Annotated in this window: 50 protein-coding genes and 2 tRNA genes (2 of these 52 cut by a window edge); 17 read left to right on the top strand and 35 right to left on the bottom strand. The window is 57.9% G+C overall.

Translation table 11 applies throughout. The features are described from left to right. A protein-coding gene (locus IQ265_RS10015; RefSeq protein WP_194052949.1) for a hypothetical protein crosses the window boundary here: on the bottom strand, positions 1–256 show its 5' portion. It extends 365 nt beyond the left edge of the window; only the first 256 of its 621 coding nucleotides appear in the window; it begins with the start codon at positions 254–256; its stop codon lies off the left edge, out of view. 314 nt (positions 257–570) lie between these two features. On the opposite strand from IQ265_RS10015, the gene IQ265_RS10010 reads away from it, so the two are divergent. Beyond that, positions 571–1,461 carry an alpha/beta hydrolase gene (locus IQ265_RS10010; RefSeq protein WP_194052947.1) on the top strand — a complete coding sequence of 297 codons (891 nt, stop codon included), beginning with the start codon at positions 571–573 and terminating at the stop codon, positions 1,459–1,461. 2 nt (positions 1,462–1,463) lie between these two features. Here the strand turns inward: IQ265_RS10010 and IQ265_RS10005 are convergent, their stop codons facing one another. The 3 genes from IQ265_RS10005 to IQ265_RS09995 form a co-directional block, all read right to left on the bottom strand. Then, positions 1,464–2,471 (bottom strand): WG repeat-containing protein, encoded by a 1,008-nt coding sequence (locus IQ265_RS10005; RefSeq protein WP_228037758.1) that lies wholly within the window; start codon positions 2,469–2,471, stop codon positions 1,464–1,466. Positions 2,472–2,785: 314 nt separating this feature from the next. Further along, positions 2,786–3,613: a 3'-5' exonuclease gene (locus IQ265_RS10000; protein WP_194052945.1), complete on the bottom strand. Its 828-nt coding sequence runs from the start codon at positions 3,611–3,613 to the stop codon at positions 2,786–2,788. A 163-nt stretch (positions 3,614–3,776) separates the two neighbouring features. Next, on the bottom strand, positions 3,777–4,808 hold the full coding sequence (locus IQ265_RS09995; RefSeq protein WP_228037757.1) for a WecB/TagA/CpsF family glycosyltransferase: 1,032 nt from the start codon (positions 4,806–4,808) through the stop codon (positions 3,777–3,779). 541 nt (positions 4,809–5,349) lie between these two features. On the opposite strand from IQ265_RS09995, the gene IQ265_RS09990 reads away from it, so the two are divergent. The 3 genes from IQ265_RS09990 to menD all read left to right on the top strand — a co-directional run bounded on the left by IQ265_RS09990 (position 5,350) and on the right by menD (position 10,632). Then, the gene (locus IQ265_RS09990; protein ID WP_194052943.1) at positions 5,350–7,062 is read left to right on the top strand and encodes a diflavin flavoprotein; all 1,713 of its coding nucleotides are present in this window, start codon (positions 5,350–5,352) and stop codon (positions 7,060–7,062) included. Positions 7,063–7,330: 268 nt separating this feature from the next. Then, the gene (locus tag IQ265_RS09985; protein WP_194052941.1) at positions 7,331–8,767 is read left to right on the top strand and encodes an isochorismate synthase; all 1,437 of its coding nucleotides are present in this window, start codon (positions 7,331–7,333) and stop codon (positions 8,765–8,767) included. Between the two features lie 17 nt (positions 8,768–8,784). Beyond that, on the top strand, positions 8,785–10,632 hold the full coding sequence (gene menD / locus IQ265_RS09980; RefSeq protein ID WP_194052939.1) for a 2-succinyl-5-enolpyruvyl-6-hydroxy-3-cyclohexene-1-carboxylic-acid synthase: 1,848 nt from the start codon (positions 8,785–8,787) through the stop codon (positions 10,630–10,632). A 46-nt stretch (positions 10,633–10,678) separates the two neighbouring features. On the opposite strand, the gene IQ265_RS09975 is transcribed toward menD, so the two are convergent. The 6 genes from IQ265_RS09975 to IQ265_RS09950 all read right to left on the bottom strand — a co-directional run bounded on the left by IQ265_RS09975 (position 10,679) and on the right by IQ265_RS09950 (position 15,929). Next, entirely contained in the window at positions 10,679–11,779 is a 1,101-nt protein-coding gene (locus IQ265_RS09975; protein ID WP_194052937.1) for a HAMP domain-containing sensor histidine kinase, read from the bottom strand. A 181-nt stretch (positions 11,780–11,960) separates the two neighbouring features. Next, positions 11,961–12,188, bottom strand: coding sequence for a ferredoxin family protein (locus IQ265_RS09970; RefSeq protein WP_194052935.1), 228 nt, complete (start codon positions 12,186–12,188; stop codon positions 11,961–11,963). Between the two features lie 128 nt (positions 12,189–12,316). Next, the gene (locus tag IQ265_RS09965) at positions 12,317–13,579 is read right to left on the bottom strand and encodes an ATP phosphoribosyltransferase regulatory subunit (RefSeq protein WP_194053112.1); all 1,263 of its coding nucleotides are present in this window, start codon (positions 13,577–13,579) and stop codon (positions 12,317–12,319) included. Beyond that, on the bottom strand, positions 13,579–14,529 hold the full coding sequence (locus IQ265_RS09960) for a DnaJ domain-containing protein (RefSeq protein WP_194052933.1): 951 nt from the start codon (positions 14,527–14,529) through the stop codon (positions 13,579–13,581). Before IQ265_RS09960 ends, IQ265_RS09965 begins: the two co-directional genes overlap by 1 nt. A 144-nt stretch (positions 14,530–14,673) precedes the next feature. Beyond that, a complete protein-coding gene (locus tag IQ265_RS09955) occupies positions 14,674–15,507 on the bottom strand; it encodes an inositol monophosphatase family protein (protein ID WP_194052925.1) in 834 nt (277 codons plus the stop codon). 53 nt (positions 15,508–15,560) lie between these two features. Next, the gene (locus tag IQ265_RS09950) at positions 15,561–15,929 is read right to left on the bottom strand and encodes a 2Fe-2S iron-sulfur cluster-binding protein (protein ID WP_194052923.1); all 369 of its coding nucleotides are present in this window, start codon (positions 15,927–15,929) and stop codon (positions 15,561–15,563) included. 211 nt (positions 15,930–16,140) lie between these two features. Between IQ265_RS09950 and IQ265_RS09945 the strand changes: the two genes are divergently transcribed. Next, positions 16,141–16,227 (top strand) — tRNA-Ser (locus IQ265_RS09945). An 18-nt stretch (positions 16,228–16,245) separates the two neighbouring features. Here IQ265_RS09945 and IQ265_RS09940 read toward each other — a convergent pair. Further along, positions 16,246–18,156, bottom strand: coding sequence for an EamA family transporter (locus tag IQ265_RS09940; RefSeq protein ID WP_228037756.1), 1,911 nt, complete (start codon positions 18,154–18,156; stop codon positions 16,246–16,248). A gap of 153 nt (positions 18,157–18,309) precedes the next feature. Between IQ265_RS09940 and IQ265_RS09935 the strand changes: the two genes are divergently transcribed. Continuing rightward, the gene (locus IQ265_RS09935; RefSeq protein WP_194052921.1) at positions 18,310–20,073 is read left to right on the top strand and encodes an ATP-binding protein; all 1,764 of its coding nucleotides are present in this window, start codon (positions 18,310–18,312) and stop codon (positions 20,071–20,073) included. A gap of 92 nt (positions 20,074–20,165) precedes the next feature. Here the strand turns inward: IQ265_RS09935 and IQ265_RS09930 are convergent, their stop codons facing one another. The 3 genes from IQ265_RS09930 to IQ265_RS09920 form a co-directional block, all read right to left on the bottom strand. Next, positions 20,166–20,528, bottom strand: coding sequence for a hypothetical protein (locus IQ265_RS09930; protein ID WP_347404939.1), 363 nt, complete (start codon positions 20,526–20,528; stop codon positions 20,166–20,168). Positions 20,529–20,764: 236 nt separating this feature from the next. After that, positions 20,765–22,447, bottom strand: coding sequence for an AarF/ABC1/UbiB kinase family protein (locus tag IQ265_RS09925; RefSeq protein ID WP_228037755.1), 1,683 nt, complete (start codon positions 22,445–22,447; stop codon positions 20,765–20,767). A gap of 302 nt (positions 22,448–22,749) precedes the next feature. Beyond that, positions 22,750–23,907 (bottom strand): DegT/DnrJ/EryC1/StrS family aminotransferase, encoded by a 1,158-nt coding sequence (locus tag IQ265_RS09920; RefSeq protein ID WP_194052917.1) that lies wholly within the window; start codon positions 23,905–23,907, stop codon positions 22,750–22,752. A 121-nt stretch (positions 23,908–24,028) separates the two neighbouring features. Between IQ265_RS09920 and ribD the strand changes: the two genes are divergently transcribed. Then, positions 24,029–25,183 carry a bifunctional diaminohydroxyphosphoribosylaminopyrimidine deaminase/5-amino-6-(5-phosphoribosylamino)uracil reductase RibD gene (gene ribD / locus IQ265_RS09915; RefSeq protein ID WP_194053106.1) on the top strand — a complete coding sequence of 385 codons (1,155 nt, stop codon included), beginning with the start codon at positions 24,029–24,031 and terminating at the stop codon, positions 25,181–25,183. A gap of 217 nt (positions 25,184–25,400) precedes the next feature. Here the strand turns inward: ribD and IQ265_RS09910 are convergent, their stop codons facing one another. From IQ265_RS09910 to IQ265_RS09885, 6 genes are all read right to left on the bottom strand, one after another. Further along, positions 25,401–25,763 (bottom strand): thioredoxin domain-containing protein, encoded by a 363-nt coding sequence (locus IQ265_RS09910; protein ID WP_228037775.1) that lies wholly within the window; start codon positions 25,761–25,763, stop codon positions 25,401–25,403. A gap of 279 nt (positions 25,764–26,042) precedes the next feature. After that, on the bottom strand, positions 26,043–28,592 hold the full coding sequence (locus IQ265_RS09905; protein WP_194052913.1) for an EAL domain-containing protein: 2,550 nt from the start codon (positions 28,590–28,592) through the stop codon (positions 26,043–26,045). A gap of 469 nt (positions 28,593–29,061) precedes the next feature. Next, entirely contained in the window at positions 29,062–29,262 is a 201-nt protein-coding gene (locus tag IQ265_RS09900) for a hypothetical protein (RefSeq protein ID WP_194052911.1), read from the bottom strand. 375 nt (positions 29,263–29,637) lie between these two features. Next, entirely contained in the window at positions 29,638–30,447 is an 810-nt protein-coding gene (locus tag IQ265_RS09895; protein WP_194052909.1) for a TIGR00297 family protein, read from the bottom strand. Between the two features lie 28 nt (positions 30,448–30,475). Next, positions 30,476–30,901 carry an ATP-binding protein gene (locus tag IQ265_RS09890; protein ID WP_194052907.1) on the bottom strand — a complete coding sequence of 142 codons (426 nt, stop codon included), beginning with the start codon at positions 30,899–30,901 and terminating at the stop codon, positions 30,476–30,478. Positions 30,902–31,008: 107 nt separating this feature from the next. Beyond that, positions 31,009–31,782: a DUF1350 family protein gene (locus tag IQ265_RS09885; RefSeq protein WP_194053098.1), complete on the bottom strand. Its 774-nt coding sequence runs from the start codon at positions 31,780–31,782 to the stop codon at positions 31,009–31,011. 230 nt (positions 31,783–32,012) lie between these two features. On the opposite strand from IQ265_RS09885, the gene IQ265_RS09880 reads away from it, so the two are divergent. The 4 genes from IQ265_RS09880 (at position 32,013) to IQ265_RS09865 (ending at position 34,541) form a co-directional block, all read left to right on the top strand. Then, on the top strand, positions 32,013–32,873 hold the full coding sequence (locus IQ265_RS09880) for an alpha/beta fold hydrolase (protein WP_194053097.1): 861 nt from the start codon (positions 32,013–32,015) through the stop codon (positions 32,871–32,873). 214 nt (positions 32,874–33,087) lie between these two features. Then, positions 33,088–33,408: a thioredoxin gene (gene trxA / locus IQ265_RS09875; protein WP_194052905.1), complete on the top strand. Its 321-nt coding sequence runs from the start codon at positions 33,088–33,090 to the stop codon at positions 33,406–33,408. Between the two features lie 3 nt (positions 33,409–33,411). Beyond that, a complete protein-coding gene (gene folK, locus IQ265_RS09870; RefSeq protein ID WP_194052903.1) occupies positions 33,412–33,909 on the top strand; it encodes a 2-amino-4-hydroxy-6-hydroxymethyldihydropteridine diphosphokinase in 498 nt (165 codons plus the stop codon). Between the two features lie 68 nt (positions 33,910–33,977). Continuing rightward, entirely contained in the window at positions 33,978–34,541 is a 564-nt protein-coding gene (locus tag IQ265_RS09865) for an NUDIX hydrolase (RefSeq protein ID WP_194052901.1), read from the top strand. Positions 34,542–35,282: 741 nt separating this feature from the next. On the opposite strand, the gene IQ265_RS09855 is transcribed toward IQ265_RS09865, so the two are convergent. Then, a complete protein-coding gene (locus IQ265_RS09855) occupies positions 35,283–36,023 on the bottom strand; it encodes an HAD family phosphatase (RefSeq protein WP_228037752.1) in 741 nt (246 codons plus the stop codon). A 294-nt stretch (positions 36,024–36,317) separates the two neighbouring features. Between IQ265_RS09855 and IQ265_RS09850 the strand changes: the two genes are divergently transcribed. Continuing rightward, positions 36,318–37,103: an RNA polymerase sigma factor SigF gene (locus IQ265_RS09850; RefSeq protein WP_194052899.1), complete on the top strand. Its 786-nt coding sequence runs from the start codon at positions 36,318–36,320 to the stop codon at positions 37,101–37,103. A 412-nt stretch (positions 37,104–37,515) separates the two neighbouring features. On the opposite strand, the gene IQ265_RS09845 is transcribed toward IQ265_RS09850, so the two are convergent. The 5 genes from IQ265_RS09845 to IQ265_RS09825 all read right to left on the bottom strand — a co-directional run bounded on the left by IQ265_RS09845 (position 37,516) and on the right by IQ265_RS09825 (position 39,405). Next, positions 37,516–37,589, bottom strand: a tRNA-Pro gene (locus IQ265_RS09845). An 80-nt stretch (positions 37,590–37,669) separates the two neighbouring features. Further along, positions 37,670–38,056 (bottom strand): DUF1818 family protein, encoded by a 387-nt coding sequence (locus tag IQ265_RS09840; protein ID WP_194052897.1) that lies wholly within the window; start codon positions 38,054–38,056, stop codon positions 37,670–37,672. A gap of 5 nt (positions 38,057–38,061) precedes the next feature. Beyond that, on the bottom strand, positions 38,062–38,289 hold the full coding sequence (locus IQ265_RS09835; RefSeq protein WP_026072917.1) for a DNA-directed RNA polymerase subunit omega: 228 nt from the start codon (positions 38,287–38,289) through the stop codon (positions 38,062–38,064). 131 nt (positions 38,290–38,420) lie between these two features. Then, the gene (locus IQ265_RS09830) at positions 38,421–39,089 is read right to left on the bottom strand and encodes an energy-coupling factor ABC transporter ATP-binding protein (protein ID WP_194052895.1); all 669 of its coding nucleotides are present in this window, start codon (positions 39,087–39,089) and stop codon (positions 38,421–38,423) included. Positions 39,090–39,129: 40 nt separating this feature from the next. Then, positions 39,130–39,405: a hypothetical protein gene (locus tag IQ265_RS09825; RefSeq protein WP_194052893.1), complete on the bottom strand. Its 276-nt coding sequence runs from the start codon at positions 39,403–39,405 to the stop codon at positions 39,130–39,132. 470 nt (positions 39,406–39,875) lie between these two features. Between IQ265_RS09825 and psbD the strand changes: the two genes are divergently transcribed. Both psbD and psbC read left to right on the top strand, forming a co-directional pair. Next, positions 39,876–40,934, top strand: a complete 1,059-nt coding sequence (gene psbD / locus IQ265_RS09820; protein ID WP_194052891.1) for a photosystem II D2 protein (photosystem q(a) protein) — start codon at positions 39,876–39,878, stop codon at positions 40,932–40,934. Then, complete coding sequence (gene psbC, locus IQ265_RS09815) at positions 40,918–42,300, top strand: photosystem II reaction center protein CP43 (RefSeq protein WP_194052889.1); 1,383 nt, start codon at positions 40,918–40,920, stop codon at positions 42,298–42,300. Before psbD ends, psbC begins: the two co-directional genes overlap by 17 nt. Before the next feature lie 334 nt (positions 42,301–42,634). On the opposite strand, the gene IQ265_RS09810 is transcribed toward psbC, so the two are convergent. The 5 genes from IQ265_RS09810 to IQ265_RS09790 all read right to left on the bottom strand — a co-directional run bounded on the left by IQ265_RS09810 (position 42,635) and on the right by IQ265_RS09790 (position 47,022). Further along, positions 42,635–42,877 carry a DUF6761 family protein gene (locus IQ265_RS09810; RefSeq protein WP_194052878.1) on the bottom strand — a complete coding sequence of 81 codons (243 nt, stop codon included), beginning with the start codon at positions 42,875–42,877 and terminating at the stop codon, positions 42,635–42,637. Positions 42,878–43,051: 174 nt separating this feature from the next. After that, positions 43,052–44,266: a hormogonium polysaccharide biosynthesis glycosyltransferase HpsP gene (gene hpsP, locus IQ265_RS09805; RefSeq protein WP_194052876.1), complete on the bottom strand. Its 1,215-nt coding sequence runs from the start codon at positions 44,264–44,266 to the stop codon at positions 43,052–43,054. A gap of 81 nt (positions 44,267–44,347) precedes the next feature. After that, on the bottom strand, positions 44,348–45,541 hold the full coding sequence (gene hpsO / locus IQ265_RS09800) for a hormogonium polysaccharide biosynthesis glycosyltransferase HpsO (protein ID WP_194052874.1): 1,194 nt from the start codon (positions 45,539–45,541) through the stop codon (positions 44,348–44,350). Between the two features lie 348 nt (positions 45,542–45,889). Beyond that, positions 45,890–46,159, bottom strand: a complete 270-nt coding sequence (locus tag IQ265_RS09795) for a DUF3253 domain-containing protein (protein ID WP_194052872.1) — start codon at positions 46,157–46,159, stop codon at positions 45,890–45,892. After that, positions 46,156–47,022 carry an alpha/beta hydrolase gene (locus IQ265_RS09790; protein WP_194052870.1) on the bottom strand — a complete coding sequence of 289 codons (867 nt, stop codon included), beginning with the start codon at positions 47,020–47,022 and terminating at the stop codon, positions 46,156–46,158. The genes IQ265_RS09795 and IQ265_RS09790 overlap by 4 nt, the downstream gene beginning before the upstream one ends. A gap of 255 nt (positions 47,023–47,277) precedes the next feature. Here IQ265_RS09790 and IQ265_RS09785 point away from each other — a divergent pair, with 255 nt between their 5' ends. After that, positions 47,278–48,054 carry a hypothetical protein gene (locus IQ265_RS09785; RefSeq protein ID WP_194052868.1) on the top strand — a complete coding sequence of 259 codons (777 nt, stop codon included), beginning with the start codon at positions 47,278–47,280 and terminating at the stop codon, positions 48,052–48,054. On the opposite strand, the gene IQ265_RS09780 is transcribed toward IQ265_RS09785, so the two are convergent. The 4 genes from IQ265_RS09780 to IQ265_RS09765 all read right to left on the bottom strand — a co-directional run bounded on the left by IQ265_RS09780 (position 48,051) and on the right by IQ265_RS09765 (position 55,229). Continuing rightward, positions 48,051–48,545, bottom strand: coding sequence for a histidine phosphatase family protein (locus tag IQ265_RS09780; protein WP_194052866.1), 495 nt, complete (start codon positions 48,543–48,545; stop codon positions 48,051–48,053). The genes IQ265_RS09785 and IQ265_RS09780 overlap by 4 nt on opposite strands. Positions 48,546–48,689: 144 nt before the next feature. After that, positions 48,690–50,843, bottom strand: coding sequence for a Tex family protein (locus IQ265_RS09775; RefSeq protein ID WP_194052864.1), 2,154 nt, complete (start codon positions 50,841–50,843; stop codon positions 48,690–48,692). Between the two features lie 49 nt (positions 50,844–50,892). Beyond that, positions 50,893–51,246, bottom strand: coding sequence for a hypothetical protein (locus IQ265_RS09770; RefSeq protein ID WP_194052862.1), 354 nt, complete (start codon positions 51,244–51,246; stop codon positions 50,893–50,895). 215 nt (positions 51,247–51,461) lie between these two features. Beyond that, positions 51,462–55,229 carry an AAA family ATPase gene (locus IQ265_RS09765; protein WP_194052860.1) on the bottom strand — a complete coding sequence of 1,256 codons (3,768 nt, stop codon included), beginning with the start codon at positions 55,227–55,229 and terminating at the stop codon, positions 51,462–51,464. Between the two features lie 439 nt (positions 55,230–55,668). Between IQ265_RS09765 and IQ265_RS09760 the strand changes: the two genes are divergently transcribed. Next, a complete protein-coding gene (locus tag IQ265_RS09760; RefSeq protein ID WP_194052851.1) occupies positions 55,669–56,589 on the top strand; it encodes an ATP-binding cassette domain-containing protein in 921 nt (306 codons plus the stop codon). Then, positions 56,586–56,865: the start of an ABC transporter permease gene (locus IQ265_RS09755; protein WP_194052846.1), read on the top strand. 500 nt of this gene lie beyond the right edge of the window; 280 of the gene's 780 nt are visible here — the first part of the coding sequence; the start codon lies at positions 56,586–56,588; the stop codon falls past the right edge of the window. The genes IQ265_RS09760 and IQ265_RS09755 overlap by 4 nt, the downstream gene beginning before the upstream one ends.

Below are 56,865 nucleotides of genomic sequence, written 5' to 3'. Positions count from 1 at the left end.
GCGCTTGGCTCCATTGCCAAAGCACCCAGGTCAAATTCACTGCCAGCAGTGCCGCCAGGGCGAAGCTAGCCTGTAGCCAGGCAGTCTCAGGCACGCCCTTTAGCCATGGCACTGACGTGCCGGCGTTAGCGCTGTTGACCTCGAAGCTGGGGTCTCGCAAGGGTGAGGCCCAGTGAAGCAGCCCCGCAAGCCCCGCCGAGACCAGTACCAACCCGCCAAAGCTGAGCACAGAAAGCCGCTGAATCCGTTGCCCCATAGCAACTCACCTCAAAATTGCGTACTAAAGCTGGTTATAGACGGACCGACAGGAATACTATTTACTGCCCGCAATGGGTCTGGGCAGACGTGCCTGAGCAAACAACCGTTTTCCCAGGGGGCTGCCCATTTCAAATTGGGGTAGGCAGAACCCGACAGAATGTAAGACGCTACGGCTGGGCAATGGTTGCCGTGATTTGCACAGCGCTCCCTGCGAAATCGCTCTCTAAGGGTCGGTCTCAAACCATCGGCCCTAATCGAGTGGGCAATTGATAGGGCTTCGTGGTAATCAGAAGGCAGTAACGGCATGGTTTTATGTTCATTCCTCCCGGTTTTATGCAGCGATCGCTGGTTCTCGACCAGGGCACGGTGGCCTATGTTGAGGCCAATCCCGACTTTTGGTCTGGGCCACCGCCAAATTCAGTGCCGCTGCTGTTTGTCCACGGCTTTGGGGGCGGGTCATCCAGCTACGAGTGGTCGAAGGTATACCCGGCCTTTGCGGCAGATCACCTGGTGCTGGCCCCAGATCTCATTGGCTGGGGCCAATCTGATCACCCCGATCGCCCCTGCACCACCGCCGACTACCTCGCCCTACTGAGCCAGCTGATCGACAGGCTCTGCCCCGCTCCGCCCGTCGTAGTCGCATCTTCCCTCAGTGCCGCCATGATGGTGCGGGTCGCGGTTGACCACCCCGATCGCCTGCGTGGGTTGATTTTGGTGGCCCCGGCAGGGCTAGCCGACTTTGGTCAAGATCCCAGCGACTCGGCAGTCAATCAGATCGTCAAACTGCCTGTAGTCGATCAGCTGATTTACCGGGGGGCGATCGCCACCAACGATGGCATTCGGTTGTTTTTGACCCAGCGGCAGTTTGCCGACTCCAGCAAAATTGCCGACGAGGTGGTGGCGGCCTACCTTAAGTCAGCCCAGCAGCCTAATGCAGATGTCGCCGCCTTGGCCTTTGTGCGGGGCGACCTCAGCTTTGACCTGGCCCCCTATTTCTCCCGGCTTGCTACCCCCACCGCCATGCTCTGGGGCGAAATGGCCCAACTCACCCCTGTGGAAACCGGCCGTCGTTTAGCCGCCCTCAACCCTGCCGCCATTCGTCGCTTCGAAGTCTTGCCTGGCATTGGGCTCACCCCCCAGCTTGAGCAACCAGGGGTCACAGTTGGCTTAATTCAGCAGTGTCTGGCCGACCTGACTCAGTAGGGCTACTCTAGAGACTGAAAGCCCGCCCCGGTGAGCAACTTGCCCTCGGTATCGATAAAGCCCCAGCCGTTGTCGACCTGCACCCGCGCCCGTCCCTCAGAAAATGGCCCAGCATTGCTGTACTGCGGTTCTACGGCCCAGTCTCCTTTGAAGTTGATATAGCCGTAGCGCCCGTTTTGCTGCACGGCGGCCAACCCTTCCGAAAAATCAGCGGCGTAGGCAAACTGGGCAGGAATAACCACCTTACCCGTGCGGTCAATATAGCCCCACTGGCTGTCGATCAGCACGGCGGCTAAACCCTCAGCAAAATCAGAGGCAAAGGGTAGAGTTGGCTCAATTACCAGGGTTCCAGCGGTGTCGACAAAGCCAAAGTTGCGGCCCTGGCGCACCCGAGCCAGCCCCTCAGAGAAACTAAAGGCCCCGTCGTAGCTGGGGGCAATGGCCATAGTACCGCTGGGGTCAATATAGCCGTAGAGCCTGTCTACCCTAGCTACCGCCAGCGATTCGGAAAAACTCCAGGCATCTTTCAGCGTCGGCGGTATGGCGGGGCGACCGTCGGTGTCGATATAACCGTAGGTTTCCCCTAACTTGATCAGGGCACGACCGTCAACAAATCGCTCAGCCAGGTCAAACTGGGGCTCAATCACCCACTCTCCCTGGGGGTTGATGTAGCCGTATTTGGTGCCTCCCTGTACCGCCGCCAGCCCTCCAGAAAAGGACTTGGCCTGGCGAAACTGCACCGGTACAGCCCACTCTCCCTGCCGGTTGAGGTAGCCAAAGTAGGCTCCTACCTGGGCTGCCGCCAGCCCCTCGGCATAGTCAGCAGCCACGGTGACATTGCTGTCGGCAATCTGAATATTAAGCCTACCCTCGCGATCGATATAACCCAGCTGTGATTTCAGGCGGACCAGAGCTACCCCTTCGGCAAAGTCTGACACCGTATCAAAAAGCAGGGGGCTAGTCATGGCGCTGGCCAGGGCGAGGGGCTGAGGGTTTATGAACTGTAGCATTGTAGTAGCCTGCCGCGATGGGCGCTCGAACCCCTCAGACAAGGGGGCACAGGCTACTACGGCTAGAAGTCCCAGCCCGGTCAAACTTCTTCGCTGCCAGCGCCAGGCTTTGTGCGATCGCGCCATAGCTTCCCTTCGCTTTAGCAAAACTCCTCAGGCAAACCAGCCTGGCTAGGCTGCTTCCCCTGTTGTTACCATGACGGATCTTGTTGCCATCGTGGAGGAATTTTAAGAAAAGCTCGGATTGGTGAGCCAAAACTCAGCCCTGGGTGACGAAAAGTTGGGAGTTAAGCCCATCTGCACTCCTGGGTTGGCTAGTCGCCCAGGTTTAGCGACAGCTGCGGCGGGTGTAGCTCGTGGTAGAGCGCCGCCAGGTCGCGGCGACGATACAGGTGACGGTTGCCTCGCCGTGACGTGCGCCGCTCGCAGCCCTGGGCATCGAGCCTTTGCTGCAGCTCAACGCGGGGGTGGCCAAAGGCTTTGGCGGCCTCCCGCAGCGGCACCCACTGTTCATCAAACTGCTGCCGCAGAGTCTCGTCTGAGGTATTGGCCAGGCGCTCTAGCAGCAGGTTGGCCAACAACCAGCAGGCCTTGGTGTCGGCCATGGCCCGGTGCGATCGCCCGACATCAAAGCCAAAGTGCCGTACTAGCTGCGGCAGGCTGCGGGAGGGCAGATCGGCCAGCAGCAGCCGCGACAAAATTACGGTGCAAAACCGCTGGGCCTCGGGGCGCTTAAACCCCTGCCCCAGCCGCTGGTACTCGGCCTGAATGAAGCTGTAGTCAAAGGCCAGGTTGTGGCCAGTGAGTACCCCCTGGTCGAGGGGCGATCGCAGGGCTTGCCACACGGTGTCGGCGGCGGCACCCTGCTCCACCATAGCCGTCGTGATCCCTGTTAATCGAGTGATGGTGGTCGGTACTCGCACGTGGGCATTGACTAGAAAAGTTGCCTCGTGGGTAATCCCGTGTTCCAGCGACCCCTGCACCACCGCAATTTCAATCACCCTGGCTTCAGGAGGGCGCGACCCCGTAGTCTCAACGTCTACTACCGTGAGCATGGCTTTGGGCAGCTGGCGATAGTAGGCCAACAACTGGTCTGTAAAGAGCGCAGACTGCGCAATGCCGCCCACCGATACAGGAACCATAGTGCAACTACCGCAGGGAACCCTCCTAAGGTGCCACATTTTGCCTACTGCCAGCGCTTTCAGTCCGCAAAATGCCGTAGAACTTCGCACGGTTAGGGCAGAAGACGCTGCGGCCGCTGCTTGGTCTCCCTGAAGCAGCCTCGCTTTGAGCCTGGCTAGGGGGTTAGATATCTTTGGGGGCAGGCTTAGGGCGGAGGCGGGAAAAGCGCTCCTTAATTACCAACCACAGGAAAGGAAAATCGTCTAGCAGGTAGCGCTTCCACAGCCGTCCTGGCTCAGTGCTGAGGCGGTAGAGCCACTCTAGCCCCAGCTTGCTCAGCAGTTCTGGCGCGCGGGGTTTGTTGCCAGCCTCAAAGTCAATGGCGGCCCCTACGGCCAAAAAGATATCGATATTGGGCAGCTGGTCGCGGTACTTGGCAATCCACTTTTCCTGCTTAGGTGCCCCTACCCCTACTACCAGCACGTTGGCCGGCGACTGACGGATCATGTCTAGAATGCGATCGCACTCGGCCTCATCCTTTTCAAACCCAAAGGACGGTGAGTGGGCCTGCACAATAATTTGTCGGCCAATACGAGCATTGATGCGCTCCATGGCCTGGGCCGCAATGCCCTCGGCACCCCCCATCAGGAAGATTTTAATCGCCTCGTTGTGGCGGTGGTGCTCGCAAAACATCGGAAACAGATCCGAACCCGAGATTTTGGCCTTGAGTGGTGTGCCCAAAAACTTGGAGGCAAACATCAGCACCTGGCTATCGCAAACGCGATAGTCAGCCTTGCTGTAGGCCTTAACAAAATCTATGTCCTTTTGCAGCTTCATCAGGTGATCGACGTTGGGAGTGAATACCACGCCCTGCTTAAGCTGACTTAAAAAGTCGTTGACCGAGATATTGTCGATGGGAATGCTCAGAATTTCGACCTGGGTCTGAAGGTGGTCGTACTGCTGCTTGCGCAGTTCTCGAGCCGTAGACTCCAGGGCCGCCTTTCGAAACTGGCGGTAAAGCTGCTTGACCTCGGTGGCTGGAACAGGCTGTTTATCCGGTACCGCTGCAGCTGCGGTCGGGGAGGCATCAACGGTATCAGCAAATGGCGAATCGTTGACCTCTAAACCTAGCTCGACAGCATTGATCACCGAGTTGTTGATCGCCGCGCTATCAACAGCTGACGTGAAAACTTGTCCGGTAGACTGTGACTCCATAGGATCATCCAACTTCTAAGAACCAGAGAGATAACCGATTAACTAAAGTGTTCAGGTGAATGTCAGCTCCATCTCAGGTTGACCTCCCTTATTACTCACCTCTCCATGGTCCATTCGTCAGGGCAGATGCGACCATTGCTACACGCTAACTCAGTGTTATAAAAATAACCAGTCATCTCAGTAGAATCGCGGTATGTGTAAGGCGTGCTCACTGGGCTAGGCGGTATTCTAGGGGAAACCTCCATTGACTTCGGTCAAGTAGGTTGCCAACGATTTTCGTCGGCTCATTCATACTAGGGTAGGGGGCCAGCAAGCATGGATATTTGCAGCCCGGTTCATAAAAGCTGAATACCTCTGTAAAGCTGATTTTGACCTCACAACAATCTGAATCCAGGGGCGCAATACACCTGATAAAACGGGATGCGGCTCCTGATCCTTTAAAATTGCAGCAGTCTAATTCTGTGGGCCAGCGGCTTGGTGACGTCATACCAAGTACAGGTTACCCACAGCGCCCTCTAAACCTGCCGTTACCCATTGCCCCATGACTTCTCCTCCTCGCGATGTTCAGCTTTATGCTATGGCAGCCGGCACCACGGTCCTGCGCTGCCGCAGTTGGAACCGCCTGCGGTTTGAGATTGAGTACGGTTTAGAGCGGGGAACCACGGCGAATAGCTATTTGATTCAGGCCGATCGCACCGCGCTGATTGATCCTCCCGGTGAATCATTTAGCGAAATTTTTCTGGCGGCTTTGGAGCGCCATATTGACCTCTACCAGCTCAATTACATTGTCTTGGGGCACATCAACCCCAACCGAGTCCAAACTTTAAAGATTCTGCTGAAGCGGTTGCCAGAAGTAACGGTAGTGTGCTCAAACCCAGCCGCTCTTGCTCTTAAAGATCTGCTGCCCGATGCATCGCCCCGGCTGCGAGTAATTCGCAGCGGTGAGGATCGCCTTGATCTGGGCCAGGGGCATCACCTCCAGTTTGAGCTGATTCCGACGCCGCGCTACCCGGGTGGGCTGGCCACCTTCGACCCCTACTCCGGGGTGCTTTACTCAGACAAGTTTTTTGGGGCGCACCGCTGCGACGACTCGGTTTTTGATCTCAGCTGGCAGGATTTACTGGAAGACCGGCGCTACTATTTTGACTGTCTATTTGCCGCCAGCGCCCGTCAGGTGCTGGCGGCTCTGGGTCGGTTGACCTCGCTGCCCTTTCAGATCCTGGCTCCGGGCCACGGGCCGGTGGTGCGCTACAGCCCTCGAGAACTGGTGCAGAGCTATCGCGACTGGGGCCAGGCTCAAACCAGCCAAGACCTCTCGGTGGCGCTGATCTACGCCTCGGCCTATGGCAACACCGCTACCATTGCCCAGGCGCTGGCGCGGGGCATTACCAAGGCGGGGGTGTCGGTGGAGTCGATCAATGCTGAGCAGGCCAGTCCCGACGATATCAAAGCCGCCGTTGAGACCTCCGCCGGATTTTTGATGGGGTCACCTACTCTGGGCGGCCATGCCCCTACCCCCATGCAGACGGCCCTCGGCATTGTGCTATCAACGGCCTCGAAGGCTCAACCGGCTGGGGTGTTTGGGTCATTCGGCTGGAGTGGTGAGGCCATTGACCTGCTGGAGGGCAAGCTCAAAGACGGCGGCTACAGCCTGGCCTTTGAGCCAATTCGGGTTAAGTTCAAGCCCACCGATGTCACCCTTAAATACTGTGAAGAGGTGGGGACTGACTTTGCCCAGGCGCTCAAAAAAGCGAAGCGGGCCAAGCAGCCTCGCACCCCGGCCTCGGCGGTAGAGCAGGCGGTGGGGCGTATCGTCGGGTCGCTGTGCATTGTGACGGCTCGCCAGGGCGAGGTATCGAGCGCCATGCTGGCCTCCTGGGTATCGCAGGCGTCTTTTGCGCCGCCGGGGTTTACGGTGGCGGTGGCCAAAGACCGGGCGATCGAGTCGCTGCTGTACCCCGGCAGCTCCTTTGTGCTGAATATTTTGGCGGAGGGGCGGCACCTGGGGCCGATGAAGCACTTTCTCAAGCCCTTTGCCCCTGGCGAAGATCGGTTCGCGGATGTAGATACCGAAGTGGCCGAGAACGGCGCGCCGATTTTAACCGATGCGATCGCCTACCTGGAGTGCACCGTAGACCAGCGCATGGAGTGTGGCGACCACTGGCTGGTCTATGCCACCGTGCAGGCCGGCCGCGTGCTCGATGGCGAGGGCAAAACCGCTGTTCACTACCGTAATACTGGCACACACTATTAAGCTGCGTGAACGACTGGCGCTGAATTGACTACGCCATAACTGAATATGCTACGAGTAAGGATACTGCCCAAAGGGCTGAGCGGCTTGGCTGGAGCACGTTTCGGCCTGCTGTGGGGCCTCGAACTCAGGTCTGGTGGGTCAGGGTAAACGTGGTCGTGGCGCTGGTGGTTTGGGCTTTTTAAGCCTGGGGCACTGCGGTGGTTTGGCACGATTTGGCCCGTACCGCCGACTGCGACGTTAAGCAAACCGCTTTAAAGTTCCAAAGTGTATGCCCGTTGTTTCTCACTGCTCCGATCGCGGCCAGACGCTGCAGTCGGTCTACCGATTTTTAGATCGTCGGCTTAGTCAGGCGAGGCAGAGCCATCAGCCCCAGCTGGTGACCCTGAGTTTTGATATTCCTCCAGTAGATCCACTGCTGGTGCTGGACCGGTTGGCCCCCAGCGGCGATCGCCACCTATACCTAGAAAATCCCATGGCTCAAACATCGATGGTGGGCTTTGGCACAGCACTGGTGTACGAAACCGCTGGGGTCTATCGGTTTGCCCAGGCTCGCCAGTTTATCGATCAGTGGCGGGGCAAAACCCATCGCTATAGCGAAGCAGGGGTGTCCGCTTCCCTCAGCGGAGCCGACTGGGCCCGATTTTTTTGCGCGTTTACCTTCTTTGCCGATCCGCGCGGTGCTGAGGCCACGTTCCCAGCGGCGATGGTTACGCTGCCCCAGTGGCAGCTGGTGCGCCAGGGCCATCAGGGGGTGTTGACTCTCAACCACCTGGTGACATCAACTAGCGATGTAGGGGCTATTCTCGATGGCCTAGCCGACCAGCTGCGGGCGGTAGAGCGCTTGGGCACCAGCCTCTGGCGAGACCTGCGGCCCTCGGCACGACTACCCGTGCAGCCGACCGCTGATGCTGGACGGCAATTCAAGTCGGCGGTCAACCGCGCCCTGGGCTATATGGCCCAGCATCCGGTGCAGAAAATCGTGCTGGCCCACGCCCTTGACTGGGTCAGTGCCGAACCCATTCGGCCCCTAGAGGCGCTGGTTCGTCTGCGGCAGCGCTACCCCGACTGCCATATTTTTTCAGTGGGGCAGGGCAATGGTCAAACCTTCATGGGAGCCAGCCCCGAACGGTTGCTGAGTCTTACCCAGGGGCAGCTTGTGACCGATGCGCTGGCCGGATCGGCTCCCCGGGGTACCGCCCCGACCCAGGATGACTGTCTGGCCCAGGGGCTGCTGCACAATCCCAAGGAGCGGGGCGAGCACCGTCTGGTAGTGGAGTTTTTAGCCCGGCAGCTGCAGGGGGTAGGGCTGTGCCCTCAGTACCAGCCCTGGCCCGGAGTGCGGCGGCTCTCCAATATTCAGCACTTGCACACGCCCATGCGGGCCAGGGTGCCGCGTCACATTCATCCGCTGCAAATTGTGGCGGCGCTGCACCCTACCCCCGCCGTGGCCGGTGTTCCTACCCGTGAGGCCTGTGACCAAATTTTGCGCTTTGAAGAGTTTGACCGCAGCTTGTACGCGGCCCCTCTGGGGTGGGTGGGGGCCAATGGCGACAGCGAGTTTATTGTGGGCATTCGCTCGGCGCTGGTGACCGATACCTGGGTGCGCCTGTACGCCGGGGCTGGTATTGTGGCAGGATCTGACGCCGATCGCGAGTGGGCCGAGATCAAGCTCAAGCTGCGCGCCCTGGGCGAATCGCTGGTGTAGCCGTTTGACCCTGACCCATGACCTTTGACTTTCGCAATACCAACACGCTGTGGGCCTCGGTGCTGACGGCTACCCTGGCCCGGCTGGGGCTAACAACGGCGGTGATTTCCCCTGGCTCGCGCTCAGCGCCTCTGGCCGTGGCGCTGGCTTGCCATCCTGCGATCGAAGCGGTGCCGGTGCTAGATGAGCGCTCGGCGGCCTTTTTTGCCCTGGGAATTGCCCGGCGCACAGGGCTGCCAGTGGCGCTGCTGTGCACCTCGGGTACAGCTGGGGCCAACTACTACCCCGCTGTGATTGAGGCCAAGGAAAGCCGCATTCCCCTGCTGGTGCTGACCGCCGATCGCCCGCCGGAACTGCGCGACTGTGGTTCGGGCCAAACCATTGATCAGCAAAGGCTGTTTGGGCCGTTTCCTAACTGGTATGCAGAGCTGGCGGTGCCGGTAGGAACAGTGGACATGCTGCGCTACCTGCGGCAAACTCTGGTGCAGGCCTGGGGGCGATCGCTCTATCCCGTCGCGGGACCCGTGCATCTCAACTGTCCTTTTCGCGATCCTCTGGCTCCTGTGTCTGACAATTCGGTGGTTGGCCTCAAGGACGTGCTGGACGAGCGGTTTTTAGATTCTCTAGATCGGGTGGCGGCACCGGCAGCCGCGATCGCGCTGGAGAAGCTTCACCCCACCGCTGCCCTAGCCGCTGCGCCACTGCTAGAAACTTGGCAACGGTGCGATCGCGGACTGATTGTCGCTGGTCCGGCTCAGCCAGTGGATGCGCTTGCCTACTGTAAAACGGTTGCGGCCCTGGCCTCCTATTTAGGCTGGCCCGTGCTGGCCGACGGACTGTCGCCGTTGCGCAATGCCGCTGCCCTCAATCCCTATTTGGTCAGCACCTATGATCTGTCTCTGGGGCAATCTGGCGGGGAACCGAACGCCGTGGCTGTAGATCTGGTTCCCGACCAGGTGATTCAGCTGGGTCCATTGCCGACCAGCAAACGCCTGCGCGAGTGGCTGCAAACGACCCAGCCCCGCCGCTGGGTGCTCGACCCCCTAGGAGCCAACCTAGATCCGCTCCACGGCCCGACTACGCTGGTGCCTATGACCCTGGAGACGCTGGCGCTGGCTATTCCTCCAGGGCAGGGCGATCGCCATGACTCTCGGGGGCCAATCCTAGACCACCGCCCGCCCTACCTAAAGCAGTGGCTGACCTTGGAGCACAGGCTGCGCCAGTACCTTGATACCGCTCTAGAGCGTTTAGAGGATCGTTTTGAGGGCAAAGTACCCTGGCTGCTGGCCCGCTGCTTGCCGCCAGGGACTCCCTTAGTGATTGCCAACAGCATGCCCATTCGCGATGTGGAATGGTTTTGGCCACCCAGCGATCGCGGCTTGCGCCCCTACTGCAACCGAGGGGCCAACGGCATCGACGGTACCTTGTCTACGGCCCTGGGGATTGCCCACGGCGGCCCGCCCACGGTGCTGCTAACCGGCGATCTGGCGCTGCTGCACGACACCAACGGCTGGCTCAGCCTGCCCCGCCTGCGGGGGCACCTGACTGTAGTGGTGATTAACAATTGGGGCGGCGGCATTTTTGAACGGTTGCCCATCGCCGCCGTTCCCACCGCCGACGAAACCTGGTTTGAAGACTTCTTCACCACCCCCCAAACCGTTGACTTTAACCACCTCTGTGCCGCCTACGGCATCAACTATGAGCGTGTCACCACCTGGGGCCAGCTAGAGGCCAGCCTGAGCTGCCTACCCGAGCGAGGGGTGCGGCTGCTGGAGGTAAGGTGCGATCGCAAGCAGTCCCACACCCTGCGCCAGCAGCTCCTCACTCCCCCCAAAAACCTGTTGAACCAGCCCTCTAAGCCCTGAACCTAACCCTGTCAAACCATCATCCACCCACCCATCCACCCACCCCTCAACTCCCCTTTGCCTGGGGCAGCCAAAACGTAAACTCGCTCCCCTGGCCCAGCTGGCTCTTAACCTCGATCTTGCCCCCCTGCACTTCCACCAAGCGACGACAGATAGTCAAACCCAGGCCAGTCCCTCCAGAGCTGCGGTTGCGAGAGCGATCGGCCCGCCAAAACCGCTCAAACACGTAGGGCACATCCTCCTCAGCAATGCCAATGCCGGTATCGGCCACGCTGACATAAACGCGCCCGGGCTGAGCCCAGGCGTTTACCGTTACCGATCCCTTCTCGGTGTAGCGCAGCGCATTGCCCAGCAGATTGATCACAATTTGCTCAATGCGGCTGGGGTCGGCATGGACGAGCGGCAGGTCGGGCGGGCACTGCAGGGTAATAGCGACCCGGTCGGTGCTGACAAACTGATCGCTGAAAGGATGCACCACCGCCGTGAGCAGCGGGCACAGGGCTACGGTTTGGGCCTGAATAGGCAGATAGCCCGCCTCTAGCTTGGAAAGCTCCTGGAGGTCATTCACCAGGCGCTGAAGGCGCGTTGTTTCTCCTGCCAGCCGCTGATAAAGCTCGGGCTCAGGGGTGACGGTACCGTCAGCCAGTCCTTCCAGGTAGCCATGAATGATGGTCAGTGGCGTGCGCAGCTCGTGGGTGAGGTCGCCAATTAACTCACGGCGGTGTTCCTCAACCCCCTCCAGATCGGCGGCCATTCGGTTGAAGCTGCTGGCCAAGCGCTGAATTTCTAAAATTTCCGATGGTGGCACTCGGGCGTCTAGCCGACCCGCCGCAAACGATCGCGTGACCTCAGTCATTTGGTCGAGGGGACGAATAATTCGGCGTGACACCCAGTAGCTCAGCCCCCCTGCCGTGCCGCCGCCCACTAAAATCGCCCATAGCATACCGCGGCTCCAGGCCGCCTCAAACCCCTTGACCAGCTGGGTCCGACGCTGCACGCTGAGCACTCCATTCTCGTAGCGCTCCAGCGAAATGATAAACAGCCGGGGTGTGTAAAGGCGGCCAATGACGGCCAGCGTTAAAATGCCAATCCCCATCACCGCTAGGTGAGAGAGAAACAGGCGACTGCGCAGGCTAACTTTGGCCATAACAAAAAACTCAGAGCTGAGTCCAGGACGGGGGTCGGCTAGACCTATAGGCTAGACCAGGTTAGCGTGTTCTAACCAAATACCCGCTTGGGGTTTCGCCGCGACCGGCCCAGTGGGCTGAGGTTGCGGCTTTGACCAGGACTTTTTTCTTTTTTAGGCGAAAGACTCTCAGGCTGGTGGTTTAGGCTGGCGTGTTTTGCAAATCAGGCTGTTCTTCCGGCAAAATAGCCCCCTCTACCGGGCAGACCTGGAGGCAAATGCCGCAGTCAATACAGGTGGAAAAGTCAATCCAGTACCAGTCGGTACCTTTGGTATTTTTGCCGGGTCCTTCATGGATACAGGCGACTGGGCAAGCATCGACACAGTCAGCTACCCCTTCACAGACGTTGGTCACAATAGTGTGGGCCACATTTTCTCCTTACAGGCACAAAACAGTACACAGGAAATTGGTATTTCCCAAGGCGGATGATTGAACTACCACAGCCTGTAACCCTTTCCCCACAAGGAATTGGGCCAGGGTGGCAGCCATCCCCTACGTTAGTTCAGGGCTTCGATATCTGGCAACCCGCTGGGGCCAATCCAGGCGATGCGGCTAATATGGCGCTGGCGGGCCAGGGCGCGGATGGCGGCGGGCGCTTCGTCGATAGCCAGGTGCACCTCAGCCCGTACCAGGCTGGCCGAGGCTCGCAGGGTTTGGGCGTAGGTAAAGGCCGCTGCCGCCGCCTGGGGCACCGTGGGCACCACCAGCCAGTCGCTAGGGGCCGTGTCTTGAGGTAGGAGGCCCGTGGGCAGCAGGGTTTGGTGCAGAGCCTCGATATTGAGCACAAAACCAATGCCCGGAAACCCTTGCCCCTGACCTTGGAACACGCCTAATAGGTTGTCGTAGCGGCCGCCCTGGCCCAACACCTGGCACCCCTGCTCAGGGCCAGTGACAACTTCGAACACCAGGCCTGTGTAGTAGTCGAAGGGTTGAATCAGGCTCAAGTCCAAGGTTAGGGCCGGAGCGGAGCGCTGGCCACCCTGGACCAGTCGTTGGTTGTCTGTCTCGGCCTGCGTGACCTCGCGCACCAGGGCCACCAGCGACTTGAGCCGCTCGACTGCGGTTTGAGCATCGCTGCCTAAGGCAAGCTGCCCAAGCGCCTGGAGAACGTCTTCGGGGTGGCCCCGCAGGTCAAGCAGATTGAGGGCGTGCTGGTGCAGCTCCAGGGGCAGACCTAACGACTCTAGGGCCACCCGGTCGAGGGCCGCAAGAGCCTGACGCACGGCTTGGCGCTGGTCGGGGGGAAAGGGGGCCAGCAGCGCCTGGGTCAGCTGTGCATCACCCAAAATTAAGCACCAGGAGTCGAGGTGAAGGTTGTGGAGACAATCTAGCAGCAGCAGCACAATCTCAGCATCGGCTACCGTGGCCCCGGCTCCCAGCAGTTCTACACCTGCCTGGTAGAATTCTTGCTGTCCACCGTGGCTGGCCTGGGTAGCCTGGCGAAAGACGTTGGCACTGTAGTACAACCGCTGAGGGTACGTCACCCTGGCCAGGCGAGTAACGGCGGTACGCGCGATCGATGCGGTCAGCTCAGGCCGTAGTCCTAAGCGTTTGCCGGCTACAGGCTGCAGCTCAATAACGGCGGCCTGATCGATGGCTCCGCCAGCCATCAGCGTATCCATCTGCTCTACAGTGGAGGTGATGATGCGGTGGTAGCCCCAGCGCTGAAAAACCTGCTCCAGGCGATTTTCAATCCAGTGTTTTTGAGCTACATCCAGGGGAAGCAGATCGCGTGCCCCGGCTGGGGGTTGGTAGGTAATCACTTTTTCTTGCCTCCAAACAGACCAAAGAAACCGCCCCCTTTATCCGATGCCCCCTTGTCCGTCGATTTGGGGTTAGATTTTGCGCTAGCTGTTTTTGTGTTGGCGGTTTTAGCACCGCTGGAAGCCGCTCCAGCCGCTCGATCGACTCGGGCCTGCACGGCCTTTGCTCGTTCATCGTTGGCGTCGATTTCAAGGGCCCGTTTGGCATGGATGCGAGCCATGGTGCCCTGGCCAGCCTTCAGGTACAGCGATGCCAGGTAGCTGTGGCAGGTGCCATCGTTGGGGTAGGTCTTGAGGGCCTCTCGCAGTTCTAGAATGGCTCGACTGTAGTCTTTGTTGATCTCGTACTCCTGAGCCCGATTGACGTAGCTGCCTAGAATAGCGGCCTGGTTTTGGCGGGGTGAGGGGGGCGGGGTAGGCTGAGCCGAGGTCGGCTGACGGGGGGCGGTGCGGGCTGCGGCAGCGGTGCGATCGCTGCTGGTGCTGCGGTATAGATAAACCAGATTCAGCTCGCTGAGAGCACCAATCACCTCAGAGAGGGCATCTAGCTGGTCAAACTGCTCTGCGGCCAGCCCGTTGACCGCCTGGCGATAGGCCGCATCCAGGTGGGGCGCTTTCAGCAAATCTTGAGCGGCCGTTGAGGTCACGGCCGGGGCGGTTCCCGCGCGGCGCAGGGTCTGGCCTTTGAGCTTGAGAATCAACCCGTGCTCGGTGCTAGATTTTTCCTGGCTCAGCGTTTCGTAGGCGGGGTTGACCAGCTTGGAGAGAACCTCACTCGCCTGCTGAGCCTCGGCGGCAGAAGCTCCCGACAGGCTGTCGGGGTGTAGCTTGCGAGCAATGGCTAAGTAACGTTTGCGCACGGCTTTAGCATCGGCGCTAATGGGCACCCCCAGCACCGCGTGATGGTCGTCAAAGTCAGCTTGAAACAGCCCTTGATCTGGTTTCATGGTCACCTACCGGAGGGACGGCTTGGGAAATATACGCTTACGGGTGAAATACTTTTCACTCTACCCAGCCAACCTAAGTTTAACCAGCCCCGGCGGTTTTTATTGGCAGAGGTCTGGCTAAACTGCGGAGCGGGAGGACGCAGCCTAGGTCAGCGGCGGCAGCACCAGGGGTTTAATTTGCCCCAGGGTATGACTCATAGCCTGATGAAGGTGGCCGTTGGTGGCCAGCAGTCGCCCGGCCATAACATCCATCGGGCTACCGTCGTAGGCGGTCACTTTGCCGCCAGCTTCTCGAACCAGAACAATCCCTGCCGCAATATCCCACGGGGCCAGCCCCCGCTCCCAATAGCCATCGAGCCGCCCACAGGCCACATAGGCTAAGTCAATGGCTGCAGCCCCGCCACGGCGCACGCCCTGGCTCAGATGGGTGAAGTGGCAAAATTCGGCGTAGTTGTTGTCTGGGGTCTCGCGGCGATCGTAGGCAAACCCTGTGACCAGAAGGCTTTGGTCTAGGCGGTCAGTCGTTGAGACGTGAATGGGGCGGCGGTTAAGGGTAGCCCCCAGCCCCGTTGCCGCCCGAAACAAGTCGCGATGGACAGGGTCGTAGATCACGCCCAGCACTGGCTCTCCCTCGGCTAGCAGGCCGATGGAAACTGCGCAAAAAGGGTATTGGTGGGTGTAGTTGGTGGTGCCATCCAGGGGGTCGATCGCCCACAGCAGACTGGCCTCGCGGCCTCTGATTACCCCAGATTCTTCGGCTAAAATGCCGTGATCGGCAGGCAGGTGCCGCTCCAGTACCGCCATTACGGCCGCCTCGGCCCCTCGATCGGCCTCGGTAACCAGGTCGCCCGATCGCCCCTTCTCATCAATGCTGGTCAGGTTGCCCCAGTGGTGCTGGAGCACGGCTCCGGCGGCCAGGGCAGCTTCGGTGGCGCTGTCGAGCCAGCGCTGCAAGTCAGACTCAGAGGGCAGGGGCATGAGGAGATGAATGGAAAAGATTTAGCAAGCGTGAGGGGCGATCGCTCAGACGACTAATCGTCCTCAAGAGGCAAGCCCATGCGCACTTTGCCTTTGCCAAAATAGCGGCCAAACTGCAGTTCGTACACTTCGTCTTCGTCCTGGGTTTCGGCCTGAATGGCGCTGCGAGGATAGCTGACGCACAGTAGGGCATAGCCCTGGCGGCGCAGGTCGGGCGAAAGCCCCATGGCTTCGGGTTGGTCGACTTCGCCTTCGAGCAGTCGCACGGCGCAGGTGGTGCAGGCCCCGTTGCGGCAGGCAAAGGGCAGTTCTACTCCCTGACTTTCGGCCGACTGGAGAATGTAGCGGTCTTCGGGCACCTCTACGGTATAGATACGCCCGGTCTGGCGATGGTGAACGGTGACGGTGTGGGTGCGAACCATGGGGTTAGAGGTGGCGTTACAGGGGATTGGCGTTATGGGGACGGCAGGAATGAAACAGGGCGATCGCCCCTCAACCCGCCTTTCCCATGCTCGCACGAAAAATTGTCCCTGGGCAAATGAGCCCAATCGAATCCTAGAATCTGGCCCTGCCCCTGTTATCGCGCCCCATTGTTTGCTACGATAGCCTCTCAGCGGTGATAAGCCGCCCCCTGGAGAGATGGCCGAGCGGTTGAAGGCGCAGCACTGGAAATGCTGTTTAGGGGTGACTCTAACGAGGGTTCGAATCCCTCTCTCTCCGTTTTTTCCCTGACATTGGCTAGTGCCACTGACCTGTGTTGGCAGGTACTGCGCTGCGTCGAGCCTGGCGACGCTGGCTGGCCAGGCGCTCTAGACTGAGCGAAATGACCCCTAATGTGACCAAAATCACGCCCATCCACTGAATAAACAGCAGGGTCGACTTTTCGCCCGGAGTGATGAAATAGGCTAAGAGCGCAGTAGCAACGGGGCCGCTAGCCGCCACGATTGAAGCCTGGGAGGCTCCCAGCAGCTTGACGCCATAGTTATTAAACAGGTATCCCAGCAGGGTCAGTAGCCCGAGCAGCCCGGCCCCAACGTAAAGCCTGGCTGGCTGGCTGGGTTCGCCGGGGTCAAGCCCAAAGAACGACCCCACGATCAAAATGAGGCTGGTGAGAATAAAAATGGTCGAAAACTGCAGCAGACTAACCGACACCGGATGCAGCCGTTTAAAGCTCAGCTGCATCGCAATTAGAAAGAGCGCAAAAGCGACGCTGGCTAGCAGCGCGGCCCCAACCCCCCACAGCGATACGCCGCTGCCGGTAATGTCACTGTAGATGCGGGGGAGGGCCGTAAACACAATGCCCATGCTAATGGCAAACATCACCACTAGCCGCAGGGGGGTAGGGCGATCGCCAAACAAGAACCAGGCCAGGGGTACCGTAATGAGCGGGTACATAAACAGCAGTGTTACCGCCACCCCGGGGCCAACATCGGCAATGGCTTTATATATCAGCACTTGCGATAAAAACAAAAAGCCACCGCTAGCCACCACCTGCACCAGCGGCCGGCGATCGCTGTTCTGAAAAAGCTGCTGCAGGTCGTGACCTACGCGGGGGTAGAGGCGCGGCGCTACCAGCGCCAGCAGGGGTACGACCACCACCATACGCAACCACAGCAGCAGCAGCGAGTTGGGAATCGTCAGCGACAGCACCTCCTCAATCGGGATGAGCCCTAGAATTTGGCCGCCGTAGCCAATAATGCCGACAATGACGTTGTGCAGCGATAGAGCCAGGGTCGAAAGCACTACCATCAGCAGGCCCATCTGAAGCTGGGCCTGAGTGGGAAAACTGCCCGCCTCTGGAATGATGGCTTTGGTCGGACTGGCCTCCGAGGGCCGGGCCGGAGGGCGAGGCTGGGGCTGCATGGGCGGCCGAACCTGGGGCGATCGCGAGAGAGGCGGCGATGGCTTGGGGTAGGCTTCAGCTGTCTCACCTGGGCCAGGCTGAGGGCTGCGATAGAGGCCCGGCGGCAGAGCGGGGCCTGAGCCGGTGCTACCGTCGGAGGGTGGAGCACCATAGCCATTGTGATCAGCTGAGGGAGTCACCATCTGGCTCTGCAGCTGCTGGCTGAGCCGGGCCACAAGGGCTTCTAAAATGGCTTCCCCCTGCTGTTCGGCGCTCTGCATGCGATTAATTTGCTGGGAGAGGCTGCTGTGGTAGCTGGTCAAATCTTGCTGTAGCGATGTCAGGGTATTTTGAATCGTCGCATCTAGAGCAGCCAGACCCTGAATGGCGGTTGTGGAAGGGGCGATCGCGTCTGGCCGAGGGGACGAGGTCTGCAGGGCATGGGGGTGGGCATTGGCCAGGGCAGCCTCTAGACGTCCCTGCAGGTGGGTAGCTAGGGCCACCGCCAGGCGCTTGGCCCAGGCCTGCTGCTGGGCAATCTGCTGCTGAGAAAGGCCTTCTGCGTAGGTGGTTTGAAGCTGCTGGTGCTGACCCCGAAGCGCTTCATAGTCTCCCTCAAGGGCCTCAATGTCGGCCATCAACCGCTGCTTTTTGGCCTGCAGATGGGTAATGTCGTCTGATAGGTAGCCAGTAACTTGATGACGCAGCGCCTCCAGGTCGTGGCCCAGAACCCGCAAGACGGCCTCAGCCGATGGGGAAACGGGCTGGGGAGTAGAGGAATCAGGTAGATGGTCAGAGGGCCCCATGGGTGTCTCTCTCAGGATGCAATCATCGACTGTGACGGGGGGTGGCGACAGGGCCGCGCCGTCGTGAATGCTAGTATTGTGCTCAAAAAATCCAAAAAGATCTCTAGTAGCGCCACATTTAGGATGGTTTAGCCAAGTTTGAAGCTGCAACCCATGGGTGAATTCTTAACGGCCAGGCTCTCTAAACGTATTGCCTACTGGGTCTTTTTGAGCATTGTCGTAATCGAGGTTGTAATTTTAGTGCCCTCGGTGATGCGGCGCGAGCGGGAGTTGCTGAACTACCTGCGATCGCTGTCTACGGCCCAGGCCCTGGGTCGGCTCGATGCCTCTACCCTGGCCAATCTCGAGGATGAGATGCTGGTTGACTATCTACAGGGGCTGCAAACCAACCAGGTCATTTTGGGCGGGGCGATCTATGACCAGGTCGGTACCCAGGTCGGCAGCTTTGGCGAAGCGCCTCAGCTGACTCTGGCTGCCAGCCAGCGGGGCTGGTCGCCCGATCGCTACTACCGTCGCCAGCAGCGCTACGACACTCCCTGGGATATGCCACCGCTGCGCGATCGCTACGTGCTGATTGTGCGCCACGACGCCAGCGGGGTGCAGCGAGAGTTCTTTGCGTTCATTGGTCGCATTGCCGGGCTGGTCGTGATTATTTCGATATTTGTGACCGGGGCTACCCTGGTGGTGCTGCGGCGACTGCTGATTAAGCCGATCATGCTGCTGCGGCAGGATTTGATCACCGCCGGTCAGGCCATCGGCGACGACTGCGATACCCAAACCCTGGCTTTTGCCTCGCTGCCCCATGCCCGTGCCGATGAGCTGGGGGATGTGATTGCGGCCTTTGAGCAAATGTTTGGTCAGATTACCGCTGCGGTGGCCACTCGCAAGCAGAGCGAAACTCGGTTTCGCACTCTGGTTGAGCAGGCCGTAGATGCCTTTTTTGTGGTCGATGCCGCCGGACAGGTGCGCGATGTTAACCAAAACGCCTGCGACAGCCTGGGCTACAGCCGCGATGAGCTGCTGACTTTATCGGTAACCGACATTCAAACCACCCATACCCAGGCCGACTTTGAGGCCGTGTGGCGGCAGCTCAGGCCGGGAGTCCCCCAGACGCTCGAAGGCTGGCACCAGCGCAAAGACGGCACCGGTTTTCCGGTCGAGGTGCGCCTGGGGCTACTCGAGCTGGGCGGCAATTGCTATGGTCTGGCGCTGGCCCGCGATATTCGCGATCGCAAGGCCTCCGAAGCGGCCCAGGCCCGTCTGGCCGAAATTGGCGAGCTGGCCGCCATGATTGTCCATGAGGTGCGCAGCCCGCTGACTACGGTACTGCTGGGTCTAAATTCGTTTCGATCGCTCGACCTTCCCGAGCGCTTTCAGACCCGCCTTGAGCTGGCCCTAGAAGAATCCGAGCGACTGCAAAAGCTGCTGAACAGCATTCTTATGTATTCGCGCAATCCGGCCCTGGTGCCAGAACCGATTGAAATCAATGCCTTAGTGCGGCATCTGGCCAATACTTTAGAGCAAGACGCCAGTGCTCCGTCGCCGCTTCTAGACTTAAAGACGCTTCCCTACGCCGTCAATGTTAGGGGCGATCGCGACAAGCTCAAGCAGGTCTTCATCAACCTGCTCGCCAACGCCCGCGACGCTTGCCCCGCCACTGGCACCATTACCTGGGCCGTACAGCCCCCCGTCGCCGGACAGGTGGCGATTAGCATTCACAACGACGGCGAAGCGATCGCGCCCGAGCTGCTGCCCAAGCTCACCCAGCCTTTCTTCACCACCAGAGCCTCAGGCAACGGCCTGGGGTTGGCCATCACCAAACGCCTTGTAGAAGCCCACCAGGGGCAGCTGGTGATTACCTCCAACGCCAGTGGTACCGAGGTCACGGTAACGTTGCCCCTAGTTGGCTCGCCCTAGTGCGACAGGTCTGCTGGCGACAATAAAACGACCTGGCTAGGCGCTTTGTCTATCCCAAGCCCCCATCAGCTTAACCACTGTGCTTAAAAGGGCTAAAAAGCGTCTAAATCGAGCGCTTTAGAGCCGCCTTCTTCAATCAGCAGCAAAATTTTGCCCAGCTGTGACCAGATCAGCAAGCCGCTGAGCAGGGTCATAGGCACTCCCATGGCGTAGGCCGCTTTGGCCGAAAACCCAAACAGCTGAATACCAGAGGCTAAAAATACACAGACGCCGGCACAGATGCCGAAAAAGGGAATCTGTAGCTGTGGCCCCCGCATGGTAGCCAAAATGCGGGTAGAGCGCTTGCTGTTCCACTCAGCGACTGACTGCTGTAGCGCGGTGCTAAAGGCAAAGCCCGAAGTCACCGCAGCTAAAAATCCTGCCAAAAACAAAACGTAGGGCGGTTGTGGGTACACAGGCCTAAGAAAAACGAAACAATAATTTACTTCTCCTGATTATAGGGGAGAGCTGCACCCAGACCGATAGGTTCACAACTTAAACCTGAGTTAGCCTAACGCCGTGCCATCAAGTTTGGCCTAAAGGCTGAGGAACCGACTCTGTTATTCCCGACCTAGTCAACAGTTCCCGACCCAACAACAGGCTAAGGGGCGGCCATCAATTCTCAGCAATTAACCGACAGTGATGACTGACTCTAGGATCGCAGCACCTGGCGCAGGTCGCCTACCGCTGGCACTAGTTGTTCAGCCCGCTCTAAGGAATAGTTGGTCAGGGCTCCCCACGCTACTCCTAGCACCCGATCAAAGGTAATTTCGTCCTTGACTAAGGCCCACAGTCGCTGCACCTCTTGGGTGTGCAAGCGATCGTCCTCCGTCAGGGCCAGCACAATCATCTCGCGGAGATGAGCCCCCTCATCTGACATGAGATAGCGAATCCCTAGGCCAGCCGTCGGCAGCAGGTCAAACCCAGCATCGCCGCGGGCGATCGCCAGCATGTTCTCCAGTCGATCCCACTGCAGCTGCCCGTCCTGGAACAGCACCTCAAGCAGCCGCTGTCTGAGGGCCGGGGTTTCGCCCAACAGCAGGCGACGGGCTACGTAGGGGTAAGCTACGTTAATGATTTTAAAGCTGGGATTGAGGCTCAGGGCCAGGCCCTCTTGAGTTACCAGAGAGCGAATGATGAGGGCAAACTTAGCCGGTACCCGAAATGGGTACTCGTACATTAGCTCCGAAAATTGGTCGGTAACGGTTTTGAAGTTGAAGTCACTAACCTTTGCGCCCAAGGCATCGCCCAGCACCCGATTGAGGGCAGGCACAATCGGGCCAAGGTCGGTATCAGGGGTTAAAAAGCCCAGCTTGACAAAGTCTCGTCCCAGGCTGTCAAAGTCCTGATTGATCAGGTGTACTACAGCGTCGACCAGGGTTTCTTTAGTAATTTGATCGAGCTGATCCATCATGCCGAAGTCGATGTAGGCCATCCGGCCATCGGCTAGGGCAAACAGGTTGCCGGGGTGGGGGTCGGCATGGAAAAAGCCAAACTCTAGCAGCTGGCGCAGCCCGGCGGTAACGCCAATTTCAATCAGGCGATCGGGGTCAAGATTATCCCTTTGCAGTGACACCATGTCGGTGAGCTTGCAACCGTCAATCCATTCCAGGGTGAGCACCCGCTGGCTGCAGTAGGGCCAGTAAATAGCAGGTACCTTGACGGTGCTGTCGTCTTTAAAGTTGGCGGCAAACCGCTCAGCATTATGGCCCTCGTTGAGGTAATCAATTTCCTCAAACAGCTTGGTGCCAAACTCATCCACAATCAGGGTGAGGTCGTGCCCTAAGTTGAGGGGTAAAAACCTGCCTAGCCAGCCCGCCGCCCAGCGCAGCAGGTAGAGGTCGCGGCACAGCACCGGGCGCAGGTTAGGTCGCTGCACCTTAACGGCCACCTCTTCCCCAGAGAACAACCGCCCCCGATACACCTGCCCCAGGCTCGCCGCCGCTACCGGCAACGGCGACAGGTTGCTAAAAATTTCTTGAGGGCTATAGTCTAGCTCTGCTTCAATAATCGCCATCGCCTCAGCGGTGGGAAAGGGCGGCAGCTGGTCTTGCAGCTTGGTCAGCTCATCGAGAAAATCTTGCCGCACCAGGTCAGGCCGGGTTGAAAGGGCCTGGCCTACTTTGATAAAGGTTGGCCCTAGGTTAGTGAGCACCTGACGCAGCTGAGCGGCGCGGCGCGGGCGGTTTTGGGCCTCTCGACCCAGCCAGCGATCGCTCTGCAGGCCCAGTACAAAGGTGCCCAACCACCACGAAATTTGCAAAACTCGCCAACTTAAGCTGCCTAACCGCCAGCGGAAGTAGCGGGCGATCGCTACTGCGTCGTAAGTGCCCAATAAAGCTGGATCTATCGCTGCCACTGCGCCAATTGCCCCTTACGTCACGGTTACGTCACTGTGCGGTGCTGCCCCAATCGATGGGCTATCGCTGGCCAACAGCTGCCGAATAACAAACCCCAATAACAACCAAGGGGGCACAGCGGCAAGCGGCGATCGAAAACCCCTAAACTGGGTTAATCTACCTTAAATATAGTATAGAAAACTACAAACAATTCTGACGCAATTTTTGACGCCGCTGATCCGGGTTTTTCGCTGAGGGTTTTTGCTTAGTGCTCACCCAGCTTGCTTCAAACCCAACGTTAGCAATACTGTGCGGCTTTAAGCCCCATCTGAGCCAAACAGTCCTTCAGCGTCTGCACTACCTGAACCTGGGCGGCTTCTCCCAGTTCTGGAAACATCGGTAGCGACAACACTTGATGAGCGGCGGCCTCGGCCTGGGGCAGATCTCCCGGTCGGTAGCCCAGGTGGCTGTAGACCGGCTGAAGATGCAGGGGCAGAGGGTAGTAAACCATGCAAATGACTCCTGCTTCGCGCATCAGCTGCTGCACCTGGTTGCGCTCCTGACCGTCGGCAGTGGCCTGGGGCAGGCGCAGGGTGTACTGGTTCCAAACCGAGCGGCCAAAGGTCACCGGCAGCGGACGCACCACTTCGGCCACGGGGTCGAGCAGGGTGTGATAGCGATCGGCAACTTGCCCCCGCTGCTGGTTCCAGGTGTTGAGGTGGCGAAGCTTAATCGCTAAAATGGCGGCCTGCACCGAGTCGAGTCGGCTATTGACGCCAATCGCTTCGTGGTGATACTTGACCCGACTGCCGTGCTCCCGCAGCATGCGGACGGTGGCGGCGAGGGTTTCGTCGTTGGTGGTTAGTGCCCCCCCATCGCCGCAGCCCCCCAGGTTTTTGGTTGGGAAAAAGCTAAAACAGCCAATGTGTCCAATGCTACCAACCTGCTGGCCCATCCACTCAGCGCCCGTAGCCTGGGCACAGTCTTCAATGACCATCAGGTCGTAACGTGTGGCCAGATCCATAATTGGGCCCATATCGACGGGCCGACCAAACAGGTGCACGGGCATAATCGCTCGAGTGCGATCGCCAATGGCCGCCTCGATCTTGGTCACATCCAGGTTAAAGGTGCTGGGGTCAATATCGACAAAAACCGGCGTCGCCCCCACTGCGCTAATGGCCTCTGCCGTTGCAATGAACGTAAAGGGTGAGGTGATAACCTCGTCGCCAGCGCCGATATTAGAAGCCCGTAGCGCTAAATACAGAGCATCGGTGCCAGAGTTACACACAATGCACTGCTCCGAGCCCACATAGTTACCAAAGGCCTGGGCAAAGGTTTCGACAATTGGCCCATTGATGTATTGTCCAGAGGCCAGTACCTCGGCCACGGCAGCATTTACATCGGCTTGAATTGTTCGAAACTGCTCCGTAAGATCAACAGGAGGAATTACACTCACTCGCTCACACTCACCTAGTGGATAGGCTTAGTTTACCCTACCCCAAGGCGGCATCGGAGTCGTTGCTGGCCCCCTACCTCTAGCCGTGGCCTCGTCGGCCCAGGAGATTGCCTTGACTGATCTGCCCGGTTTTCCCCTCACATTAGGTTCTACCCAAGAATCTTCCCCGCCAAAGTTCGTCTCTCAGAACGACTCTACCCGCTGGATACGTCGTTGCTTAGAACTGGCTAACCTGGCGGCCGGGCAAACGGCCCCAAACCCAATGGTTGGTTGCGTTGTATTAAAAGACGGCATCGTGGTCGGAGAGGGCTTTCACCCAGGGGCTGGGCAGCCCCATGCCGAGGTATTTGCCCTGACCCAAGCAGGGGATCGTGCCAGAGGGGCAACGCTTTACGTCAACTTGGAGCCCTGTAACCACACTGGGCGCACCCCCCCCTGTACCGACGCGGTGATTCGGGCCGGCCTGAGTCGGGTGGTGGTGGGCATGGTTGACCCTGACCCTAGGGTCTCAGGGTCGGGCATTGATCGCCTGCGCCAGGCCGGTGTTGAGGTCGAGGTTGGGGTAGAAGAAGCCGCTTGCCAACGCTTGAATGAAGCGTTTGTGCAGCGGGTTACTCACCAGCGACCCCTGGGGCTGCTGAAGTACGCTATGACCTTAGACGGTAAAATTGCGGCTACCGGTGGTCACAGTGCCTGGGTCACGGGGCCGACGGCGCGGGCCGCTGTCCATCAACTGCGCGCTACCTGCGATGCCGTGGTTGTGGGCGGCAATACGGTCCGGCGTGACGACCCCAGGCTAACCAGCCACGGGCACGGTTCCCACAATCCGCTGCGGGTCGTAATGAGCCGCCGCCTCGATCTTCCCGCCCAGGCCAACCTGTGGCAGACCAACGATGCCCCCACAGTGGTTTTCACCGCCCCCGATGCTGACTCAGAACGACAGCAGCTGTTGTCGGCTCAAGGGGTGGAGGTGATAGAGTTACCCGCGTTGACCCCTCGCCTTGTCACCGCGCAGCTCTACCAACGGGGCTGTGCCGCCGTCTTGTGGGAATGCGGTGGCCTGCTGGCGGCCGAGGCCATTAAGGATGGCGTCATTGACAAGCTGTGGGCATTTGTAGCACCTAAGCTGGTAGGCGGTACAGATGCTCCTGGCCCGGTTGGGAACCTGGGCATTCACCACATGGGCCAAGCCCTGGCCCTGGAGCGCACCACCTGGCGCACCCTAGGCAACGACCTGCTGCTGGAAGCCTACCTGCGGCCTCCAGGCTTGGCCTAGCGCTTTATCCAGCTTAATTTTAGGGATCCACGTAGGGTACGTTCTCGAAGCCATGTCCCGCGCAGGGAATGGCTCAGGCTCTGCAGAGATCCAGGGGTTATGATCAGTCAGCCACCGATAGTCCAAAAATCAGCAGTTACAGCCCCTGGCTTACTTTGTGGGTCAGGTGTGGCAAGGCTGATGGCACCAGACCTTTAGCTGGAATTGATGAAATGCCCTAGGGATAAATGCGTACCAACCGGGGAATGTCGTAAATGAGTTCTCGTTTGCGCATAAAGGCGTCTAGCGCTAGCCGCAGGTCGTCTTTGCCGCGAAAGGACTCGATCCGCTGGTAAACTTCACCCTGGTCAAACAGCAACAGGGTGGGCAAGTTGGAGAGGCGGTAGGTATTGGCCAATCGCAGGTTTTCATCGGCGTTGATATCGACTAGTCGGACATGATCTTGCCATTCGCTCTGAAAGCTTTGGAGAACTGGAGTGATCATTTTGCAGAGCCCACACCAAGGAGCCCAAAAATGAACCAGCACAGGCAGTTCAGACTCAAGCACAGCTGCTCTAAACGTGGCTTCGCCAACAGACATTGACATTGACTATATAAAAAAGAGCTTAACTAACCGTCCGGAGGAGCCTAGGGGCACCCAGAGATAACTTTAACGTTTGAAGGGAGTTCGAAAATATTCGTGATTGCTATTGGGATCATTGTAGACCAGGTGAGAATGGAAGTTAATGGGCAGGATCAAGGATTGTGCCAAATCCCTAACACGGCTCCTGATCCGGCACGCCGCCGCCGGCGATGGGCTAGCTCTATTTCAGCGTCGCTGACGGTGGAACGCGCCCCTTCTGCGATCGCCCCTTCAGACTCAACATTCCATCGGCTGATGCTGCTGAAGTAGTTCTAGAGCACTGGCTGCGGGCAGCGGCTTGGCAAAGAAATAGCCCTGGCCGTAGTCGCACCCCTCCTGCCGCAGAATAGCCACCTGGGTAGCCGTCTCTACCCCCTCTGCCACCACTTCCATGCCCAGCTTTTGCCCCAGGGTCAAGATGGTGTTGATGATGGCCCGGTCCTCATTGCTTTTCTCCAGGCGGCCCACAAAAGATTTATCCACCTTCAGGGTATCCATTGGAAAGCGGTGCAGGTAGCTGAGGGAGGAGTAGCCGGTGCCAAAGTCGTCGATGGCTAACTTCAGATCAAGGGACTTTAGCTTCAGCATCAGGTCAATGGCGGCATCGACATCGCCCATCACCATGCTTTCGGTAATTTCTAGCCGCACACAGTGACCATCTACCTGGGTTTCTTGCAGGGCGGCCTCGATTTGGTGAATCAAGTCGGCCTGCCCAAACTGCCGGTTAGATAAGTTAATGCTCATGGTCAGGTGGCGATAGTGGGGAAACTGATTGTGCCAATGGCGCAGCTGCCGACAGGCCTCGCGAAAAATCCACTGCCCCAGAGCCATGATCAGCCCAGTTTCTTCTGCTGCCGGAATAAAGGCGCTGGGCAGCACAAACCCCCGCTCTTTCTGGTGCCACCGCACCAGGGCCTCAAACCCGGCCAGTTCTCCGGTTTTGAGGTTGATAATGGGCTGGTAATACAGCAAAAATTCTTGGTTGTCGAGGGCGCTAATTAAGTCGCTTTCGAGCTGAAGTCGGTTGACGGCCTCGGTGAGCATACCGGCGGCAAAGATTTCAAACCGCGTCTTGCCCAAGGCCTTCGCCCGGTACATGGCTGTGTGGGCATCGCGCAACAGGTCGGCGGGCTTGTGCTCCAGGCCAGGTTGACTGATGGCCATGCCAATGCTGAGGGTGCTGGGCAATTTTTGACCATGCAGGGTGAGCGGTTCTGAGAGGGCATACTGCAGCCGGTCCATTAGCTCTCCGGCGGCGGTACTGTCCAGATGGGTCAGCAGGAGCGCAAATTCGTCGCCCCCGACTCTGGCCACCTGGGCTTCGGGGGGCATGTGTTGCACCAGCCGCTGGGCCATCAGCTGCAGCACTTCGTCGCCTACCTGGTGGCCCAGACTTTCGTTGATTACCTTAAAGCGATCGATGCCCATAAAGGCTACGATCACGGGCTGCTTGGTGCTCTGGCGGTAGTAAAGGGCCTGCTGAATCGTGCCGATGAATGCTTCGCGGTTGGGCAGGCCGGTAAGGGAATCATGGGTGGTGCGATAGAGCAGCTTGTAGGCCAGCACCACCGCCACTGCGGCCAGGATGCCCATGGCAGGTTCGGCCAGGGGTACCCATACCAGCCCGTTGATGGCTATCCAGCCGCCCACCCCTAGCCCCCCTAGCAGCAGGCCGCTAGACAGCAGCAGGCCGCTGGGGCCCCTGACGGTCCAGACTAGGCCACCCGCTGTTAGACACCAGCCCCAGAGCCAGAGCCCCTCGGCCCAGGGGGGCAAAAACCTATAGTGGGCGGGCTGCCCGGTGACGATGTCTAGTAGCTGTCGAATCATTTGCCCGTGGATGACTACCCCAGGCATGGTTAGCTCATCGTCTTGGTTGAAGCTGAAGGGGGTATAAAAGCGGTCTTTGAGGCTGGCGGCGGTGGTGCCGATTAGGACAATGTTGCCGTCGATCCAATCGGGGTCGAACTGACGGCTGAGTACCTGGCTGATGGAGAGATGGCGGGCCGGCATTTGGTCGGTGTGGTAGCGCAGCAAAATTTGATAGCCGCTGCTGTCAACGTTTTGGTAACCGCCGTCGCGGGCTGAGAGCACTCGGATGGCGCGATCGCCCAAAAACAAATGGTTTTCCTCGGCTCTTAAAACTTCAGCTGAGTAGCCCTGGTAGGCCATAATCACGCGCAGGGCAAAGGAGTAGTAGCCCCCCTCAGGGCTGCGCACAAAGACTAAGTTGCGGCGAATCACGCCATCGGAATCGGTCGGGAAATCATTGAACCCTACTCGCTCTGGCTCAACTGTGGGGGGAGCAGGCACCTCGCCCTGGCCCTGGGTGCTGCCTACATTCATAATGGCAACGAGGTTTGGCTCTGCCAGGGCCTCAATTAAAGCGTTCGCCCCTGGTGGACGCAGAGTGCTGCGGTAGAGGTCTAGGCCAACAACTTTGGGATTTTGAGCCTGGAGGGTTTGGATCACCTCGGCCAGCAGTTCGTCGGTGAGGGGCCAGCCGTACTGCCGAATGTCGGCCTCGGTGATGCCCACAATGGTCATGCGAGGGTCGAGGCCTTGACTCGGACGCATTCGCACCAGCTGATCAAATAAAAACAGTTCTGCTGGTTCTAAAACATTTAGTAGCTTCACCCCAGTCACCATGGCGCTAGCTAGCAGGCTTGCCAACAGCACAATCTTGCCGCCAGTATTTAGGGGCGTAACTCCCCACCAGTGAAGCACCTGAGGTATGACGCCACGGCGCAGTCGGTGGCTTACTCTGTTGAGTATCGTCGCTTTCACAATTGCTGGGCCTTTGAAAGACAGAAAACTAGACGACGGAGAATGTCTCAGGTAGCACACCCAGTATCCCCTATCCCTGAAGCCGCCTGGAGCGCTAATGGGGAATGAGGACTGCTGATCAGCATGCCCAGACGAAAGGTTCTTTGGCCCAGGTGATAGTTTTCTTATTGAGCAAGTTTATATAGCGATGGCCATCGCGCTTAGGACATCGGCCTCTTCCAGTGGCAAAAACTGGGTCAGCGCCGTGGCGTATAGCCACCGCTTTAGGGGATACAAGCTATGTCCTAACCGTGCTAGCGATGGCTATATCTGTGTGTAGTAGGCTTGCCTTGGTTCGGGCCTAAAAATTCGGGCCTAAAAAACAGTAGCGGCAGATTCTAAGCCCGAATCTGCCGCTACTGCACTAAGTTTTTATCGTTTTAGTCAGTCAGTTTTCCTGTGTTTTTTGGGCCGGAGGAGAGGCAGCGCGCTACTGAGCTGCCGCCGGGTTGGGCATAACCCAGTGAGTACCGCCGCCCTGACGGCGACCCGGAAACTCGTCTCGACTCTTGGCGCTGGCGACAGAGTCTATGCCAAACGCCTGAAAAATTACCATAGCCGCTAGCGATAGTGTTCCAATAGTGAGAACGGAACAGTAGGAACGAGCGGTGTGCCCCAGCAGAGTTTGCATAAATGTATCGTTGTGGCCTCAAACCTGAATGGGTCAAGCCTGAGGGTAGACGCTCCCTAAACAACATTGACGACTCGGCATTCCCTGACCATGGCTGAGATGCTGACCATGGTTTTAACCAGCGAAGCCTATATCCATTAAGGCTGAAGCTGATCAAGACCATCGACAGGGGACCCACGGAACTTAGTATTACGAGAATTTACGGAAGCTCCAGCTTCCATAGAAGAAATAATGTGAGGATTTTATAAATTTTCCTTAATTCTTCCGGATTTTGACGAACGGAGCTACGGCCACCGCTGTTTGGTTCAATGCTTCAGGTCAAACGGCACCTGAAGCCTCCGTAGGTTTACGGAACTTGAGCTGGCGAGACTGGTATTAGCTGAGCTGAGCTAGTGCCAGGCCCAGTAAAAGCGCCAGGACAGCGCCTATCGACGTGTTGATGCCGTTGACAACTTCGTTTGTTAACCAGGCAAATTTGGGCTGCAGGGTTGCGCCGATCAGGCTTTCTAAGGTGGTGGCTAGAAAAGCAGCTACTAGGCAAAGGGCAATTGCCCAGGGGCTAATCAGCCCGACCCCCCAGCCAACTAGCGCTATAACCGCTGACCCCCCAACGCCAGCCAGGGTGCCCTCAAGGCTAACGGCCCCCTCGGTACCGGCGGGTACGGGTTTGAGAGAAGTGATGAGAAAGGTATGCTGCCCGTAGGCTTTGCCAACTTCGCTAGCGGTGGTGTCGGAGAGTTTGGTGCTGAGGCTGCTGACGTAGGCAAGGGCCAGTAGCGGTAGCCACAGCTGTTGGCTGGCCGGGGCGGCAACTGCCCCCAGTATTGCGATCGCGATCGCGCAAACGGCTGCGGCTAAGGCCGACCCCCAAACATTCTCTGGCCCCCTAACCCCCGATCGCCCCTCGGCAATGCCCGCCGCTTCTTTGCGCTGCTGGCCCAGGCGGGTGACGGCTGAACCGGCTAAAAAGTAGGCCATTACCACGGTGTAACCTCGCCAGCCCAGGCCACCCCACACCAGTACCCCCAGCCCCCAGGCGTGGAGATACCCGGCTGGAGTCAGCAGCTTTTTGGGCAGTGCCCAGGCGATCGCAAGCAGAACCGTATTGACCAGCGCGCCAGTCAGCCACCCCGTCACCTGGGGGACCGGGATCACGGTAGAGACTACCGCCACAGACAAAGCCATAGACTACCTCGTAGGCATTGCCCCTAGTCTATAGGGCAAAGGACTTGTGCAGGTGTAAGCAGTTGCCCTGCTCAGGGGCAGGTTCATAGGTTAGGCGATCGGCCACCAGGTACATGATTTTAAGCCCTCGCCCCCCCTCTGAGTCTGGGTTATTGACGGTAATTTTGTGGCGCAACATCGAGGACAAATCAAAGCCGGGACCCTGATCCCAGATGCGGATATCGATGGCGCGATCGCTCACCGCTACTTCAATGCGTACGGGGGTAGCTAGGGGTAGCCCGGCATGGGCATGGCGCACGGCGTTAGTAAAGCCCTCGATCAGCGCGAGCTGACACTGCAACCAAATGTTGTGAGGAATGGGAGCAGCCTGAAACTGATCGAACCACGCCAGTACCGACTTTAGGTCCGTAGGGTCAGTTTGGGTCTCAATCTGGCTGGTGTGCTGGTAGGTCAAAACAGGCTATGGCTAGATCGCTCACCTCTGCATCATAGGCTGAAGCCCACTCCGGCAAAAGCCTTGAGGCAAAGAGTTTTACATCTTTGCGTAACTCGGGGCCAAATTTAGTCAGGTGGGGTGTTGAGCCAAGCCAGCAGATTGCGGCGGAGACGGTTGAGGTCTCGGTAAAACTCCTGCTGCACAAACTGCCCCAGCGCATCGAGGGGGCTAAACGATGTTCCTGGCTGCCAACCAAACTCTTGGGCAATGGGGGTCGTGTGAGAACCCTGCAGCAGTTGTACGGTAGTTCGCTCCGCAAAGCGCCGCACTAGCACCTCTGAAAGGGGACGGGTTTGATCGATGGTGTCACTGCGAAATTTAATCAGCAGGTTGTGGGCCACTGGGTAGCGATCGCGCACCAGGGCTAGCGTGGTCTCTGGGTCGGGGGTGAACTCGACGTTGAAAGCGGGGCTAAACTGCGCAGCCTGCTCTAAAAATGGAATCGATCGCCGAGCCGGGTAGTTATTGAAGCTCATATAAATATTGCCGGCCCGCTCCACCTCCCACAGACAGTTGATCAGCAGGTGTACTTTGCAGCCCATGCTGTGCCCCAGACCGTAGATCGGCAGGCTGCTGTAGTTGGCCAGCACTCGCTTGTCCAGGTAGCGCATCGCCTGGTCAAAGGTAACCAACACCTCCTGAGCAATGACGGCATGGTCAAAGGTGTTGATAAAAGGGGTCGCTACGATCACATAGCCCTGCCGAGCCAGGTTTTCCAGCAGCCACTGGTAGGTCACGCTGGGGGCCGCCGCCACAAACGCTCCCCCCAAAAAATGCACGATTGCTGTGGGGTTCGGGGGAACTAAAATCCAGTTGCCCGATATCTCTTGCCAGTTCATCACGACTTGCGGCTGCGTCCTCATAGGGCGAATCAGGTCAAGACAGGGAAGGCTGGTCTGACCCAGTTATATCTGTTTATTACTGTAGTCAGTTTGTCCCTCAGATGGGCAACCCTGAGCTGCGATCGCCAACCCTGGGCCTAAGCGCCTCGGATCATCTACCGCTGATTGGCCTTGCCTTCCGCTTCGGTGGAGCGGTAAGCTCGATGGGCCGAGTGAGGGATAAAGCTATGGGTCAGGGTAACGCGATCGCAGAGCGCACCATATCGGTCAACGGCTTGACCTGGTTCTACCTTGAGCATGAGCCCATTGGTACCTCATCCCGACTGCCGGTAATCTTGCTCCATGGTCTGGTGTCTCAGAGCTATAGCTGGCGGCAGGTCATGCCCGTTCTGGCTCAGCAGGGGTTTCACACCATTGCTCCCGACTGGATTGGCCACGGCCGCTCAGACAAGCCCGATCGCCGAGACTTTGCCTACACCCCTGAGGCCTTTATCGATGCCTTAGGTGCTTTGCTCGATGCCCTCAATCTGCCTCAGGTGCATTTGGTCGCCCAGGGTTTTCTAGGCTCGGCCGGTATTCAATACGCTCTGCAACATCCCGACCGGGTCGATCGCCTAGTCATGATCAATGCTCCCATTGGCCCCGGAGCCAAGCTGCCCTGGAAGATTCGCCAGATGGGGTTGCCTCTGGCCGGAGACATGATCACCCAAGACCCGCTACTGGTCGATCGCACCCTGGAGGGCGGCGGCCCCTACCAGATAGATGATGCCGATTTAGATGTCTATCGACGGCCTTTTTTAAAAAGTTCAGACGTGGGCCGGGCGTTGATGACAACAGTCCGCCGCATGGCTGTAGACAGCGTTAGCGCCGCGATCGCGGCTAGTCTATCCCAGTGGGATCATCCTACGCTGGCCCTGTGGGGGCTAAGTGACCCCTGGCTACCGGTCAGCTTGGCCGAAGCCGCAGTGCAAGCCCTCCCCAACGGCGAACTGCAAACCCTAAATGAAGTAGGGCACTACGCCCAGGAAGACTGGGCCGAAAAAGTAGCCGCTGCCCTCGATAGCTTTCTGCGTCAGATGGTACCTTGAACGGACCGCCTAAACTGATTAAAGATTTACAGGCAACACCATCAGCCCAATCACAACCTATAAAATAAACCAAAAGTTTAGAGTGGAGTTTTTCCAGCGGCAAAACTTCGACTCCTAAGCTGTACCTGGTCTCGAAGTCTAGACTTACAGTTTATGCTGAAGAAATAGGTCGCACTGTGGCTTAAGCAACAAGCCTGTACTCAAGGAGGATGTGATGGCCGTCAAGCAGCAGTTTCAAAGTTTCTCAGAGCTTCTGGCCGAGGCTAAAACCCCTGTCTTGGTTGATTTTTATGCTACCTGGTGCGGCCCCTGTCAGATGATGGCGGGCATTCTCAATCAGGTCAACAGCGAACTCAAAGGCCAGCTCAAAATCGTTAAGATTGACACCGACAAATACCCCCAAATTGCCTCCCAGCACCAAATAGCAGCCCTGCCCACACTAGTTCTGTTTAAGGCCGGACAGCCCGTCGATCGCATTGAAGGCGTGCTGCCTGCCCCCCAACTTGTGGCACGTCTTCGCAGTCACTTGGGTTAGGGCATGACCGTGGTACCCTGCGCGATCGCCCTGGGCAGCAACCTAGGTGACTCTTGGCAAACTCTCCGCGCAGCCCTAGTTGCCCTCCACGACCCGCCCACCACAGAATTGGTGGCTCAGTCTAGCGTTTACCGAACCGTCGCCATTGGCCCAGCACAGCCCGATATTCTAAACGCCTGCGCCCTACTCAATACCACCCTGTCGCCCCAGCAATTACTCAGTCGGCTGCTGCAAATCGAGCAGAACTTTGGCCGCGTGCGTCGCCAGCGATGGGGACCCCGCACCCTCGATCTCGACATCATCTTCTATGGCCAGGTGTGTCTTACGGAGCCAAACTTGCACATTCCCCACCCCAGACTGCGAGAACGCGCCTTTGTGCTCGTTCCTCTGGCTGAAATAGCGCCCGATTGGTGCGATCCCGTCAGCGGTCAAACGGTCAAGCACCTCTGTAGGGCGCTTGACCCTTCTGGAGTCACATGCCTTGGCGCTATGCCCCATTAGCCCTCAATTAGACGGCCCAAGATGACTACAATGGTGTGACCATTTGTGCCCTTTTTGAGCCTTTACCTATGCCGCTTGGTCAAGAGCCTCCCCAACTGCTGAAGCAGCGCCTGTTCTACGAGGGCCGTAAATTTAATTTTGAGGTCAGTCGACTGCGATTGCCCAATCGAGCCGAGGGTGACTGGGAATGCATTCGCCATCCTGGTGGTGCCTTGGCCGTGCCTGTTACCGCCGCAGGTGAATTGATTATGGTGCGCCAGTACCGCTTTGCCCTGCTAGGCCGGTTGCTGGAGTTTCCCGCAGGCACTATTGAACCCGATGAGGCTCCCGTTGATACGATCCGCCGAGAAATTCAGGAGGAAATTGGTTACACCGCTCAAACCTGGCTGCCAATCGGCAACTTTCCCTTGGCTCCTGGCTATTCTGACGAAATTATTTATGCCTTTCTAGCCACCGATCTAGAACCCATTGAGTCACCGCCTGAGGCCGATGCTGACGAAGATATAGAAGTTGTCCTATTTACCCCAGTTCAGCTAGAAAAAGCCATTTTAGCTGGAGAAGCGGTGGACGCCAAATCAATCGCCAGCTTCTACCTAGTCAAACCTTACCTTGAAAAACTGGCGGCACTTTAGAGCGTTAGATTGGTGCCTCTAGACAGTAAGGAATTTAAACAGCAAGTCCTAATCGTAATAGCTGACCACGGTTTCGGTAGAGTAGCGCACCGTTAGCAGGTTGGCGTACTTGTTTTTAGCGGCGCGCTAACCTGCTGCACACAGCACTACTGCCGAGTATCTATGGGCAGGAAGCTGTAGCCGTTTGTTGAACCATCGCGCACTGTAGCCATGCGCTCTACAAATTGGTCCACCTCACTGGTGCCAATATCCTTTTTGATTGCCACACCACAAAAAACTTTCGTAGCTGTAACCCAAATGAGGAAGGAGACAAGATGAGGCTTTGTTCTAAAACGCTCCAAACATCGTCAGGAATTACTCGATTTGGACTAAGTTACTTCGTAGCATAGCGTCAGTTAAGCTGCTGTACGATCTGGTCGGGGGTGGTTGAAGAATTGAGCATAGTTTTATAACGATGGCCATCGCGCTTAGAACGTCGGCCTCTGCCAATGGCAAAAACTGGGACAGCGCTACGGCGTATAGCCATCGATTCAGAGGGTACAAGTCATGTCCTAACCGTTTTGACGATGGCTATACAAGAGCCCAGCGAAACAGACTGAACGCTTAGTAATGGTTTAGTTCTATAAACATCATCTCAGTAGGCATTTTTCGCCATACGGCAGTTTTCTGCATTATGCTCTCCCTGAGCAAAATATGTTTCCTGCTACAGCCTTTTGTGTGGCTGACTGGGTTTATGACTGGTCAGTTGTAGTAAGGATTTAGCCAATCTAAACTGAGTTCGTAGAGGTGGTCGATAACCCAGGTGGCGCGGCGGTGAATCATTTGGTAGGGGTAGGTGTGAGCGACTCCTAGTACGGGCACACCGGCACGCTTAGCAGCCTCAATGCCAGCAAAAGAATCTTCAATGGCTAGGCAATCGGCAGGGCACAGGGCCAGGTCACCGAACTGCTGATTGAGGCGCTCGATCGCCAACAGATAACCATCTGGGGCAGGCTTGCTAACTCCAGTTGCAAGGTCGTCCGCTGAAACAATTAGCCCTACGTGCTCGCCCCAATGCACCATAGACAAAACGGTTTCAATTTCGCTACGGCGTGCTCCCGACACAATAGCTAGCTTGAGCTGTGCTGCCCGGATTTGGTAAATCAAGTCGTCAAGACCAGGGTACAAGGGTAGCGGATTTAGGTCAGCCAGCACCTCTAGGTAGCGAGTAGCTTTTCGGTTAAGCAATTTTTCTAGATAAGCGTCTGATACAACGCGCCCCTGGCGAGCCAGCAAATCACTGAGACAGGCCGCATCAGACCGGCCTAGACAGCACTCCTCCAGGTCCTGGGGGTGGGGTCGGAGGTTTTCCTCTAGGAGCAATTCCTCAATCAGCCGATCATGAATGGCCTCGTCGTTGATGATGAGGCCATTAAAGTCTAATAAAACTGCCTTTAAAACCATTAACCCAGCCAGAGAAATATTAAGAGATGCAACATACATTCACGTCTGTTAGCTTAGCCCGGTTTTAGCAACTCTAGAACACCGCGTCAGCCGCTCGGGCCGGGCTTTTAGAGGATAGCTGAGGGAACTTGTCAGCGCAACGCTGGAGGGTAGCCACTGGCTTGGGATGGCTAAGACTCGCTTGGCTAACCTTACCGCTACCCCGTAAAACTACGGACGTTTGCGATTGACCTCTACCGGAGTACCGTAGATCAACGATGGTGGATGTCGGTGTCACTGTCGAGAATAGACACAGTTCTCAGCGAACCCGCTCTCGTAAGGACATCCGCAGATATGGCTACCCAAACTTCGACAATCCGCTCCCGTGGCATGGAACTGCTGATGCAGTACAAGCAGTCTCCCTCTGTGCAGTTACGCAACAGGCTAGTACAACTTAATGCCGGTCTCGTTCGTAAAATTGCTCATCGAGTAAGCCACCAGTGTTCTGAACCCTACGAAGATTTGGAGCAGATTGGCTATATCGGTTTGATCCGAGCCATTGAGCGGTTCAACCCTGGTCAAGGCTGTGCCTTTAGCTCCTTTGCCGTTCCCTACATTCGTGGTGAGATGCTGCATTTCCTGCGCGATCGCGGCACTACTGTTAAGATTCCCCGTCGCTGGCAAGATCTCCAAAAAGAGTCTCAGAAACTTCAGATGGAACTGATGCGTAGCCTGGGCCGCAGTCCCAGCGACCACGAAATGGCTGATGCCCTAGACGTATCGGTCAAAGAATGGCGGGAAGTTAAGATGGCACACAAAAACCGTTTGCCCCTCAGTCTCGATGCCACAGTTTGCCAACAGGTTGACTCCAATATTACCCTCGGCGAAACTCTCCCCGACACGCACTATCAACTTATGCAGGCGCTAGAGGAAGATCGCCAGCAGGTTCAGCGTGCGCTAAATCAGCTTGAGGCCAAAACTCGTACCGCTATTGAGTTTGTCTTCTTTAAGGGATTGTCTCGCAAAGAAGTGGCTGAGAAAATCGGGGTCAGCCCGATGACTGTGACCCGCCGCATTCAGCGTGGGGTAGATGAGATGATTGCATTCCTGCAACCCCAAGAACTGCGCACCGACCCTTAAGGCTTATCTGGCTTATGAGAGCGATCGCTGCAGGAAGTCCGTCTAGACTTCCTGCAGCGACCTGTTTGAGGGGGTGATAAATACTCCCTAACATGGTGCTGATAGCTAGTCAGAGCTGGGGCTGGGTCGGTGTTGTGGATGTTGGATAGATGGCTAGATTTCCACTGGAAGATGCTGAGCCAAAACGTCCTAATCCGTATGACGGGTGCTGTAAATATAGGGCTTAACAGTTCATCTAGGACAGTACTGACTACCTACGCCCCAGACTAGGACGGTGAACTGACAAACAGCCATTATCTATAGCTACCTAGAAAGGTCCCCCAACTACCGTGATGACGGCTACAGCGTTCTAAACTTGTGGGCATGAACCACAAACGAAAAAAGCCTTGCCAATTGGCAAGGCTTTTCTATATCGGAGCGGCGGGATTTGAACCCACGACCCCCACTACCCCAAAGTGGTGCGCTACCAAGCTGCGCTACGCCCCGACTCTTTCACTTGTGCTTAACTAGATTAACACAGAGAGAGGACAACTCTCTCAAAACTCAAAAATTGATTTTTCGAGTTGCTAAAACAATGCTAGATAGTGGATAGCCTGAACAATATGCTGAGCAGCGACAGCGTCCCACTCACCTTCACAGCGACGGCCTGCTGCCAACACAAACCTAAGACTATAGGCATCAGGAAACCCCTCTGCCTCTAGCCAAAGATCGTCGGCCTCCGCTTCGCAGGTAACGCGCTCAGCTTCCATGAGCTCAGCGGCGATCGCCCCCATGGTCTGGCTAATCTCCAGAACCAATCGGCGAAAGGTATGGAACTCTGCCTCTGTTAACTCGATTGCCCAGGCTTTACCCCCTAGCAGACCTTTGTAGCAAGGAGCCGTGGCGTCCCAACCGAGCCGCCACCCGTTACCTTCCTTAGTAAATCGCTGATCTACTAAAACTGGGCAATCCATCGAGCCTATTCGCCGATGATCTCAGGTTGGGTCAGCTCGTCAGACATTTCGATGATGGCCCGCAGCACCGGTTTCATCTTGGGGTCTTCGTAGTTCTCAAAGTCCTCAAAGCGCCGTCGCTGGGCACGGTTGGCCACCTGCACCGTAATGCGATAGCGGTTCGAAGCAGCCCGAATCAAGTCTTCGGTGCGTCGCATAACTTGGGTGCTGTCAAAGGGAGAGCGCTTAACCATAACAACCTGAATAAGTTACTTAAGCCTCCATACTACCAATAATTTTAGATGGCACTTCGACGCAGAGCCAGCGAGAGGCATTTGGTTCAGTCTGTGATAGCTGTAATCCTCAAATTAACAAGAACCCTCAGCTAGTTCTGCAAGCGATGCTTGAGCCGGTTAGGATTGCCTTCGTCGAGTACATGCCCTGCCTCCAGTAAAAAGGCGCGATCGCAGTAATCTAGCTCTACTAGCCTATGGGTTACCCATAGGGCGGTTAGTCCACGCTCTTTGACTAAATCTCGAACTCGCTTAACCAGGTCGATTTGACTATCAGGATCGAGCAGGGCCGTGGGTTCATCGAGCAGTAGTACACGACAGTGGCGGGCGATCGCACCTGCGATCGCCACCCGCTGCTTTTGCCCACCGCTAAGGGCATAGATGGGCCGCCGCTTTAGCTCCAGTAAGTTAATCGCCGCCAGGGCATCATCTACTCGGTTGCGAATCTCCGCTAGAGAAAGATGCTCATCAACTAGCCCAAACGCTACATCAGCTCCCACTGTAGGCATCACCAGCTGGTGGTCAGGGTTCTGAAACACAAATCCCACAGGCTTTTCAATCGTCCATTCCCCAGCTTGAGGGTGAAGCAACCCCCCCAAGATTTTGAGCAATGTTGACTTACCACTGCCGTTATTACCTAGCAGCATACAAAACTCGCCGGGCTGAACCGCCAGCGAACAGCCCTTCAGCACAACCTGCCCAGACGGCCACTGAAATTGCAGGTTGCTTACTCTAATAGCCTTAGTGTCTTTGACCGTCACAACATCGTCAGGTAATGGTATGGGTTCCCCGCAGTAGCCGTTACTGCTCGCTACTGAGTGTGAAGAAGCCAGGGGGGCGTCCTGATGCGGTAGCTGTACCGCTCTTCTCGAAAATTTGAACAGCTGCTATTTCGCTACCCAAAACACTAATGCGCTTATGAGGCTGCTGATCACAGGTAATCTCAATCAACTGTGCGCTACCGCTACGTAAACCTTCTGTCAGTGAGTTATAGAGTGCCTCTGCCTCACCCTGCTCTTTCTTCTGCACAGAGAGAGGCATAGCTGTATTCTTCAACGTCAACTCAATCGTAAACATAGTCAAATAGTACTCAGTAAATTTTAAGGAATCAGACAGCTTTCCCGAAGCTTGCCTTTCTATATATAAGTATATAAGTGTAAAGGGTCACCATCTATGTTCACAGTCCCATTCTGCTATCTATCGAGCCTTTCAGCAAAGATCTTGGCACCTTCTGAACGCCTTGGCCTAGCTATACCAGAGCAAAGCCTTGGCTTATAGGTAATCAAAATTCATCCCATCGACGTGAGCAAATATGCTTACCAAGACCGCTGAAACCTAAAGATGATTTGAGTTTCTAGCCAAGCTCTTCTAAAAATACCCCCTATAATGATAGCTACGGTAAAGAATAGTAAACACTACTCATAATCCAGGGCTGGCTAGCCAGATTGACCTTTGGTCAACTCTATGCCTTTAGTCCTTGGGTTTGAGTAAGCGCCATTATCTTCCGTGTATATACCTTGTTGTTAGATAGTTATGGAGATTCGCGTATGACCATAGCAATGGGACGCGCGCAAGCCGAGCGAGGATGGTTCGACGTCCTTGACGACTGGCTAAAGCGCGATCGCTTTGTGTTTATCGGCTGGTCAGGCCTACTCTTGTTTCCCTGCGCCTTTTTGGCGGTAGGGGGCTGGCTGACCGGCACCACGTTTGTGACCTCCTGGTACACCCACGGCCTAGCGTCGTCGTACCTAGAGGGAGCCAACTTTTTGACCGTTGCCGTATCGACCCCGGCCAACAGTCTGGGTCACTCGCTGCTGCTGCTGTGGGGTCCYGAAGCCCAGGGCGACTTTGTGCGCTGGTGCCAGTTGGGTGGGCTGTGGGCGTTTGTGGCGCTGCACGGTGCTTTCGGACTGATTGGCTTCATGCTGCGGCAGTTTGAAGTGGCCCGTCTGGTCGGGTTACGGCCTTACAACGCCATCGCCTTTTCGGCTCCGATTGCGGTATTTGTCAGCGTGTTTCTGATGTACCCGCTGGGTCAGAGCAGCTGGTTTTTTGCTCCCAGCTTTGGGGTAGCGGCGATTTTCCGTTTTCTGCTGTTTTTCCAGGGTTTCCACAACTGGACGCTCAACCCCTTCCACATGATGGGAGTAGCGGGTGTCTTGGGTGGAGCGCTGCTGTGCGCGATTCACGGTGCCACCGTAGAGAACACGCTGTTCAAAGACGGTGAGAACGCCAACACCTTCCGCGCCTTCGAGCCGACCCAGGCTGAAGAGACCTACTCGATGGTGACGGCGAACCGATTCTGGTCCCAGATCTTTGGTATTGCCTTTTCCAACAAGCGCTGGCTGCACTTTTTCATGCTGTTTGTGCCGGTGACGGGTCTGTGGATGAGTGCGGTAGGCGTRGTRGGTCTRGGTCTRAACCTGCGGGCSTACGACTTCGTGTCGCAGGAGATTCGGGCAGCGGAAGACCCCGAGTTTGAGACCTTCTACACCAAGAACATCTTGTTGAACGAAGGCATCCGGGCCTGGATGGCACCGACCGACCAGCCCCATGAGAAGTTTGTATTCCCCGAAGAGGTACTCCCCCGTGGTAACGCTCTCTAGCAACTCGTATATTGCTGGGCGCGACCAAGAATCTACCGGGTTCGCCTGGTGGTCTGGTAACGCTCGATTGATCAACCTATCCGGCAAGCTGCTGGGTGCCCACGTGGCCCACGCTGGTCTGATTGTGTTCTGGGCCGGGGCTATGACCCTGTTTGAAGTAGCCCACTTCGTTCCCGACAAGCCTCTGTATGAGCAGGGCTTTATTTTGCTACCTCACCTGGCCACTCTGGGCTGGGGCGTAGGGCCTGGTGGTGAAGTTATCAACACCTTCCCCTACTTTGTTGTCGGTGTACTGCACCTGATTTCCTCGGCGGTGCTGGGTCTGGGCGGCATTTACCACGCCCTGCGCGGTCCCGAAGTGCTGGAGGAGTATTCCTCCTTCTTCGGCTACGACTGGAAAGACAAGAACCAGATGACCAACATCATCGGTTACCACCTGATCCTGCTGGGTTGTGGTGCTCTGCTGCTGGTGCTGAAAGCCTGTGTCTTTGGTGGCGTTTACGATACCTGGGCTCCGGGCGGTGGCGATGTCCGCATCATCACCAACCCGACGCTGAACCCTGCCGTTATCTTTGGTTACCTGGTGGGTTCTCCCTTTGGTGGCGACGGCTGGATTGTCGGCGTCAACAACATGGAAGACATCATCGGTGGCCACATCTGGGTTGGCCTGATCTGTATCGCTGGTGGCATCTTCCACATTTTGACCAAGCCGTTTGGCTGGGCGCGCCGCGCTCTGATTTGGTCGGGTGAAGCTTACCTGTCGTACAGCCTGGGCGCTCTTTCCCTGATGGGCTTTATCGCTTCCTGCTACGTGTGGTTCAACAACACCGCCTATCCGTCTGAGTTCTACGGCCCCACCAACGCCGAGTCGTCTCAGGCTCAGGCAATGACCTTCCTGGTGCGCGACATGCGCCTGGGTGCCAACATCGGTGCGGCCCAAGGCCCCACTGGTCTGGGTAAGTACCTGATGCGCTCTCCCACCGGTGAAATCATCTTTGGTGGTGAAACCATGCGCTTCTGGGACTTCCAAGGCCCTTGGCTGGAGCCCCTGCGCGGCCCCAACGGCCTCGACCTAGATAAGCTCACCAACGACATCCAAGATTGGCAGGTGCGTCGCGCGGCCGAGTACATGACTCACGCGCCCAACGCCTCCATCAACTCGGTGGGTGGTGTGATCACAGAGATCAACTCCGTGAACTTTGTAAACCCCCGTCAGTGGTTGTCGACCTCTCACTTTGTGCTTGGCTTCTTCTTCCTGATTGGCCACCTCTGGCACGCTGGTCGCGCTCGCGCGGCTGAGGCAGGCTTCGAGAAGGGTATCGATCGCGAAGCTGAACCCGTGCTCGCTATGGGCGACCTCGACTAAGGTTGAGACTGTCCCAAGTAGGTTAATCACTAAAAAGCTCCTGCCCAAGGGCAGGAGCTTTTTTTGTTGGTTTAAAGCGTTGGGCCTGTGGCTATAGCAAGCCCTAGTGCTTAAGGGGGACAGCCTTACCGTTTATGAAAGCGAATTCTTTAGTAACCCCAAAAAGGAGCACATTAAAAAGTTTGTTGCAGATTTTGCACTAGTTACCACCCTGCCGGCTTGGACACAACGCTCAAAGACGAGGACTGTCGCGGGGCTGCAAGGTCTAGTTTTGCCCGGTAACTTTTTTCTACTAAACTTCCCTGTCAAATCAGACTATTCACGTCTGATTGATTTAATAGATTTCGGGCTCGGGCAGGGGGATAGCAAAATTCGACGGGTCGTTGAGATAACGAATGGTGTCTTCTTCGAGGCGATGCACCCAGTAGGGTTCGAGGGCATCGGAGTGGCGCAGGGCGGCTAGGTAGCCCTCGAGATAAAGGCGCAGTTCGCTGGTGCGATAGCCACGGTTCCACTGGTCGACGAAGGCATCGGTAATCCGTTGATAGTACCGAACAGCTTTGGCATCCTGAAGCATGGGAGGTTGACCTATAACTCGTCGTTGGCTAGGGGGTAGATCTCGCTCTGTATCTCAATTTTCCACTAAAGGGTGAAAAAATTAATTGGTTCCTTAACGTACCTTTATACGTATCTTTATACACTGTTTCCTGATGGGCAGGAAGTGCGGATTGTGACACTATCCCAACACGGGCTACCTAGAGGATAGGTATTGAGTACTGGCTGGTGGCTGAGGTAGCACAGTCGTGTAAGCGGCCAGGGTTTTTTGAGCGATCGCGCCCCATTCGTAACTATTTTGAGCATATATCTGGGCCTGCTGCCCTCGCAGCTGCCGCTGGGCTGAATTTTCTAAAGCCTCCGCTAGAGCCTGCCTCAGACTTTCTATGCTCAGCTCGCACACCCAACCGCTGCCGCTAGCGGCAATGTCGGGCCAAATGTAAACCCCCTTCGACACCACGACAGGAACGCCAGCAGCCATTGCCTCGGCCACGGCAATGCCAAAATTCTCGTAGTAGGAAGGCAGCACAAACAGGTCAGCGGTTTGCAGCAGGGCGGCTTTGGTTGGGCCAGTGACAAAGCCAGTCAGCGAAGTGCGATCGCCCAGGGGAGAGGAGCGGATGCGATCGCCCACAGCTGCCTCATAACCTGGGTCTTGAGGATTGCCGCCCGCCAGCACCAGCTGAAAATCGACGCCCTGGGCCATGACCTGCTCTAGGGCAGGCAGTAGCAGATCGAGTCCCTTTTTAGGATCAAGGCGAGAGAGGTAGAGTACAAGAGGTCGCTGCTGAGAAATCCCTAGCTGCGCCAAAATTCTCTGGCGCTCATTGTCAGGTAACGCTTCGGACGGTTGAACGCCCAGGGGAATCACCCAGTCTTGCGCCCGTGCCCCAAAGCGATGGGACACTTCTGCCTCAATGGGGCTGGTGAAGTGCAGCGCCGCTGCCCCGGCAATATTAGGCGCTTCCAAACCCCGTCCGTAGAGCTGTTTGAGGTACTTCTTTTTCTCCAGATCGGCTGGGTCGAGGGTGCCGAGGGGCCGCAGCACGTAGGGTAGCCCCCGCCATCGGGCCACCGTCGCTGCCGCCGTGCTTAGGGGCGAAAACAGCGCGTGAATATGAGCCAGGTCGTACTGACGGCCGTGCTGATAAAGCCACCCCAGCAACTCCACCGAAAATTTATACCGCCGCCAGGGCGAGCAGGCAAAGTAGCGCACCGTGTAGTTTTCTTCCGGCACCGGCACCCCCAGGGGGACATTCAGCGGAGGTTGTCCTGTATCGCCGTTGGAATTAGTTGTGAGAATGGTAACCTCTGCCCCCGCTGCGGCCAACCCCTGGGCAAACCCCCGCACCATCTGGCTAGGGCCGCCGTAGATGAGGGAGATGGAGGGGATGATTTGAAGGACGCGCATGGGGAGTGGGGAGTGGGTGAGTGGGTGGGTGGGCGGGTGAAGGGGAGTTCAATGGCTGCAACTCCTTACTTCTTCACTTCTTTACTTCTTCACCTCCTCACCCACACCGATTTCTGCATAAAACTCCAGCAGCTGCTTCGCCAGCGCTCGGTTGGTATAGCAACTCATGGCACGGTGGTAGCCGGCCTCGGCGATCGCCTGTCGACGGGCAGGGTTTTCGATCAGCAGGCGCAGGTGGTTGGCCAGGGCGGGGGCGTTGCCTTCGGGGAATACGAGACCAGCCTGGTCAATGACGTTGGGAATTTCGCCAGAGTCGGAGCCGATGACCGGGACGGCACAGGCCATCGCTTCGATTAGAACGTGGCCGAATTGTTCTTTCCAGCCGGTGGCGGTGAGGGTTTTGAATTGGTCGGTGGTTTCGGAGGGTAGTACCAGGGTGTGCATGAGGTTGATGTAGTGGGGTACCTGGTTGTGGGGAATGTCGGTGACCCAGCGCAAGCGATCGCCAATACCCGCTGCATCAGCCTTTGCCTGGATGCGATCGCGCCATTCGCCCCGACCCACCAGCAGCCATACCCAGAGCTGGGGCAGATCGCGCAGCGTTGCCAGGGCATCGGCCAGGGTAAGCAGCCCTTTTTCAGCAACAAAGCGACCACAGTAGCCCACCACAAAGGCATTGCTGGGAATATCGAGGGATGCTGCTAGCTCAGGCTGGGGCTGGGGGCGAAAGAGGGTTTCATCGACGCCGAGCTGGGGCATCACCTGATAAGGGGCGGTATAGCCGCGATCGCGCAGAATATCGGCCCCATCCTGGTTGCCCACCACCAGCCCGTGGGTGTGGCGCAGATTATAGGCTTCGAGGGCAGAAATGGGGAATTTAAGCCGGTAAGGCAAATTCCACCAGGTGAAAAAAATGTTTTTGGCCCCTAGACCCAACAGGCGGTTGAGGGTAATGGTTTGGGCATAGGCCAGCGCCCTCGACCCCTGCTCCACTTGAATCACCTGGGGCCGAAACTGCCGCAGCAGTTGCACCAGGTCGGGGCCAAAGGTGAGCAAGCCCTGGTTGTTCTGGCTCAGGTTGCCCAAGGGTTGCACCCGAAAGTTGCCCTCCTGAAGCGGCTCTGAGACGATCAGCCGATTTTGCACTCCGCCGGGTTGCCAGCGTCGGGGCACGCCTACCACTACCTCAATGTCGGGGGAAAGCTGGGCCAGGGCGCGCAGCTTCTCGCGGTTGAGGTCAACGATATAGGTGTGGCTGATGACAAGCACGCGCATGGCTAGCGGCACTCCGGTGGGGGGCTATTTTAGGTTGCCCAGGGGAGGCGGAGGAGGAGCTAAGGAAGGCATTTTAGATTTTAGAGTTGACCCCTTGAGCGAGCTGTATAGCCATCGCCAGAACGGTTAGGACATGACTTGTATCCCCTGAAGCGATGGCCATTGCTGTGAATCTGAAATCGCCAATTCAAAATCTAAAATCGGCTCAGATTTTGGCCTGACGGTACACAAACCAGGCCTCTAGCATGCTGTGGTCGGAAGATCCGTCAGTCTAGGGTTCGTCGTCGTTGAGATGGTCGTTAACTATATCTATGCCCTTAAAAGACTACTGAGGCGGTCCTCCCATCATCACTCTGGCTCTATTGTTTTCCTGGCTTGTCGGTAGCGAATTGGCCCTTTGGCCTGGCTGGGGTCAACTACCTGTCCCTTTTGGGTAACCACAACGTGCCCTTCGGCCTCGAGCGCCTGCCCGACCTCTCGTACGGCTGGCATGAGGCTGCGCCAGTCTTCAGAACTTAGGGCACGGGCGACTTCGGAGGGGCAAATAGTTTTGTCAGGGCCGCGCTGGGTAACCAGATCGAGCAGGGTCACCCGGATGACATTTGCGGTAGCGCTCATGGTTCGAGGGCAAGAAATTCACGCATGAAGGCGTTGACCTGGTGCGGGCGTTCTTGCTGCACCCAGTGGCTGCACTCGGGGATGTAGCGCAGCTGTAAGTTGCGCACGTAGGCCTCGGTGCCAATGCTGAGTTCCTTGCCTAAGGCGACATCGTCCTCGCCCCAGATCAGCAGGGTGGGCATGTCGAGCACCCTCCATGACCGCTGCCACTCACCGCTTAAGGCGAAGGCCCGGTAGTAGTTGACCATAGCGGTGAGGGCACCGGGTTTGGCGGCAGCGGTTTTGTAGATGCGCAGGTCGGCATCGCTGAAGGTGGCTTTATCAACGGCCATACCCCGTAGGGCTTGCTCAATCACCCAGTAGTCGCCAGCCTGCAGCAGCAGCTCGGGCAGCAGCGGCAGCTGAAAGGCCGCAATATACCAACTGCGGAGGAGCTGCTGGGGGGTGCGCAGCCCCTCGACAAACTTAGCCGGGTGGGGAATATTCATGACGATGAGGGAGTTGAGCCGCTCGGGGTAAGCATCGGCTAGGGCCCAGGCGATCGCGCCCCCCCAGTCATGACCTACCAAGACCGCCCGCTCGTAACCCAGCGCCCCAATGGCACCTCGCACATCTTCTACTAAAACACTGAGGCGGTAGGCCTCTAGCCCTTCCGGCTTATCGCTGTCGTTGTAGCCCCGTAGATCTAGCGCTACGCAGGTGAAGTGGTCAGCGAAATAGTCAAGCTGGTGCCGCCACGAGTACCAACATTCTGGAAAGCCGTGCAGAAAGAGCATCAGTGGCCCCTGCCCCCGACTGACATAGTGCAGGCGCACACCGTTGGTCTCTAAAAACCCATCCTGTTTGCTAACCGTTGCCGTCATAGCACTAACCGGGTTCAATCTCTCCTTAACTATACCGAGATTTTTAAGGCTGGCTGGCCTAGCCCTGCACCCTGGCTGTGATTTCCGTGTAGATCTGTTGAAATTTGATTCGTTGACCTACAAAACCTGGGGTGATGGCTACCAGCCTCAGCCCGGGGGGATTAATAAGCAAACGATCGCCAATGGTTTTATGCGATCGCGATTTGGGTGAACCACGGGACTAATCCCTTGTCCCGTTCTCAGCGGCGTTTTAATATGACCTCCATTGACGATTTGACCCTGCTACAGTGGTTTGTTTCAGGAGATGCCATTCTCGAAGCAAACCCCACTCTTCGAGTTCAGCCTGCCAACAACCTGCGTCAGCTGCTGGGCCGGAAAGGTTTGCTGCTCGCCACCGCCTACGATGCGACTACGCCTCCCCGCATCGAGGTGCGCCGCAGCACCGAATACACCGACGTGCTGCACCAGGTTTTAATCGACCACCAGTTTATGCCCGTTGGCCAGGGTCTAGATAGCCAGGTGTTGTGCTACACCTACTCCCCCATACCCCAGGGCTACCGTATCAACTACACCGAGGCCCGCCAGCTTTGGAAGCAGTGGTGGATGAGCGTTGGCCGTCTGCGCCAGCGCAACCTGCAGCTCGACCTATTTGTGCTGACCCAAAACCAGTGGTATCCTGTCCGCGACATTGCTGTTAACAGCGGCACTCTCTACATTGAGACGCTACGGGGGGAAACCGTTCACCAGGGCGGCGACATGGTGGTATGGCTTGAGAAAGACTCGGGTGAAGAGCCTGAGAAGACGCAGGTTTGGGCAGGCCCAGGGGCAAAGGTAGAGCCGGTTCCAACGGCAGCTGCCCCACCGCCCCCCCCTCAACCCACCGCCAGCCCGACATTGGCATCGGTAGTCCAGATTCGCGAGGGCAAAATCTACGTCAAGACAGCCTTGGGAGTCGTCGTGATCGAGGGCGATAACTTAAAAGCCTATGGCCTTGAGCCTCGCGCGGCCGCCGTAGGTGTAGGACAGCGTTAGACAAACAATCGCGGGGGCAGCAGCCACAGCAGCGTGCCGCGACCGTATTCGACCTGCGCCCAGGAGGTCACCTCAAACTCCAGGCAGACCATGACCGCCGTCGGCATGTGCACCGCACCGCCGCCCATGAAGTAGGTGACGGCATCGGACCAGGTGGGCTGGTGGCCAACCAGCATGAGCGAGCCGTGGTGGTCAGGCACCCGGTGAATGACCTCTAGCACCTGCTCGACTGAGGCTTCATAGAGGTCGTCGGTGACTTCTTGGGGGCAGGCCCAGCCTCCGGCTTCGGCGGCGAGTTCTAGGGTAGTGCGGGCCCGCACGGCGGCGGAGGTGATGGCTAAATCGGGAACTTTGCCTGCGGCTGCCAGCAGCTTGCCCATCGTTTTTGCGGCGGTAATGCCCCGTGTGGCCACGGGGCGATCGCGATCGCGGCCAGAGCCAGCATGCCAATCTGACTTGCCGTGGCGAAAGAGAATTAGGTGTTTGGTCATGCCTGTCGCTGAATTATCGCTGGATTGGGCATCGCTAAGTTGGGGTGCTGACCTCGCTCGGGCGTTGCCCTGGGGCGATTCTCCTTGCCTACCTTAGGGGATTGCCACGACGGAATCAATGCTACCGATAAATTTTCTTTAAGATTAGGATTTTGCCCGCATGGAGAGGCTGATGCGCTTGAGCTTGGTATCGACCTCCAGCACCCGCACCGTCACCACCTGGCCTACCTTGACGATATCGTTGGGGTCGCTGACAAAGCGATCGGCCATTTGCGAGATGTGCACCAGCCCGTCCTGGTGCACGCCCAGGTCGACAAAGGCTCCAAAGTTGGTGACGTTAGTAACGCTGCCCTCCAGGGTCATGCCCGGCTTCAGGTCGGCAATATCGTTGATGCCCTCCTGAAAGCGGGCGTAGGTGAACTGCTCGCGGGGGTCGCGACCGGGCTTCTCTAGCTCGTGCAGAATATCGCGCAGGGTGAGTTCGCCTGCGGCGGCAGTGGTGTATTTTTTAATGTCGAGGCGCTGAAGGCGATCGACGGCTTTGGAAATTTGATTGAGGGGCAGGGAGAGGTCGGCGGCGATCGCATCGACAATGCCGTAGCTCTCGGGGTGCACCGCTGTATTATCCAACGGGTTAGCGCCGTTGCGAATGCGCAAGAACCCCGCCGCCTGCTCAAACGCCTTTGGTCCCAGCTTCTTCACCTTAAGCAATTCGCGCCGCGACTGAAAAGCTCCATTGGTGTTGCGAAATTCGACGATGTTGTTTGCTACCGCTGGGCTCAGCCCCGACACGTAGGTCAACAGCTCGCGGGAGGCCATATTGAGGTCAACCCCAACATAGTTAACGCAGCTCTCGATGGTGTCGTCGAGCTTTTGCTTTAGCCGCTTCTGGTCAACATCGTGCTGGTACTGGCCGACGCCGATGGACTTAGGGTCAATTTTTACCAGCTCTGCCAGGGGGTCTTGGAGGCGGCGGGCGATGCTGATCGCCCCCCGCACCGTCACATCCAGGTCGGGGAACTCAGCCGCTGCCACCTCGCTAGCGGAGTAAATCGACGCCCCCGACTCATTTACAAACACCTTGACCGGCGGATTGCTCAGGGTCTTGAGCACCTCCCCCACAAAGGCGTCGGTCTCGCGGCTGGCGGTGCCGTTGCCGATCGCGATCAGCTCAATGCCGTGCTTGCGAATCATCCCGATCAGGGTTTCGGCGGCCTGCTGACGCTGCCGGGCCGACTGGTGCGGAAACACCGCCTGGTACTCCAAAAACTTGCCGGTACCATCTACCGCCGCCACCTTGCAGCCGGTGCGAAAGCCCGGATCTACGCCCAGGGTGGGCTTCATGCCCGCCGGGGGCGACAGCAAGAGGTTTTTTAGGTTTGCCTCAAAGTTTTGAATCGACACCTCATCGGCCCAGGCTTTTTTCTCCGCCATCACCTCGCTGGTTAGCGAGGGCTTCATCAGGCGGCTGTAGGCATCCTGCACCACCCCTCGGTAGAACTGGCGAAGTTCGGGCACCGGGGTTTTTATTACCCGCTTCTCGAGGGTTTGCAGAATGGGGTCGGCCTCGACCTCCAGCCCCACCTTGAGAACACCTTCGCGATCGCCCCGCAGGAGCGCCAGCAGGTTGTGGGATGCGATCGCCCGCACGGGAGCCTGGTAGGCCCGGTACATTTCGTACTTAGTGGTGCCCTCAGGGTGGTCTTTTTTGATGCTGGCGGTGAACTGGCCGTGGTTGAGGAGGCGATCGCGCACGTACCGCCGCAGTTCGGCCCGTTCTGCCACCTGCTCCGCCAAAATATCCGCCGTCCCCTGGAGAGCATCATCCACCGATAAGACACCTTTTTCAGGGTTCACAAACGGCTGCGCTTCCTGCTTCAGACTTGCCTTGCGACCTGTCAGGTTCAACGCTTCGACCTGCTGAGCCAGGGGTTCCAGCCCCTTTTCCTTAGCCATGGTGGCGCGGGTGCGGCGCTTAGGTCGGTAGGGCAGGTAGAGATCTTCCAGCTCGGTCTTTTGCTGGCAGGCCAGAATGGCAGACTTCAGCGCCTCCGTCAGTTTGCCCTGGGATTCGATCTCGCTCAGCACCGTCTGGCGGCGGTCTTCGAGTTCGGTTAAATACTGGTGGCGTTCAGCGATTTGCCGCAGCTGCACTTCGTCTAGATCCCCCGTGCGCTCCTTGCGGTAGCGGGCCACAAAGGGCACTGTGGCTCCTTCAGCAAAGAGTTCTAAGGTGGCCTCAACCTGGGTGGGGCGAATCTCTAGCTCGGCGGCAATGGTGCTGGCAATGGTCGTCATAACAGGCTGCTTTATTCTCCGTACTCCTGCAAGAATAGGAGAAAATCTGCTAAGGCTGCTTGGGTTTGCTCGCTAGGGGCAAGTTGATGCCGTGTTTGGAGAATGAAGCATCGATTTTGGATAGCAGCTCGGCGAGTCGCTCGTTTTCGCTCCTCAAGTCGTTGCCGCTCTGCTTCAACACTTCGTTGTTCTTCGCGAACTCTTCGTTGCTCTTCCTCAGCCTTTCGTTGTATTTCCTCATCTCTTCGTTGTGCTTCTTCAGCCAGGCGATTTGTTTCTCGGTTTCGACGGTTCCACTCAACGCCGAAATCAACCACTGCCACCAGGAGGGCTGCCACAGTGAGTCGGTTGCTCCAGACTCTGGGCTGGCCGACGAGTTCAAGGAATCCGAAGTCTTGTTCATCATAGAACCGCAGAAATGCCACAGCGATAGCCAGCACCGTCAGCCCGGTGGCTGGCAGAAGGGTTAAAAAATTGAGCCAAATCTGACGATTGAGTAATCCCATCCTAGCCGACTGGCCTTAAACCTACTCCATTAGAAGCGACCAGATAGAAGCGACCAGAGGCCGTGATGGTGCTTCCTTTAGAAGTATGCCCTTCACGGTGAAAGGACTGTGATCAGTAGCTGACGATCGCCCCCAACGACTTAAGCATGCGGGTTTCGGTATCTGATAAACCCGTGGCTCCGCGGATATTAACGCCTTCGTAGGGACGATCGGGTCGCAGAATCTGCTGGCAAACGCCTGAGTCTAAGGCCCACACGCGAATTTCGTCATCCTGGCTAGCGGTCACCAGATGGGTACGACTGGGGCTAACCGAAACCTGCCAAATATCCTGGCTGTGGCCACTGAAAACAAGGCGGCGCTGGTTCGTCTCGACGGCCCACAATTCGACCTGGGCCGCTGCGCTGGTAATGGCCAAAATCTCCCCGGTAGGACTGGTCGTAACGCCCTGAAGCCACTGTTCGGCGGGGTGCTGCCACTGGCCCTGTAGCTCTCCTAACATGGGCGTTAGGCCGACAATGCTATTGGCAACGCTACCCGCATCGCTGGCCAAGCTCCACCAGCGCACGGTGCCATCGTGGCTGGCGCTGGCCAGCATCGAGCCATCTAAACTCACCGCTAACCCGTGCACCTGGCCCTGGTGGCCGCTCAAGGTGCGCGGCTCGACACCTGCCCCTAAATCACCGGCGCGGGTGTACCGATCGGTGGGCCATAGGCCAATTGTGCCATCCCGTGCTCCCACAATGAGCCAGCCTTCGTCAGTGCTAAAGGTTAAGGCCGATGGGCTATCAGGGGTGCTGTCTAAGTCGCCGGTACAGCTGCCGGTGGCCGTATCCCAAATTGAAATGTTGCCCGCCAGGTTCACACTGGCCAACCACTGGCCGCTGGTGCTAAAGCTGAGCAGGGTGGCGGGGGCAGCAATGGGCCAAACCCACTGGCTCTCACCACTTACGGTCGACCACAGCCGCAGGGTTTGGTCGTCGGCACTGCTGGCCAGCCACCGACCATCGGCGCTGAGGGCCACGGTGCGAACTGGGCCACCGTGACCCGCCAGCGTGCGAGGACCGCTGGCATAGGGGTTGCCCGCATGGATCTGCCAAAGGCGCAGGTGGCTGTCGTCATGGCCCGTAAGAATGGTGCTGCTGTCGGGGCCAGAGTCAGTACCAGCGTTGGAATGGCCGTTGCTGGGAGCGGCGCTGAGGGCCAAACAGCCAACCCGGTGCGCCTGGCTCAGAAAGCTGCGCCAGCACTGGCCCCGCCGAGCGCTCCAAAGCTTGATGGTGTAGTTGCTGCCGGTCACGAAGTAGCGGCTGTCGGTGCTAAAGGCCAAGGCCCAGACCGGGGCCCCCAGCGACGGCAGGGTGTAGCAGGCGCGGCGCTCAGGAATATCCCATACGGAAACGCTGAAGTCTTGGCGGCTGCACACCAGGTAGCGCCCGTTGGGGCTAACGGCCAGGGCCGGCAGGGCCTGCACCTCGGCGGGCAAAATCCAGCAGGGCAGGCCGGTTTCTAGGTTCCAAATGGTGAGGCAGTGGTCGTCGTAGCCCGCCGCAAAGGGAAGCGGGGGGCAAGCGGGGTCATTGGGGTCGGCGAGGAATCCAGCGGTGCGCAAGCTTGCCGTCGAGCGCGCCTGAAAACTCTGTAGCAGGGTGCGATCGCGCGTCTGCCACAGACAGGCCCGCTGGTCGTCACCGCCGCTGACCAGGCGATCGCCCTCAGCGCTGTAGGCCAGGCTGTGAATAGGGCCGTGGTGGCCGTCTATCTGCCCCTGGCTCACCCCCGAGGCCACCTCCCACAGGCACAATTGCCCGCTGTCGTCGCCCGAGGCCAGCTGACTGCCATCGGGGCTAAAGGCTAGGGCACCCACGGCCACTTGGTGGTGGCTGAGCACATCGGTTTGGTAGGTGGTGCCCACCGGCCACAGCCAGATTTGCCCGGTTTCGGTACCCACTGCCAGCAGGTCGCCCAGAGGGCTAAAGGCCAGCGATCGCACCCCCTGAGACTGGTCTTCGTCAAACATCCACACCAGTTTGCTGCGCCGCAGATCCCACAGCAGCAGCCGGCCTTCGTGGTCGCCCGTGGCAAGATAGCGGTGGTGGCCGGGGGCAGAGGCGGGGCTAAAGGCCGCTACCGGGTCGCGGCCCAGGGCTGTGGCAAAGGCCGTATCGCTAAACTGAGCCTCGCTGAAGTTGGCTCCCTGCAGACTCACCTGCCGCAGGTCACCCTGGCAGATAGCTAGCTGCGAAAAGTTAGCCCCGCTTAGCCCCAGCCCTAAATAGTGGCAGAGGTGTATTAAGTTGCTGGCCCCATAGCCGGGCTGGTTAGCTAAGCCAGACAGCGCCTTAAGCAGGCGATCGCCCTTAGCGGCCAGCGCCCCATTGGTAGGGTAACGACGCCTTAGCTCATCGCCCAGGGGTACCAGCATCGCGGCCCGCTGCCGCTCCTGTACGACCTCACGGGCCGTCATGGTAATCAGCGGTAGCCGCTGCAACCACCCTAGCGACTCAGCCTCCAGCTCCGCCATCAGGTCTTGGTACAGCCGTTCCAGCACCAGGGTTTGCACAATTGGTCGCAGGCTCAGCACCAGCCCGCCCCCTTCTGCAGGCAGGCCCACCACCCAGCCGCGCCCCAGCACCGACTGTACCACCCCATCCTCGGGGGTGGGCTGCAAAATCGCGATCAGGTCATCGCGCGCCATCGGCTCCTGGGCTAGGGCCAGCCCGTAGAGAATGGCCCACTCTTCGGGCAGCAGCCGCTCCAGGGCCTGGGTAAAGGTGCGCTGCACCACCAGCGGCACCACCAAATCGGGAGCCTGAAGCAGCGATTTGGGCTGCCCCTGGTACATATCGCGCAGAATTGCCCCTATCCCCCGCAGCACTAGGGGATGGCCGCCATAGCGATCGCTCAGGGCAGTCCAGTCTTCCGGGGCTACGATAGGGGCGGCGGGGGGGTGCAGCAGTGGGCGAATGCCCTCGGCGTCCAGGTCTCCCAGGGCGCATTCCTGCACCCGCGGCCCCTGCACCTGGGAAAAATCGGCCGGTTTCTCGCGGCTGACCCAGACCAAACAGCTCTGGTGGTGGCGCTCGGCTCCCTGGTGGAACAGTCGCTGGATGGCCATAGTGTCGGCCCGGTAGGTGCCCAACAGCTGCTGCGACTCAAACAACTGGTCCATGCTGTCGAGAATGAGCAGGATTTGACGCTGCTCTAGCTGGTCGAGCACCCAATCCACCGCAGCTAGGGGCGACAGGTTAGGCGCTGTTGGGTTAAGCCAGTGCAAGATAGCGGCTAGCACCGCCTCGTCGGTGACATCGGGGGGCAGCGCCAGGTAGCCATACTGCTCGACCTGGGGGCCGATTGCTGCGATCGCCGCCGCCGCCAGCGTGGTCTTGCCCACCCCCGGCAGGCCCCACAGCACCACCGTGCGGCAGCGCTCGTCTAGAACCCATCGTTTGATCTGGGCTAGCTCGGCGTCCCGTCCGCCAAAGTCGCTCAGGTCGATGCGAGGCGAGTCGCGTACTATCAAAACCGGAGCGGCGGCCAGAGCCGCGCTAGTTGCGGGCGACGGCGGTACTTCGTCAGCATTAGGGGATTCCACCCGCCCCTGAGCCGCCCAGGTTTGCAGCACGTTTTGAATATTGCGCTTAGTGACTCGAATACCCCGGCGATCGGTATCGACCAGCTCAGTGAGAAACTGCCAGAGCTTGGGGCCAACGTCTTTTTTGAGGTAGTCTTCGGTGTAGCCGACGGTAGGGGTTGCCATCGCCGAGTAGGTCTTGTTCTCCCACGACCCCTTCAGCACCAAGCGCTCTACATCCTTGAGTGGGCGACCCTTGCGCTCTACGGCGACCTGGTTAATGAGTACAGCGATTTCCTCAAAGTCCATTGGCCAGACAGCTACAGATGACCCCCAATCGTGCCTCAGTTTACCTGAATTTTTCAGAACTTTTCGGTGCGGGCCGAAGTCTAATCAGCCCCAGTAGAGCAAAAAAATTCCCCAACCCGAGGGCCAGGGAATGATCAGGGTGCATCTACCAGTTCATATTTCAGGGCCGGGCAGGGGCATCAGGATGATTTAGGAGGGATTTTGCTAGAGTGCGTGGGGAGTGGATGGGTAGATGGGTAGATGGGTGGATGGGTGGATGGGTAGGGCGGACACTGCCTACCAGCGAGTGGATGGGTAGGGTGGGCATTGCCCACCAGCAATCCTGGTTTTTAGGAAAGGGAGCCATTCTCTCGCCGACTATGCTTCAAATCGTTTAAGAAGAACTGGTCAGGGACGACCGCTTAGGACAACCGTTTAGGGAAAATAGGGGGAGCAAGCTGTGTCGGGTGCGCTGAGTTTAACTGCCTACGATCTTTGGAAAACCTATGGCGATGAGGCGGTGGTGCAGGGCATTAGTTTTACCCTGGCACCGGGTGAGATTGTAGGTCTGCTGGGGCCAAACGGGGCGGGCAAAACCACCACCGTGGGCATGCTGTTTGGCACGGTTATTCCCACCAAGGGGTTTGTGCAGTTTGGTCCCTGGCAATTGCCGGGGCAGGGGCAGCTGGCCCGCGCCCAGATGGGCATTGTCACCCAGGAAGACAACCTCGACCCCGACTTTACGGTCTTTGACAACCTCACCCACTTTGCCCATCATTACCGCATTACTGGGGCGGCGGCGCGGCAGCGAGCGGGGGAACTGCTGGCTCTGGTTAACCTGGAGCACCGGGCCGACGCCCAGGTGGATGACCTTTCTGGCGGCATGAAGCGGCGGCTGGTGCTGGCCCGCGCTCTGCTGAATGAACCCAAGATTGTGTTTTTAGACGAGCCCACTACCGGCCTCGACCCCGACGCCCGCCAGGATTTTTGGCGGCTGGTGCAGCACCTCAAGGCGAATGGCTGCGGTATTTTGCTGACCACGCACTATATGGATGAGGCGCAGCGACTGTGCGATCGCCTGCTGCTGCTCCAGGCGGGTAAAGTGATCGACGAGGGCACCCCTGCTGACCTGGTCGCCCGCGTGATTGGCCGCGAGGTTGCCGAGGTTGAGGGCGTTGGTGCAGAACGGCTTAAAGCCCTGGCCGATCGCCACGGAGCGTGGTATCGGGCCTTTGGCGGTGGTCACCTGGTCACTCTGCCCGATGGGGAGCCCGAGGCAGTGTGGAGCCAGATTGAAGCCTACCACCCCAGCCGCCTGCTGCGACGGCCCGCTAATTTAGAAGATGTATTTCTGCGACTCACCGGGAGCGTGCTGGAATGAAGCTAATTACCGCGACCCCCTGGGGGGTGTATTCGGTCTGGTGGCGGCACTTTCAGGTGTATCGCAGCACCTGGTTGGTCAACTGTCTGCCGCCCATCTCTGAACCGATTGTCTATCTGCTAGCCTTTGGCTACGGTCTCACGCCCCTCATTGGCGACGTGGAATACCTGGGGCAGATGATTCCGTACTCGCGGTTTTTGGCTCCGGGGATGATTGCGATCGGGGTGCTATTTCAGTCGTTTTTTGAGGGAGCCTACAGCAGCTTTATTCGGCTCA

Origin of the sequence: Nodosilinea sp. LEGE 06152 (genome assembly GCF_015207525.1) — a bacterium.
Classification (GTDB): domain Bacteria; phylum Cyanobacteriota; class Cyanobacteriia; order Phormidesmidales; family Phormidesmidaceae; genus Nodosilinea.
Note: the sequence above shows the minus strand (reverse complement) of the source record. Positions and strands in the feature narration are given on the sequence as shown.

What these genes read in the sequence shown, in the direction of transcription:
- IQ265_RS09780 (WP_194052866.1), bottom strand. Translation starts at nt 48,545, where the DNA reads ATGACCAAACACCTAATTCTCTTTCGCCACGGCAAGTCAGATTGGCAT.
- IQ265_RS09810 (WP_194052878.1), bottom strand. Translation starts at nt 42,877, where the DNA reads ATGCTTCAGGATGCCAAAGCTGTTCGGTACTATCAACGGATTACCGAT.
- IQ265_RS09985 (WP_194052941.1), top strand. Translation starts at nt 7,331, where the DNA reads ATGCCCGTTGTTTCTCACTGCTCCGATCGCGGCCAGACGCTGCAGTCG.
- IQ265_RS09975 (WP_194052937.1), bottom strand. Translation starts at nt 11,779, where the DNA reads ATGGCCAAAGTTAGCCTGCGCAGTCGCCTGTTTCTCTCTCACCTAGCG.
- IQ265_RS10000 (WP_194052945.1), bottom strand. Translation starts at nt 3,613, where the DNA reads ATGGTTCCTGTATCGGTGGGCGGCATTGCGCAGTCTGCGCTCTTTACA.
- IQ265_RS09790 (WP_194052870.1), bottom strand. Translation starts at nt 47,022, where the DNA reads ATGACGGCAACGGTTAGCAAACAGGATGGGTTTTTAGAGACCAACGGT.
- IQ265_RS09840 (WP_194052897.1), bottom strand. Translation starts at nt 38,056, where the DNA reads ATGGATTGCCCAGTTTTAGTAGATCAGCGATTTACTAAGGAAGGTAAC.
- menD (WP_194052939.1), top strand. Translation starts at nt 8,785, where the DNA reads ATGACCTTTGACTTTCGCAATACCAACACGCTGTGGGCCTCGGTGCTG.
- IQ265_RS10010 (WP_194052947.1), top strand. Translation starts at nt 571, where the DNA reads ATGTTCATTCCTCCCGGTTTTATGCAGCGATCGCTGGTTCTCGACCAG.
- IQ265_RS09825 (WP_194052893.1), bottom strand. Translation starts at nt 39,405, where the DNA reads ATGTTTACGATTGAGTTGACGTTGAAGAATACAGCTATGCCTCTCTCT.
- IQ265_RS09955 (WP_194052925.1), bottom strand. Translation starts at nt 15,507, where the DNA reads ATGCCCCTGCCCTCTGAGTCTGACTTGCAGCGCTGGCTCGACAGCGCC.
- IQ265_RS09990 (WP_194052943.1), top strand. Translation starts at nt 5,350, where the DNA reads ATGACTTCTCCTCCTCGCGATGTTCAGCTTTATGCTATGGCAGCCGGC.
- IQ265_RS09910 (WP_228037775.1), bottom strand. Translation starts at nt 25,763, where the DNA reads ATGTCTGTTGGCGAAGCCACGTTTAGAGCAGCTGTGCTTGAGTCTGAA.
- IQ265_RS09865 (WP_194052901.1), top strand. Translation starts at nt 33,978, where the DNA reads ATGCCGCTTGGTCAAGAGCCTCCCCAACTGCTGAAGCAGCGCCTGTTC.
- IQ265_RS09960 (WP_194052933.1), bottom strand. Translation starts at nt 14,529, where the DNA reads ATGAAACCAGATCAAGGGCTGTTTCAAGCTGACTTTGACGACCATCAC.
- IQ265_RS10005 (WP_228037758.1), bottom strand. Translation starts at nt 2,471, where the DNA reads ATGCTACAGTTCATAAACCCTCAGCCCCTCGCCCTGGCCAGCGCCATG.
- IQ265_RS09995 (WP_228037757.1), bottom strand. Translation starts at nt 4,808, where the DNA reads ATGGAGTCACAGTCTACCGGACAAGTTTTCACGTCAGCTGTTGATAGC.
- IQ265_RS09785 (WP_194052868.1), top strand. Translation starts at nt 47,278, where the DNA reads ATGACCTCCATTGACGATTTGACCCTGCTACAGTGGTTTGTTTCAGGA.
- IQ265_RS09950 (WP_194052923.1), bottom strand. Translation starts at nt 15,929, where the DNA reads ATGGTTCGCACCCACACCGTCACCGTTCACCATCGCCAGACCGGGCGT.
- IQ265_RS09765 (WP_194052860.1), bottom strand. Translation starts at nt 55,229, where the DNA reads ATGGACTTTGAGGAAATCGCTGTACTCATTAACCAGGTCGCCGTAGAG.
- folK (WP_194052903.1), top strand. Translation starts at nt 33,412, where the DNA reads ATGACCGTGGTACCCTGCGCGATCGCCCTGGGCAGCAACCTAGGTGAC.
- IQ265_RS09770 (WP_194052862.1), bottom strand. Translation starts at nt 51,246, where the DNA reads ATGAACAAGACTTCGGATTCCTTGAACTCGTCGGCCAGCCCAGAGTCT.
- IQ265_RS09835 (WP_026072917.1), bottom strand. Translation starts at nt 38,289, where the DNA reads ATGGTTAAGCGCTCTCCCTTTGACAGCACCCAAGTTATGCGACGCACC.
- IQ265_RS09885 (WP_194053098.1), bottom strand. Translation starts at nt 31,782, where the DNA reads ATGAACTGGCAAGAGATATCGGGCAACTGGATTTTAGTTCCCCCGAAC.
- IQ265_RS09855 (WP_228037752.1), bottom strand. Translation starts at nt 36,023, where the DNA reads ATGTATGTTGCATCTCTTAATATTTCTCTGGCTGGGTTAATGGTTTTA.
- IQ265_RS09940 (WP_228037756.1), bottom strand. Translation starts at nt 18,156, where the DNA reads ATGGGGCCCTCTGACCATCTACCTGATTCCTCTACTCCCCAGCCCGTT.
- hpsO (WP_194052874.1), bottom strand. Translation starts at nt 45,541, where the DNA reads ATGCGCGTGCTTGTCATCAGCCACACCTATATCGTTGACCTCAACCGC.
- IQ265_RS09935 (WP_194052921.1), top strand. Translation starts at nt 18,310, where the DNA reads ATGGGTGAATTCTTAACGGCCAGGCTCTCTAAACGTATTGCCTACTGG.
- IQ265_RS09880 (WP_194053097.1), top strand. Translation starts at nt 32,013, where the DNA reads ATGGGTCAGGGTAACGCGATCGCAGAGCGCACCATATCGGTCAACGGC.
- IQ265_RS09795 (WP_194052872.1), bottom strand. Translation starts at nt 46,159, where the DNA reads ATGAGCGCTACCGCAAATGTCATCCGGGTGACCCTGCTCGATCTGGTT.
- IQ265_RS09900 (WP_194052911.1), bottom strand. Translation starts at nt 29,262, where the DNA reads ATGCAAACTCTGCTGGGGCACACCGCTCGTTCCTACTGTTCCGTTCTC.
- IQ265_RS09775 (WP_194052864.1), bottom strand. Translation starts at nt 50,843, where the DNA reads ATGACGACCATTGCCAGCACCATTGCCGCCGAGCTAGAGATTCGCCCC.
- trxA (WP_194052905.1), top strand. Translation starts at nt 33,088, where the DNA reads ATGGCCGTCAAGCAGCAGTTTCAAAGTTTCTCAGAGCTTCTGGCCGAG.
- hpsP (WP_194052876.1), bottom strand. Translation starts at nt 44,266, where the DNA reads ATGCGCGTCCTTCAAATCATCCCCTCCATCTCCCTCATCTACGGCGGC.
- IQ265_RS09895 (WP_194052909.1), bottom strand. Translation starts at nt 30,447, where the DNA reads ATGGCTTTGTCTGTGGCGGTAGTCTCTACCGTGATCCCGGTCCCCCAG.
- IQ265_RS09850 (WP_194052899.1), top strand. Translation starts at nt 36,318, where the DNA reads ATGGCTACCCAAACTTCGACAATCCGCTCCCGTGGCATGGAACTGCTG.